This window comes from Alitabrizicola rongguiensis, from assembly GCF_021491355.1.
In the GTDB taxonomy this organism is placed as follows: Bacteria; Pseudomonadota; Alphaproteobacteria; order Rhodobacterales; family Rhodobacteraceae; genus Aliitabrizicola; species Aliitabrizicola rongguiensis.
Map to the genome: position 1 here is coordinate 1 of NZ_JAKENF010000001.1, position 57380 is coordinate 57380.

Consider the following 57380-nt stretch of genomic DNA (forward strand, 5'->3'; position numbering starts at 1 on the left):
ACCCGACGGCGGAAGTTCTCGTGCACAATCTCCGCGCGGTCCATCAGTTCAGTCCTTCAGACGGCGCTCAGCCAATGTCGAAGCTCACACCCTGCGCCAGCGGCAGGTCGGCGGAATAGTTGATCGTGTTGGTGGCGCGGCGCATGTAGGCCTTCCACGCATCCGAGCCGCTTTCGCGCCCGCCGCCGGTTTCCTTCTCGCCACCGAAGGCGCCGCCGATCTCGGCGCCCGAGGTGCCGATGTTGACGTTGGCGATGCCGCAATCCGATCCGGCGGCCGACAGGAACTGCTCTGCCTCGCGCATGTCCCGGGTAAAGACCGACGAGGAGAGGCCCGCCGCCACCGCATTGTGCTTTTCCAGCACATCGGTGAAGTCGGTGTAGCGCATGACGTAGAGGATCGGCGCGAAGGTTTCCTCCATCACCGGGCCCTTCTGTTCGGGCATCTCGACCAGCGCCGGCTTGGCATAGTAGGCGTCGGGGTGGTTCGTCTCATACCGCCCGCCGCCATGCACGGTGCCGCCCGCGGCCTTGGCCGCCTTCAGCGCCGCTTCCATCCGCTCGAAGGCGGCGCCGTCGATCAGCGGGCCGACCAGCGCGCCGGTTTCCAGCGGGTTGCCGACCGAGACCGAGGCGAAAGCTGCCTTCAGACGCGGCACGAAGGCGTCGTAGATCGAGTCATGCACGAACGTCCGGCGCATCGTGGTGCACCGCTGGCCAGCGGTGCCCATGGCGGCGAAGGCCACGCCGCGGATCGCCAGTTCCTGATCGGCCGAGGGGCAGATGATGCCGGCATTGTTGCCGCCGAGTTCCAAGATCACCCGGCCAAAGCGCGCGGCCACTACAGGCGCCACCGCCCGGCCCATGCGGGTCGATCCGGTCGCCGAGATCAGCGCGACGTCCTTGTGGGCAACCAGTTTCTCGCCAAGTGCCGGGCCGCCGATCACGACTTGGCTCAGGCCCTCGGGCGCGGTGCCGAAACGAGCCAGGGCGCGCTCGAAAATGGCCTGCGATGCCAGCGCGGTCAGCGGGGTCTTTTCCGACGGCTTCCAAACGACCGGGTTGCCGCAGACGAGCGCCAGCGCGGCGTTCCAGGACCAAACGGCGACGGGGAAGTTGAAGGCCGAGATCACGCCGACGACGCCGAGCGGATGCCAGGTTTCCATCATGCGGTGGCCCGGACGTTCCGAGGCGATGGTCAGGCCGTAAAGCTGGCGCGACAGGCCCACGGCGAAGTCGCAGATGTCGATCATCTCCTGTACTTCGCCCGCGCCTTCCGAGGCGCTCTTGCCGACCTCGAGCGAGACGAGTTTCGCAAGCTCGGTCTTGGACGCGCGCAGTTCCTCGCCCAGCAGTCGCACGAGTTCGCCCCGGCGCGGCGCGGGAACCACGCGCCAGTCGAAGAAGGCCTTGCGGGCGCGGGCGATCACCGGATCGAGCTGGGCCGGGGTCATCTCGCCAAGTCCGGCCAGAACTTCACCGGTCAGGGGGCTTTTCACCGCGATCGCGGGCTTGTCCTGCTTGGGCAGCTTGACCCTCAGCTTTGCCAGAATGTCCTGCGCTTCGTCCGCGTATGTCTTGCCCATGATCGACTCCCCTCGGGTTTTCGCGGCGCACCCTAGCACCGGGATCCGATGGATGCCATTGACGCCTTCTGCAGAGTTCATGCACTCTGCGCATCAAGACGCGGCCGATCCTGATGCTTTGGCAGGAGCACGGGGCCAAGTTCATCGAGTTGCACAATGACCCTCAGCCGTTCCCTTGTTCCCGACCTTGTCGCGCTCCAGGCCTTCGTCACAGTCGCCCGTTATGGCAGCGTCACGCAGGCGGCGGCGGAGCTGAACCTGTCTCAGGGCGCGGTCAGCCGCCAGATCAAGGAGCTGGAAGGGCGGCTCGGGCTTCTCCTGTTCGAGCGGGTCCGCCAGCGGGTTATCCTGTCGGAAAACGGCCGCCGCCTTCTGCCTGAGGCGCAGGCCCTGCTCGCCCAGGCCGAGGCGCTGACCATGACCGCACTTGGCATCCGCAACCTCGAAGGCGTGCTGCGGGTTGCGACGCTGCCGACCTTCGGCACGCATTGGCTGCTGCCGCGCCTGCCGCGATTCCTCGAACGCAACCCTCGCATCCAGGTCGTGCTTGGCTCGCGGATTGACCCGTTCGACCTGACCCGCGACCGGTTCGACCTTGCCATTCATTACGGCCGTCCGGTCTGGGCGGGCGGGGTCTGCACCTTCCTTTGCCGGGAACGAGTTCTGCCCGTCATCTCGCCCGAGGGCCGGGCGCGCATGGGAATCGGAGCGGCCCCGTCGGCGGCCGAGATCGCGCGGCTGCCGCTTCTTCACCTCGAATCCCGCCCCCGCCTCTGGGACGGCTGGCTGCGCGACGCGGGGGTCGAGGATTCGGCGGCCTTCGAAGGCCATCGCTTCGACCTTTTCGCCATGGTGATCGAGGCGGCGCGGGCCGGGGTCGGGATCGGGCTTGTGCCGACCTACCTCGTCGAGCGCGACCTTGCCGGCGGCGAACTTGTCCCGCTCGCACCCGTCCGCGACCAGACGGACGGCGCCTATTACACGGTCCTGCCCGAGGACGCGGCAACCTCGGCCCTGTCCGGCGCTTTCCGAAGCTGGATGATGGAGGAGGTCGAGAAACGCCCTTCCTCGTGACAGGTCACTGTCGGATCGAGCGATCCACTACGGCCGAGAGCCGGCGGAAACCGCGCATCTGGTCCTTTTCCTCGACAGCAGCAAAGCCGAAGACCAACCCCTGCAACGGGTTGCCGTGCCGGTACTGCATCGACAGGGGCGACACGTTCACACCATCCCGCCCGGCGCGCGCCGCAACCTCTCGGTCATCGACCGGGTAGAGGAACCGCGCCACCTGCTGGATACCGGTATCGGCGCGGGACAGCACCATCGACGCCCCGAGGAACCGGTCAAAAAGGGCAAAGAATGTCTCGCGCCGGTGCGCGTACAGGCGCCGGGTCCGGCGCAGGTGGCGGGCGAAATGCCCCTCTGCCACGAAATCCGCCAGCGCCGCCTGGGTCAGGAGCGGCGCGAAATGCCCCGTGGCGCTGAGCGCGGCCTTCACCGGGGCCAGCAGTGCAGGCGGCAGGACGACATAACCGAGGCGCATGGCGGGAAAGAGGATCTTGGCGAAGGTGCCGACGAAGATCGTGCGCTCGCCCGAGGATACCCCCTGCAGCGCCGGGATAGGCTGGCCCTGAAAGCGATATTCGCTGTCGTAGTCATCCTCGATCAGCCAGGCGCCCCACCGGTCCGACAGACGCAACAGGTCAAGCCGCTGGCCCATCGACATGGTCAGCCCAAGCGGATGGTGGCAGGACGGCGTGACGAAGATCGCCCGCGGCGGACCACCCTCGGGCGGATCCAGATCCCAGCCGGCATCGCCCACCCGCAGGGGCAAAAGCCGAGCCCCGGCGGACAGGAAGGCGGCGGCAGCGCCGTAATAGCCCGGCTCCTCCATCCAGACCGAGTCGCCGGGGTCAAGGAGCAGCCGCGCGATCAGGTCGAAGGCCGATTGCGCCCCGTTGGTGACAACCACCTGATCCGGCGTGCAGATCACCCCGCGTGAGGCAGACAGATAGCGGGCGATCGCCTCGCGCAGCTCCGGATAGCCGGTCACGTAATAGGTGCCGAACAGATCGCTCCGCGCCGCCTTGGCGCGCCGGGTCAGCAGGCGTGACCAGGTGTTGAAGGGGAACTGGCCGACATCGGGCAGGCCGGGGTGAAAGGCCGTCGCCCCCGGTTCGCCGTGGTGATAGGGCTGGTCGGCCATGACCCTGCCGCGCGCTGAAAGCCGGACGTCCTGCGGCGGCGCGAGGCCCTTTCCCTGCCCCAACGCCAGGTCGCGGACGACCGGCGGAACACCCGGCCCGGTCTGCAGGAAACCCTCGAGGGCAAGCTGTTCATAGGCAGCGATCACCGTATTCCGCCCCAGCAGCAGATCCTGCGCCAAGGCACGCGTCGAAGGCAGCGCCATGCCCGGCGTAAGGTGGCGCGCTTCGATCAACCCGCGCAGGCGCTGGTAGAGTTGCTGGTGCAGCGGCACCCGGCTGTCGCGATCAAGTGCGATGCTCTCTAGGGCGAACCCTGTGGTCAAAGTGGTTCCTCAAAATCGTGGTGATCTGGTTCTAATTCAGGAACCAGATCGGCGCTAGCATTCCTTCATCGGATCAGGGGGGACCCAACGGAATGTCACGGCTGAAGGTGGGCGTCATCGGTGCAGGTGGTGTGGCTCAGGTCGAGCACATCCCGAACCTGCTGCGCCTGCCGGCATTGTTTGATCTAAAGGTCGCTGCCGATCCTTCCTCCACATCGCGCGATTTCGTCTCTGGCCGCTACGGCGTCCCGACCGTTGCAGATCCGGCGGAGTTGCTGGCGATGCCGCTCGATGCCGTCGTCATCGCCTCGCCCGATGCCCTGCATTATGCCCATGTCTCGGCGGCGCTCGATGCGGGCCTGCACGTCTTCTGCGAGAAGCCGCTCTGCTATGCGTCCGAAGATATCCTGAAGCTCGCCGCGCAGCGCGACAGGGCCGGTCGCGTCCTCCAAGCCGGCTATATGAAGCGCTTCGACCCGAGCTATGAGGCTTTGCTGGCCCGCCTGCCTGACCAGTCTGGCACGCTCTTGCAGGTGGCAGTTGAAGTCTATGATCCGGACGCGGCCCCCTTCATCCGCCATCACGAATGGCAGCTTGGGTCGGACCTGCCGCCCGAGGCAGGGCAGGCTCTGCGCGCGATGCAGGCCGAGCAGGTTGCGCGTGCGGTCAAGGTGCCGTTGGACGAGACCGGTTTCCGCGGATTCTGCGCCGCCTATGCCTCGTCCATCGTCCATGACGTGAATGCGGTGCATGGAATTCTCGACGCGCTTGGCACGACGGTGGACGGCGTAACCGGCGCGGCGCTGTTTGCCGGGGGGATCGGCGGACAGGGCGCGGTCAGCCTGAACGGCGGCGCGGCACTCTGGACTATGTCGCATCTCACCACGCCTTCCCTGCCACATTACTCCGAGCGGATCACGCTGACCTTCGAAGGCTCGGCGCTGGAGCTCGAATTCCCCTCGCCCTGGCTGAACCACGCACCGACCCGGCTGACGGAACGCCGCGGGCATGGGCTGACGTTGCAGTCGACGGATATCCGGACAGGATATGAAGAGGCCTTCGTCGAGGAACTGATGGGCTTCCACCGCGCGATCTGCGGGCAGGAGGCCGTGCGCAACACCGCCGAGGCGGCGGCGCGGGACATGGACCTGCTCGCCGGTCTCGCCGCCTGGCACATGACCCATAATGCAAGGAAAGGCTGACACATGAGCGTGCGCATCGGGATCAACCCGATCACCTGGACCAACGACGACGTGCCGGAACTGGGCGGCGACACCCCGCTGGAAACCTGCCTGTCGGAGACGAAACAGGCGGGCTACGCCGGAACCGAGCTTGGGGGCAAGTTTCCCCGCGACTCCAAGGTTCTGGGGCCGATCCTTGACAGCTACGGCCTCTCCCTCGTCTCCGGCTGGTATGACGGTCGCTGTGACGAGAAATCGGTCGAGGAGGAATTCGAGGCCATCACCCCGCACCTGACCCTGCTGCGTGATCTGGGCGCGACCCATGTCGTCTATGCCGACACCTCGCGCGGACGGCACGGGGCGATCTGGGGGCCAATCTCGCAGCGCCCGGCCTTGAGCGCGGCGGAATGGCCGACCTATGGGAAAAAGCTCACGGCGCTGGCCGAACGCTTCGCCGATTTCGGCGTGCGCATGGCCTTCCATCACCACATGGGCACCATCGTCGAGACCGACGAGGAAGTGGGCCTGATGATGCAGCACACCGGCGAGGCGGTCGGGCTGCTCTACGACACCGGCCATTCGATCTTCTCAGGCGGCGATCCGGTGGCGCTGCTGCGCAAGCACGTGAAGCGCGTCGTGCATGTCCATTGCAAGGACGCCCGTCCCGACATCCTGAAAAAGGCGCGGGCCGAGGACATGAGTTTCATGGGCGCGGTGATGGAGGGTATCTTCACCGTGCCGGGCGACGGCATCATCGACTATCCGACCATTCTGAAGATCCTGCATGATGCGGGCTATTCCGGCTGGCTGGTGGTCGAGGCGGAACAGGACCCCAAGAAGGCCCATCCGCTGACCTATGCGACCCTGGGGTTCCAGAACCTCTCTCGCATGGCCAAGGAGGCAGGGTTCACCGTTACGGGTTGAGGGGCCGGCAAGAGCACCAACACCAAGCGAAAGCCTGCCGGACCAATCCGGCCGGCTCCAACCACAGGGAGACGAAGACAATGTTCGAACGGATCAAGTTCGTGCCCGCGGCCGTTGCCGCCCTTGGCCTCCTGGCCGGGGCCGCCTCTGCCGAGGGTCTGAAGGCGGCGGCCGACGTGAAAATCGCGGTCGTCGTGCACGGCAACTCCTCCGACGCCTACTGGTCGGTCGTGAAGCGCGGGGTCGATGACGCCGCCGCCGCGACCGGCGCGCAGGTGCAGTACATCGCGCCGCAGGTCTTCGACTCGGTCGAACAGGCGCGCCTGATCGAGGCGGCCGTGGCAACCAAGCCAGACGGCCTCGTGATCTCGATCCCCGACAAGGATGCGCTTGCCACAGCCGTCAAGTCGGCAGTCGATGCCGGCATTCCGGTCGTCAACATCGACTCGGGTGAACCTGAAGGCGCCGAGCTTGGCGTGCCGCTCTATGTTGGCACGACCTCGGAATACAAGGCCGGCATCAAGGCGGGCGAGAAGCTGGCAGCAGCCGGTATCCTCAAGGTTGCCTGCATCAACCACGAGGTCGGCAACATCAGCCTCGACCAGCGCTGCCAGGGCATCGCCGACGGGCTGAAGGCATCGAACGGCACCTCAGAAGTGGTGGCCGTGTCGCAGGACCCCGGCGACGTGACCCGCCGGGTCGAGGCCTATCTCGCCTCGCATCCTGACACCCAGGCGGTCTTCGCCACCGGCACCGCCGGGGCCAACCCGCTCATCAAATATTTCGACGAGCAGGACCTGTGGTCGAAGTACAAGCTCTTCACCTATGACCTTGGCCCGGAAATCCTGCAGTCGGTCGCCGACGGCAAGATGGGCTTCGGCATCGACGGGCAGCAATATCTGATGGGCTACCTGCCGGTCGTGCTTCTGGTGCAGAATGCCACACACGGGCTGATGGTGCAGAACAACATCTACACTGGCCCGCTGTTCGTCGACTCGCCGGAAAAGGCCAAGGCGATCCAAGTGCTCTCCAAGGAAGGGACGCGCTAAGGCGCCCCTTCCTTATCCTCCGGGGGCGGGATCTCCACCCCGCCCCCGGCCCACCTACCGGGACCAGAGACCAGTCAGATGACCGATGCACCGACCCCTCCGCCTGCGGCGGCGGCCCAAGGCCGCGCACCCGAGATCACGCGGAAATCCCTTGACCGGCCCGATGAGCGCGTCGCTAAGGCCTCGGCCTTTACCCGCCTGATGCGCCGCCCCGAAGCCGGGGTCGTGCTGGGACTGATTGCCACTTTCCTCGTCTTTGCCGTCCTGCCGGGGGCTGCCTCGCTCTACTCGCTCCAAGGGGCGATGACCTTCCTGACCCTGTCGGCAGAGCTGGGCATCCTGGCCGCCGCCGTGGCGCTTCTCATCATCGCGGGAGAGTTCGACCTGTCCATCGGTTCGATGGTGGGTTTCGCCGGGATCGTGATCGGGCTTCTGGTCACGCAGCTTGCCTGGCCCCTTTGGGCCTCGATCGGGGCGGCCTTTGCGGTGGCGGTGCTGGTCGGCTACCTGAACGGCTACATAACCGTGAAGACGCGGCTGCCGTCCTTCATCGTGACGCTCGCTTCACTGTTCATCCTGCGCGGCCTTTCGATCGGCATCACCCGCGCGGTGACGGGGCGAACGCAGATCCCCTACATCCTCGACAACCCGCCCGATCCGTGGACGGCGGCGATTTTCAACGGCCATGTCCTGACCGGCCTGTTCCAGTGGATGGGCACCCAGGGCTGGATTGCGACGAAGGGCGACGGCATGCCCTTCGTGCCGGGCATCCCGATGTCGATCGTCTGGTGGATCGCTGTCACCTGCCTCGCGGGCTGGGTGCTGACCCAGACGAAGTTCGGCAACTGGATCTACGCCTCGGGCGGCGATGCCACGGTGGCGCGCAATGTCGGCGTGCCGGTGGCGCGGGTGAAGATCACCCTCTTCATCGTGACCGCCGTGGCCGCCACACTGCTTGCCACCATTCAGGTGATGGAGGCCGGGTCCGCCGATACCGTGCGCGGCACCCAGAAGGAATTCGAGGCGATCATCGCCGCCGTCATCGGTGGGGTTCTCCTGACCGGGGGCTACGGCACGGTTCTGGGCGCGGCCTTCGGCGCGCTGATCTTCGGCCTCGTCCAGATGGGCATCTTCTATACCGGGATCGACACAGACTGGTTCAAGGTCTTCCTTGGCCTCGTGATCCTTGCCGCCGTGCTGGTCAACAACTACGGGCGCGCCCGCGCCCTTGGCGAAAGGGTCGAGTCATGACCACGCCTGCAATCGAACTTCGCAACGTCTCCAAGCGCTTCGGCTCGGTCATCGCACTGAATGACGTGTCGATTGCCGTCAATCCCGGCGAGGTGCACTGCCTGCTGGGCGACAACGGCGCGGGGAAATCGACGCTCATCAAGATCCTATCGGGCGTCCACCGCCCAAGTGACGGTCAGATCCTGCTCAGCGGCGAGCCGGTCGTGTTCCGCTCGCCGCGCGATGCGACCGACGCAGGCGTGGCGACGGTTTTCCAGGATCTTGGCCTGATCCCGCTGATGTCGATCGCGCGGAACTTCTTCCTCGGGCGAGAGCCAGAAAAGGGCATCTTCCCGTTCCGTCGCTTCGACCTCGACCATGCCAACAAGATCGCCAGACAGGCGCTGATCGATGTGGGCATCCAGGTGCGTGACCCATCACAGGCGGTGGGCACCCTGTCGGGGGGTGAGCGGCAGTCGGTCGCCATCGCTCGGGCCATCCATTTCGGCGCGAAGGTGCTGATCCTCGACGAACCGACCTCGGCGCTTGGCGTCCATCAGGCGGCGATGGTGCTGAAATTCGTCATAGAGGCCCGGTTGCGGGGCCTGGCGGTGATCTTCATCACGCACAATATCAGTCATGCCTTTCCGGTCGCCGACAAGTTCACCCTGCTCAACCGGGGCACCTCGAAAGGAACCTACGCCAAGTCCGACATCACCCGCGAGGAGGTCGTGCGCATCATGTCGGGCGGCGAGGACATGGCTGCCGTGGAGCGCGAGATCGAGGATCTGCTGGAGAAGGCACGATGACTGACGCACGCCGCGTCGTGATCCATGCCGACGACCTTGGCATGAGCCACGGCGCGAATGCTGCTTTCGCCGAGCTTTGGGATCTGGGCACCCTGACCTCGGGCTCCGTCATGGTGCCTTGCCCGTGGTTTCCCGAACTGTCCGCAATGGCCCGTGCCCGCCCGGAGCTGGATGTGGGGGTGCATCTGACCCTGACCAGCGAGATGAAGGGCTATCGATGGCGGCCCCTGACCCGGCCCCCGGCCTCGGCCGGGCTGACGGATGCCGAAGGGTTCTTCCATCCCGATGTGCCGACACTGCGCGCCCGGGCCCATCCCGAGGCGGTCGAGGCGGAGCTGCGCGCCCAGATCGACGCCGCACTCGGGGCCGGGATCGACGTGACCCATCTCGACGACCACATGGGCGCGGTGCTGGCCCCGGAATTCGCCGAGATCTACGCGGGGATCGCCGCCGACTACCGCCTGCCGCCCCTCTTCTGCGCAAACCTCGCGGCCTATGGCGGCCAGCACAACATGACCGGCATTGGCGCCGACGCCTTTGCACCGGGGGTCGAGATCGCCCGCGCCCTTGGCTTCGAGATCTTCGACCGGATTGCCGAAAGCGACTGGCGCCCCTCGGCCCCGCCTGACCTTGCCTATCGCCAGCTTCTGTCGGCGATCGAGCCGGGCCTGACCTTCCTGGCGCTACATTTCACCAAGCCGGGCGAGATCGAGGCCATCGACCCCGGTTTCCACCATATCCGCCGCGCGGAATACGACCTGTTTCGCACGCCGGGCTTTGCCGACTGGCTGCATCGGCAGGACGTCACATTCATCGGCATGCGGGACCTGCGCGACAGCTGGCGCGCCCGCCAGACTACCGGAGGACGGACATGGAACGCATCGGCGTCGGCCTGATCGGCACGGGCTTCATGGGGAAATGCCACGCGATGGCCTATGGCGCGGTCCGTGCCGTCTACGGCGACGTGCCGGTGATAGACCGCGTGGCGCTGTGCGACGTCGAGGCGGGCCATGCCGCGAAAAGCGCCTCGGCCTGGGGGTTCGCCCGATCGACGACCGACTGGCGCGACCTGCTGGCGGACCCATCGATCGACCTGATCTCGATCACTTCGCCCAACGGGCTGCACCGCGAGATGGCGGTGGCGGCGCTGGAGGCTGGCAAGCATGTGTGGTGTGAAAAACCCATGGCGCTGACCATGGCCGATGCGCAAGCGATGACCGATGCCGCGGCAAGGTCCGGCAAGGGGACTGCACTCGGGTATGCCTATCTGCAGAACCCGGCCTTGCAGGAAGCGCGCCGCCTGATCGCCGAGGGTGCCATCGGCACCCCCTTCGATTTCCGCGGCTCGGTCGACGAGGATTACATGGCCGATCCCGCCCTGCCCTGGTCCTGGCGGCTGAAGGCGAAGGAGGCCGGCCTTGGCACCTTGGGCGATCTGACCGTGCATCTGATCTCGCTTGCCCGGACGTTGATGGGCGAGATCGCGAGCCTTACCGCGATGGTGGACACGGTGCATGTCGAACGCCCCCTGCCCCAGGGCGGAACGGCCCAGGTCGAAAATGACGACATCGCCCACGCCCTTGTCCGTTTCGCTTCTGGCGCGCGGGGAACGATGACCTCCAGCCGGATCGCCCACGGCCGCAAGAACGGCCTGCGGGTCGAGGTGCATGGATCGAAGGGAATGCTCTGGCTCGACAATGAGCGGATGAACGAACTGAATCTCTACATCGCCGAAGGCCCACCGGAATCCCGAGGCTTTCGGCGTATCCTTTCCGGTCCGCTGCATGGCGACTATGCCCGGCTCTGCCCCGCCCCAGGGCATGGCCTTGGCTTCAACGAACTGAAGGTGATCGAGCTGGCCGAACTCGTGAAGGCAATACGGGGCGAACCGTCTCGATCCATCGGATTCGCCGAAGGACTGAAGATCGAGGCGACCATTCACGCCTTTGCCCGCTCGGCGGAGACCGGGCTTTGGGTCAAGACGGGCTGACCCGCCGTCTGGCCGCCCGAAACGCACAGCCGGAAGGCATTCGCACAGCGAATGGGCGCCTTTGCCCTGTCTTCGGGATTTTCGAGTGATGCCAATAGGTTACGCCGCATTGCAGCATTAACCAGATACTGCAGACTTTTCTTTACCGCCACCTGCCACGCCGCAATCATCGCCTTACCGGGCCACAGTCCTGCCATCCGCGGGCTTGAGACTGGGAACGGGAGGAGACCGGAAAGGCAATGCGGAGACCGAGGCGCAAGACATGGTGGTAAGGCCAGACGGAGAGGAATTCCGCTCTGGCCCACCGGGGCGGCCGACACGGACCGAGGTTGCGGGCATGCAGGATGCGCGCGGCCTCCTGACGGCCTATTGGCGGTCGGACGTTCGTGGCGTGGCCTGGGCCCACACCATCGTCATCGCCCTTCTGACTTGGCTGATCGCCAAGGTCGGCATCTGGATCGCCGAAAGCGCAGGCGCCTTCGAAAGCGCCAAGGCCACCTACCGCACGCCGGGAAACCTCTATCCTTTCAATGCCTTCGTGCAGGCCGGAACCATGCTGATGACGATGATCACGCTCAGCATCGTCGCAATCGCCTTCCGCCACTACCTCGCGCAGAACCTCCACCGCCGCTGGCGCGCCTGGCTGAACGAGCAGTTCACTCGTGCGACGCTTTCGGACCGCAACGTCATACTGAACATCCAGTCGGACCCCAAGCTCGACAGCCTCGACCAGCGCCAGCAGGAATGCATCAAGGGACTGACCGGCAGCTTCATCGGGCTCGCCATCGGGATCGCCACCGTGGCCGCCAGCGCCTTCGAGGTCTCGCGCAAGCTGTGGCAGATCTCGACCCCGATCGAACAGGCCCCCGCCTTGGGCCATGCCGGGTCCTTTGCGCTGACGCTTGGCGTGATCGTTCCCTTCGCGCTGCTCTGCACCTGGGGCTTCTCGCGCATCGGCCAGGTCATGCGCGGCGTCAACCGCCAGTTTCAGGAGGCCGAGGGCGCCTTCCGGGGCGAGCTCAACACCATGTTCCGCCGCGCCTCGCAGATCACCGCGTCGGATGGCGAGCGGGTGCAGGGCAAGATCAATCGGCGCCTCTACTCTGCCATCGACCAGGTCTGGTTCCGCAACAACGTGCTGAACGCGGGCTTCATCGGGCTGAACGACTTCTACAACACCTTCTCGCTGCAGATCCTCGCCTCGGTCCTGGCCCTGCCCGCCTATGCCCAAGGCCAGATCGACTTTCAGACCTACATCACCACCGCCGCGCTCGTCGGCCAGTTGACCGGCGGCTTTTCCTGGCTCATCAACGTCACCCCCGCCCTGTCCAGCCTGAACGCCGACATCGACCGGGTCACCGAATATGCCGCCGCTATCGAGCGGGTTCAGGACGTACGCGATTACTTCCAGTCCACCGGCATCCACGACTTCCGCTACCGAACCCATGAAAGCGGCAAGGGCATCGTGGTGCGCAAGCTGGAACTCATGCATGCCGGCAAGGACGCCCAGCCTTTCCTGCGGATGGAGGGCGAAAGCCTAAGGTTCCCCGCCGGCAGCTGGACGGCCCTGGTCGGCGCCTCGGGCAGCGGCAAGACCTCGTTCCTGAACGCGCTGATGGGGCAGAAGGACTATGGCCGCGCCGTGGTTTTCCTGCCCGATGGTCGCAAGCCCTTCTACGCCTTCCAGGACCAGCGCATCCCCGACACGACGCTGAAGCAGCTGATCTGCGGGTCCGAAGACGAGGACAGCTTCGACGATATCGAGGTGGCCGCGGTTCTGGCGCAGGCCGGGCTCGGATCGCCCGATTTCCTGCGGGCGATGAACGAGCGCACCTGCAACGGTCGCCCCTGGGAGCGAGCGCTGTCAGGAGGGCAGAAGAAGCGCATCATCCTTGCGCGGCTGCTTCTCCTGAAACCCGAGGTCGCCTTCCTTGACGAGACGACGGCAGGGCTCGACCCCGGTGCACAGCGCGAATTCTATACTTTGCTCAAGGCCTATTGTCCGGGCCTGACCGTGATCGGCAGTATCCACAACCGGATGATGCCGGTACTTGGTGACGGAAGCCCGGTCTTCGATCAGATTGCAGAGATTGAAGGGGGCATCATCTCGCTCCGCCGCTATGTGGACGCACATGATGTCCGGGCCGAGGTCGTGGCCCTGCATCCGACCCAACCCAAGAACGAGGCACGGGCATAAATGACTGACAGGGCCGCCGCCGAAACCTTCATTGACGCGCTGCTGAAGCGGATGACCCTCGACGAGAAGATCGGGCAGCTCAACTATCCGGGCGGGTCGGGGATCGACACGACCGGGGTTTCCGACTCGGTAGACAGTGAAACGCTGATCCGCCGCGGCCAGGTCGGCGGCGTCTCGGCCGGGGCGAATGCAGAAGAGCGCCGCGCCCTGCAGGAACTTGCGATCAGCGAAGGTCCTAGCGGCGTACCCCTGTTCTTCGGTCGCGACTGCGTCCAGCGCTACCGCACCGGGGGGCCTATCCCGTTCGGGCTGTCCTGCAGCTGGGACCTCGACCTGATCCGGCGGATCAACGAGATGTGCGCGCGCGAGGCGCGGGCGGATGGCGTCAACATCAACTGGTCGCCAATGATCGACATCACCTACGATGCCCGGTGGGGCCGCGTGGCGGAAGGCAATGGCGAGTTTCCTTACCTCGGCATGAAGATCGCCGAAACCATCGTGCGCGCCTATGAGGGACCGGATGGCGACATCGCCCAGCCCGACCGCTTCATCGCCACCCTGAAGCATTTCGCCGGCTACGGTCTGGCGCAGGCGGGGCGGGACTATGCCGGGGTCGAAGTCAGCCCCGCCACACTTTGCCGGATCATGGAGCCGTTCCGCGCCGGGATCGAGGCGGGCGCAGGCGCGATCATGGTCTCTTTCAACACCGTCAACGACGTGCCCGCGACGGCGAATATGGCCCTGCTGCGTGACGTGCTGAAGGGCCGGTTCGGCTTTGACGGCCTGATCGTCACCGACTTCACCGCCATCGACCCCGAACTGGTCAACCACGGCATCGCCGCCAACGGCCGCGAGGCGGCCTATCTGGCGTTCAAGGCCGGGGTGCATGTCGACCTGGTCAGCCAGGCCTTCGTGAAATACCTGCGCGGCCTTGTCGAGGAAGGCCAGCGCACGCCGGAGGCGTTCCATGTCGAGGGCAGCGCCTTCCGCTTTGGCCCGGTCACCGAGGCGGAAGTGACCGACCGCTGCCGCGACATCCTTCGGGCGAAGTGGCGGCTTGGCCTGTTCCATGACCCCTATCTCGGCATGGAGCCCGCCCGGCGCAGTGTCATCTATTCGCGCGAACACGTGGCCCTGGTGCGCGAGGCCGCCGCGAAATCCTGTGTGCTGCTCAAGAACGAGGGCGTCCTGCCCCTGTCGCCTGCCATCGCGAAGCTCGCGGTGATCGGGCCGCTCGCCGACGACAGGATCGACATGCAGGGAACCTGGGCCATCGACGTACAGCCCGACCATTCGGTCACCGTGCTGGAAGGCATTCGCGCCGCCGTCGGCCCGGCGACACAGGTGTTGCACGCCAAGGGCTGCAACATGGTCGACGATGCAAACATCGCGCGACGGCTCAACGTCCACAATGCGCAGATGCCTTCGGCCGTGATCGGCCCGCTCAGCCCCGAAACGATGCGCACCGAGGCGCTGGAGATGGCCAGCGAGGCCGATGCGATCCTCCTCTGCCTTGGCGAGGCGAAGGAACATGCGGGCGAAAGCTCGACCCGCGCCGACATCACCCTTCCCGGTGCGCAATCGGAGCTGGTCGCGGCGATCTCGGCCTTGGCAAGAAAGCAAGGCAAGCCCCTGATCCTCTTGACCATCGCCGGGCGGCCGCTGGCCCTGTCCGCCGAGGTGCCTCAGGTCGATGCCCTGATCTGGAGCGGTCATCCAGGCAACGAGGGCGGCAATGGTCTGGCCGATGTGATCTTCGGCAAGGTCGCGCCCATCGGCCGGCTGAGCCAGGCCTTTCCGCGCAATGTCGGCCAACTGCCGCTGCGGACCGAGGATCTGCCGACCGGCCGGCCGCAGATGGGCGCGGGCGTGGACATTCCCGGAGACACCGAAGTCGACGCGCAGGGCAATCACGTCTTCCGCAAGTTCACGACAGCCACGATCATCGAGGGACCGATCACCCCGCTTTTCCCCGCCGGCTTTGGTCTGACCTATACCGATTTCACCTACGGCGCGCTGAAGGTCAGCAAGACCATGCTTCAGGGCGAGGCGGACGTGCTTAAGGTCACCGTTCCCGTGAGCAACACGGGCAGTCGGGCTGGATCCGAGCTGGTGCAGCTTTACTTGCGCGATCCGGTCGCCACGATCTCGCGCCCCGTGCGCGAGCTCAAGGGTTTCGAGCGGATCGAGCTTGCGCCCGGCGAAACCCGCGAGGTGACCTTCTCGGTCACGACCGAGGCGCTGAAGTTCTGGGCCGGACCGTCGATTTCCGACGTCGTTCATATCTGGGAACCGGGCGCCTTCGACATCATGGTCGGGCCGGATGCCGAGCACGTGCAAACCGTTCGCGTGACCTGGCAGAAATGACCCGCAAGCGTCTGTCGAACAAAGAGCTTCTGGATTTCGCTCAGCGCGAGACCCTGCGGTACTTCACCGACTATGCCCACCCGACCAGCGGCATGGCCCGCGAACGCTTTGGCGGCGACGCGACCTATGACACGCTCGCCACCGTCACGACCGGCGGCACCGGCTTTGGCGTCATGGCGATGATCGCCGGGGCCGAGCGCGGCTTCCTGCCCCGGACCGAGGCCGAGGCGCGGATCGATCGCATTGTGGACTTCCTTGCCAGCTCTCCTCGCTATCGCGGCGCCTTCCCGCATTGGCTGAACGGCGAGACCGGCGCGACCATCGCCTTTTCGAAGAACGACGACGGCGGCGACATCGTCGAGACGGCCTTCCTGATGATGGGACTTCTGACCGCGCGGCAATGGCTCGGCGCGGAACACAAGACCGCAAGGCTGATTGACCGGCTCTGGCGCGAGGTGGACTGGACGGGGTTCTGCGACGGCCCCGACCGGCTGATGTGGCACTGGAGCCCGCATGTCGAATGGGGGCCGGACCTGCCGATCCGGGGCTGGCACGAAGGACTGATGGCCTATGTTCTAGCCGCCGCCTCGCCCACTCATGCGATCGGGGTCGGCGCCTATGAGCGCGGCTGGAAGAACAGCACGACCTACCTCAACGGGCGCAGCTACCACCATATCCGACTGCCGCTCGGGCCCGAACTGGGCGGGCCGCTGTTCTTTTCGCATTACAGTTTCCTCGGGCTCGATCCACGCGGGCTGACCGATGGCGTCACCGATTTCTGGCAACAGAACCGCGCCCATGCCCGGATCAATCTGGCCCATTGCCGGGCCAATCCGGGGCGGTTCGCAGGCTACGGCCCGGCCTGGGGGCTGACCGCCTGCGACGGACCGGACGGCTACAACGCCTTCTCGCCCACGAATGACCACGGCGTGATCGCGCCGACCGCCGCGCTCGCCTCGCTGCCCTATGCACCGACCGCCTCGATGAAGGCGCTGCGCCATTACCACGAGGATTTCGAAGGTGCGCTGATGGGACCCTACGGCTTCGTCGACAGCTTCTGCCCGGAGCGCAACTGGATTGCCGGCAGCCATATCGCCATCGACCAAGGGCCGATCATCGCCATGATCGAGAATGCCCGGTCTGGGCTGCTTTGGCGGCTCTTCATGTCGGTGCCCGAGGTTCGGGCGGGGCTGACGCGGCTGGGCTTCCGGCTCGCCGCAGTCGCGTAAGTTACGAATTTTCTGCGAAAATTCAGGCGCGACGGTTGAGGATCTCTCCTAGAGAAATCGTCAGAGCGGCCGGAAATCCGCAAGCTGAGTCGACAAGAGCACCGGATCGGGCGGCGGAAGATCAGCGATGAGAAGCGCCGGCGCGTCGCCCGCCCGCGCCAGGATCGCGCCATCGGCATTCACCAGGACCGAGCAGCCGACATAGGCCAGGTCGCCCTCGACCCCGCAGTAATTGGCATAGGCGATGGCAACCGCATGGTTCACAGCCTGCGATGGCACGGTCAGGCGCGGCACATGGATGAAGGGCGTCATGTTCGCCGTCGGGCACAGGATCAGCTCGACTCCCCGGCCCGCCAGATCGCGGATCAGCGGCGCAAATTCGATGTCATAGCAGATCAGGAGTGCACAAATCTTGCCGCCAAGGCGGAACAACGGGATTTCTCGGCCCGGGCGATAGAATCTCGACTCGCGCGGCCCGAACAGTTGCGTCTTGCGGTAAAGCGCCAGCACCGCGCCCGTTGCATCGAGACAGAGGGCGGAGTTGTAGAGTTCGCCGCAAGCGCGCTCAGCCAAGCCAATGGTCAGCCCGCAGCCAGCCGCCTTGGCCAAGGGCGACAGCTCCGCCTGCCATTCCTCTGCCGTGCGGGCGCCGATGCCGGGATCGGCAACGTTGTATCCCGGCAGGAACACCTCGGGGAAGACGGCCATCTCGGCGCCCGCGGCACCGGCGGCGACGAGCATCTGCTTGACTGTTGCGATGCCTTGGGCCAGGTCGCCCTGCGGCGATTGCCCCTGCCAGAGTGCCAGTCTCATGCCGAACCTCCCTCAAGGATGATGCCCTCCGGGCCGGCCACCGTGGTGAAGCCCGGCACCCCCTCGACGATCAGCCGGCGCCAATGCGGGACGGCGACCGGACCCGGCGGGTTGGCGCGCAGCTCTGGGGGGCTGTAGATCTCGACCATGCTTTGCCCGAACTCGAGGAATCCTACCGGGGTTTCGCCCGTGGCGTCGCTCAGCCGATGGGCCGCGACTTCGCGGCAGCCCTGCGCCAGGAAGAACGCCCGCACCGCCCCGAAATCGGCGCAGGCAATGCCGATATGGTCATGGCCCGGCAGACTGGGGCGCGGATCGCCGGGGCGCGCGCAGAACTCGATCCGCGCGCCTTCCGGCCCCTCGAGGAAGACGAAGGCCGCGCCCTTGGTCCAGAATTCGGGGATGAAACGCGGGCCGTCGGGCGTCACCGCCCGATCAAGGTGACCGCCACGGGCAATGGCCGCCTGAAGCGCCGCCGGCACCGCGTCCACGGCGAGCGCAAGATGGTCGATCGGACCGTGGCCGGTGGGGCCAGACACGACCTGTTCCAGCGCGATCACCTGGCTGCCGAGCGCGAGGCGACCGGATGACAAGGCGTCGAAGCCAAAGACTGTGGTCAGCAGCGTCGCAGCCACAGCTGGCTCGCGCAAGGCAAGGACGGGGATCAGCGACGCAGTCACGAGAAACGATCGGGGTTGGGGCCGCAGCGCTCGCCCATGTCGAGCGTGGCCATTGATGCCATCTCAGCTTCGGTCAGTTCGAAACCGAAGAGATCGAGGTTCTCGGCCAGTCCCGCCGCGCGGGTCGAGCGCGGGATGACCGAGCAGCCAAGCTGCAGATGCCAGCGGAGGATGACCTGCGCCGGGCTTTTGCCGGTGCGCTGCGCGAGGCCTTGCACAACCGGATGGTCGAAACTTCGCCGTTCGCCGAGGGGCGTCCAGCTTTGGGTGACGATGCCCATGCGGGCGTGGGCTGCGCGCAGCGCGGCCTGCTGCAGGCGGGGATTGAGCTCGATCTGGTTCAGCGCCGGCGTGACGCCGGTTTCGGCGATGAGCCGCTCCAGATGCGGACTGTGGAAGTTCGAGACACCGATGGACGTCGCCCGCCCTTCCTCACGCAACCGGATGAGGGCGCGCCATGTGTCTACGAACAAGTTCTTGTCCGGACAGGGCCAGTGGATCAGGTAGAGGTCGACACGCTCAAGCCCCAGTCGCTTGAGGCTCGCGTCAAAGGCACGTAGCGCCTTGTCGTAGCCCTGGTCGCTGTTCCAGCACTTCGTCGTCACGAAGATCTCGTCGCGCGGCACGCCCGAGTTGCGGATGCCCTCGCCCTGCCCTTCCTCGTTGCCATAGATCGCGGCACCGTCGACCAGACGGTAGCCGGCCTGAAGCCCTTCGCGAGTGACGCGGGCGGTCTGGTCAGCCGGAACCTGCCACAACCCGAAACCAAGCGCAGGGATGGCATGGCCGTCGTTGAAGGGGATCTTCGGGGTCATCTCTGCGCTCCGGGCAGCCTTGCCACTTGCAGAGGTATCACCGCGTCGGGGCCGCGAAAACCCCGCCGTGCAGGAAGATCAAAGAGCCGGGCCGGGGACGATCTTCGATCCGTCCGAGAAGCGGCTGAGGCGGAAGCGCGAGAGGTCATGGCCAACCGTATTCCCCGCCACCAGATCGGCGACGACCCGGCCGATGCCCGGACCGATGCCGAAGCCGTGCCCGCTCATCCCCGTGGCGATGGTAAGGCCGGGGATCGCCGCGACCCGGTCGATCACCGGGACGACATCGGGCATCGTGTCGATCATGCCCGCCCAAACCGCCTTGAGCTTTGGGCGGCCAAGCGCCGGATAGGCCTTGGCGAAGGCATCCTGGACCCGGCCGATCGTTGCCATATTGGGCTTGGGGTTCAGTACGCGCATCGCCTCGAAGGGCGAGGGCGCGTCCGCCGACCAGCGGCGCGCGGTGGACCAGGCATCGGGGAAGCCCTTGGGTGCCGAGGGGCGAAAGGTGGTCGACCGCCAGTCATTCTTCAGAACCGGCAGGTAGAAGCGGAAAGCGCGGAAGGCGTCCGGCCCGATGAAGAAGTCATGTTCGGCCCCCGGAGCAAGCGTGTAACCGCCATCCATCCGCCGACGGAAAGCGAAGTCGCCGTCGACGGCGGCGCCGGGATAGACTTCGGGCATCGGCTCGGTCGCGGCGACCGAGGCGAGAACGGCGAGCTGGGGGAAGGTCACCCCTTCGGCACGCGCGAAAAGCGATGACCATGCACCCCCGGCCAGCACGACCTGATCGCAGGCGATGCGGCCCTGTTCGGTGATGACGCCGACGACCTTTCCCCCCGCCCGGTCGAGCGCGCGCACCGCGCAGTTCTCGACCACCGTCACCCCCCGCGCCACGGCACCGTTCACCAGCGTCGGTACAGCGACCCAGGGTTCCGCCCGCGCATCCGAGGCGGTGAAGAGCCCGCCGGGCCAGTCGATCGCCGTTCCAGGCAGCAGCGCGCGGACTTCGGCGGCCGAAAGCTGGCGGGTGTCAAGCCCATGGGCGCGGGCATGGACCATCCACTCTTCGAAACCCGCGATATCCTTTTCCTTGTTCGCCAGATACAGGACGCCGGTGCGTTGGAAGCCAAGCGCATCGCCGAATTCTTGCGCGAGGTTCTCCCATATGCGCCGCGCCTCCATCATGATCGGCAGTTCGCCGGGATCGCGGCCTTGCTGGCGGATCCAGCCCCAGTTGCGGCTCGATTGCTCGCCCGCGATCCGACCCTTTTCGCAGAGCGCGACCTTCAGCCCACGCTCGGCCAGGAACCAGGCCGACATGACGCCAACCACGCCGCCGCCGATAATGACAACATCGCAGACCCTGGGCGGCGGCCCCGGAAACCGGATCGGCGTGGCTTCGGAGATCGGAAAGGGCATCATGCGGCAAGATCCTTCACCAGCCGCTGCATGAAGGCCCAGCCGGCTTCGAACTCGGAGAGTTCGAGATATTCATCGGCCTGATGGGCCTGCGCGATGTCGCCAGGCCCGCAGACGACGGCGGAATAGCCCTCGGCCTGGAACTGCCCGGCTTCGGTCCCATAGCTGACGACGCGGGTCGCGTTGTCGCCGGTCAGTCGGCGGGCCAGCGCCTCGGCCGCGCCGTTTGCCTCCGGACGAAGCGGCGGGATCGAGAAGTACCGGTCGAGCGCGATACCGGTTTCGGACCTGATCGCCCTGATCCCGGCTTCGACCTCGGCCACCTCGGCCTGGAAGCGGTGTACCCAGTCTTCGATGTCCTCGCCCGGAACGACGCGGAATTCGAAGGAGAAGCGGCAATCGCCGGCAGTGATGTTGTGGGCGGTGCCGCCCTCGATCATGCCGACATGGAGCGTCGTGTAGGGTGGGTTGAAGAGCGCGGCGACCGGCGCCGCCTGCGCGGCCGCGTTGGCTGCGTTCATCCGATTCGCCCAGTCGATGATCGGGGCCGAGGCCATGATCGCGCTGACACCGGTATGGATCAGCGAGGAATGAACCTCGTATCCCTTCACATGCACCTTGAAGCCGGTGCCGCCCTTATGACCGGTGACCACTCCCATGCGCGACGGCTCGCCCACGATCACCGCCGCGGCCCGCGGCAGCCCGCGCGCCATTTCGGCAATCATCGCTGGTGCCCCGGTGCAGCCCACTTCCTCGTCATAGCTCAGCGCCAATTGCAGTGGGCGCCGCACACCCTTTTCCAGCGCAAGCGGCAGTGCGGCGACGGCCAGCGCGACGAAACCCTTCATGTCGCAGGTGCCCCGGCCATAGAGCCGGCCATCCCGTTCCGTCACCGTCCAGGGGTCACTGGACCAGGCCTGGCCATCCACCGGAACCACGTCGCTATGGCCCGACAGCACCACCCCGCCCTCGATATCGGGACCGGCATGGGCATAGAGCGCGGCCTTCGTCCGGTCGGCATTCCAGACCCGATGCGCAGGAATGCCGAAGCTGTCGAGATAGGACTCGACCCAGTCGATCAGGGGCAGGTTGCTATCGCGGCTGACGCTTGGAAAGGCCACCAGGCGATCCAGAATTTCCCGTGGTGACAGGGGCTTGGGCATTTTGCGCTCCTTTCCGGGCAGGCTGCGTCGGACAGCCGCAAAGGTCAAGTCCCCGCCCGGTCGCCGGGTGACGCAGGGGCAGGGACAGCCGAATGCGTATTGCGGGCCGCTGGAATCTGGCTAACAATCTTGCGCATAACGGACGGGCAACGACCCTTCGCCGACAACAAACGACAAAAAAGACTGTTCTGGGGAGTGATAAATGCCCGATGGGGCTGCGCCCGTCCTTGATGTCCGGGACCTGAAGACCGTTTTCCGCACGCGGGGTGGCGAAGTTCATGCCGTCAATTCGGTAAGCTTCGACCTGCGTCCGGGCGAGCTTCTGGGCGTCGTCGGTGAAAGCGGATCCGGGAAATCCGTGACGATGATGTCGCTGATCGGCCTGCTGCCATCGCCACCGGCCGAGGTTCGCGACGGCGAGGTGATTCTGCAGGGCCGCGACATCCTGCGCGCGAGCCCGGAGGAACTTCGTACGATCCGCGGCGCCAAGATCGGGTTCATCTTCCAGGACCCGATGACCAGTCTCAACCCGGTCTTCACTGTCGGCAACCAGATCATGGAGCCGCTTCGCGTCCATCTCGGCATGACCAAGGCCCAGGCTGAGGTTCGGGCGGCCGAGCTTCTGGATCTGGTCGGCATCCCCGATGCGAAGCGGCGGCTGAAGGACTATCCCCACCAGTTTTCCGGCGGGATGCGCCAGCGCGTGATGATTGCCATCGCGCTCGCCTGTGACCCTGCTGTGCTGATCGCGGACGAGCCCACGACCGCGCTAGACGTGACGATCCAGGCGCAGATCCTCGAACTGGTGAAGGAGTTGCGCAAGAAGCTGGGCATGGCGATCGTCTGGATCACCCATGACCTGGGCGTAATTGCCGGTATCGCTGATCGCGTGATGGTGATGTACGGTGGGCAGGTCGTCGAGCAGGCGACGGTGAAAGAGCTTTTCGGCAATCCCCGCCACCCCTATACCCGCGCCCTTCTCAAGACCGTGCCATCGCTTTCAGGTGGCCGCGCGAGCAGGCTTCAGGTGATCGAGGGGCAGCCCCCCATCCTGACCTCTGATCCTACCGCCTGCCCGTTCCGGATGCGCTGCGCCTACGCCTTTGACCGCTGCGCCCGTGAAAATCCGCGCCGCCGCCCGGTCGGCCCGGGCCACGACGTTGCCTGCCACTGGGACCCGGAGCCTGCCCATGCTTGACGCTGCGACGCCCGGCACTGACAAGCCCCGCAAGCTGGTCGAGATCACCGACCTGAAGATGCATTTCCCAATCCGCTCCGGTCTGCTGCGCCGCCATACCGGTGACATCAAGGCTGTGGATGGAGTGACCTTCGACATCTACGAGGGCGAGACCCTTGGCCTTGTGGGCGAATCCGGCTGCGGAAAATCGACCTGCGGCCGGGCGATCCTGCGGCTTTACGAGGTCACGGGCGGGTCGGTCGTTATCGAAGGCCGCGACATCGCGGCGCTCGGTCCGGAAGAGTTGCGCAAGACACGGCCGACAATGCAGATGGTCTTCCAGGACCCGCAGGCGAGCCTCAATCCACGCATGACGGTGGCCGACATCATCGGCGAGCCGCTGAACGAGCATACGACCCTGTCGAGCAAGGAAAAGCTGGCCAGGATCTACGAGCTGATGGATCAGGTCGGCCTCAACCGGGCCTTTGCCAATCGCTACCCACACGAATTCTCGGGCGGCCAGCGGCAGCGGATCGGCATTGCCCGGGCCCTGGCGCTGAACCCCAAGTTCATCGTCTGCGACGAACCGATCGCGGCGCTCGACGTGTCGATCCAGGCGCAGGTCGTGAACCTGCTCGAGGATCTGCAGGACAAGCTGGGCCTGACCTACCTGTTTATCAGCCACGACCTGTCGATGGTCCGGCATATCGCCGACCGGGTGGCGGTCATGTATCTGGGCCGGATCGTCGAACTCAGCCCGCGCGACGACCTTTATGAGGATCCGCTGCACCCCTATGCCAAGGCGCTGCTCTCGGCTGTGCCCGAGCCGGACCCGGCGCATGAGGCCGTCCGGCAGCGCATCATCCTGCAGGGCGATGTGCCCTCGCCTGCCAATCCGCCGAAGGGCTGCAACTTCTGCACCCGCTGCCCCGAGGTCCAGCCCCTCTGCCATCAGCAGGATCCAGATCTGATCGAAGTGCGCCCGGGCCGCTACGTGGCCTGCCATTTCGTCAAACCCGAAAAACCGACCGCCGGATCCACCGGCGGCATCGAGGCAAAAGAGCGAAACCAACAAGGAGAGAGACGATGATTTTGAGATCCGCCCTTCTGGGCGCTGCTGCGGTATCGGCGCTGGCCTCGGCGGCCTTCGCCGAGCGTGGCGCAGATGGCAACGTGAATGTCCTGTATTGGCAGGCGCCGTCGATCCTGAACCCCTACCTGTCCTCGGGCACCAAGGACGTCGAAGCGTCCTCGCTGATCCTCGAAGGCATGGCCGGCTTCAACGAGAAGGGTGAAGTCATTCCCCGCCTCGCCGAGTCGATCCCGACCGTCGAGAATGGCGGCGTTTCGGCCGACCTGACCCAGATCACCTGGAAGCTGAAGCCGGGCCTGCTGTGGTCCGACGGCACTCCGGTCACCTCGGCCGACGCCAAGTTCACCTACGAATACTGCACCGCCCCCGATGGCGGCTGCGCTCAGGCTGCACGTTATGAAGGCATCAAGTCGATCGAGACGCCGGATGCGCAGACCGTCGTCATCACCTTCGAAGCGCCGAAGCCGAACCCCTATCAGGCCTTTGTCGGCGGCACCTCGCCGATCCTGCAGGCGGCCCAGTTCAAGGACTGCATGGGCGCCAAGGCTCCGGAATGCACCAAGCAGAACTTCGGCCCGATCGGCACCGGCCCCTTCATGGTCACCGATTTCAAGGTGAACGACGTCGTCACCCTCGCCGCCAACCCCAACTATCGCGACCCGGCCAAGCCGGCCTTCGCCACGATGACGCTGAAAGGCGGCGGCGACGCGCAGGCTGCGGCCCGAGCCGTGATGGAAACCGGCGAGTTCGACTACGCCTGGAACACCCAGATCAACCCGGAAATGCAGACGCAGATGGCGGCTGGCGGCAAGGGCGTGTTCGTGAACGGCTTCGGCACGCTGGTCGAGCGGATCGAAATGAACATGACCGATCCGGACCCGGCGTTGCCCGAGGGCGAGCGTTCGACCACCAAGCATCCGCACCCGATCCTGTCGGATGCCAAGGTGCGCCAGGCCCTGTCGATGGCCATCGACCGTCAGACCCTTGTCGATGTCGGCTACGGCACCGCTGGTCGCCCGACCTGCAACCTCGTCCCGGCGCCTGAGCTTTATGCTTCGGACAATACCGGCTGCCTGACGCAGGACATGGAAGGCGCCAAGAAGCTGCTCGACGAAGCCGGCTGGAAAGTGGGCGCCGACGGTATCCGCGAGAAGGACGGCAAGAAGCTGAAGCTGCTGTACCAGACCTCGGTCAACCCGGTTCGCCAGGACTTCCAGGCGCTGGTCAAGGGCTGGTGGAACGAGCTTGGCGTCGAGGTCGAGCTGAAGCAGGTCGACGCTTCGGTGTTCTTCGGCGGTGACCCGGGTTCGCCCGACACCTTCCAGAAGTTCTATGCCGACGTCGAGATGTACGCCAACAACTTCGACGGCACAGACCCCGAGCCCTATCTGGCGCAGTATCTCTGCGACAAGATCCCGGGCCCGGAAAACCAGTGGCAAGGTGAGAACATCAACCGTTTCTGCGATCCGGCCTATGACGCGCTGGTCAAGGAAATGGCGGCGACCGCCGATCTCGCCAAGCGCGGCGAACTGGCCAAGAAGATGAACGACATGCTGACCAAGGACAGCTTCACCGTCGTCGCCCTGGTCGACCGTGGTCGTCTGTCGGCCGCCTCCAACACTCTTGGCGGCGTCGTGCTGAACACCTGGGATACCGAGCTCTGGAACGCCCAGGACTGGTATCGCGTGAAGTGATCTGACAACGGGGCGGGGCCGGAATTTTCGCGAGAAAATTCGTCAGGCCCCGCTCTTTCCCTTTCCCAGCTGACCGATCCGCCGAGGCGCCAGGCCCATGCTTACCTACACGATCCGTCGATTGCTTCTCGCAATCCCGACGCTTCTGCTGATCAGTCTCGTGATCTTCCTTCTGGTCGATCTCGCCCCGGGCAGTCCCATGTCCGAGATTCCGCTGACGGTCCCGCCCGAAGTACGCCTGAAGATGATCCAGGCCATGGGCGCGGATCAGCCGGTCTTTGTCCGCTACCTGCTCTGGCTGAAGCAGTTCTTCATAGTCGAGCCGTCCTACATCATCGACGGCTGGTTCGGGACCAATCTGGGCGGGGATCAGCAGCGCATCCTGTCCTGGCAGTCGCGCGCGCCGGTCTTCGATGTGATCGGCCAGCGCCTGCCACAGACTCTCACCGTGGTCGGGACCGCCTACCTGGTCGGCATCCTGATCGCCCTGCCGATCGGCATCTATTCCGCCTACCGCCAGTACAGCTGGTTCGACCAGCTTGGCACCTTCTTCGCCATGGTCGGATATTCGGTTCCGACCTTCTTCACCGGCGTTCTGTTCATCGTCATCTTCTCAGTGAACCTGCACTGGTTTCCCTCGATCTATGACACCACACTGAAAGTCACCGACTGGGCAAGCTTCTGGAAGCAGGTCCACCAGATGGCCCTGCCGGTCATGGTGCTGGCGCTGTTCAACGCAGCCGAGATCAGCCGCTACACCCGCTCGTCGATGCTCGAGAACCTCGGGCAGGACTATGCCCGCACGGCGCGCGCGAAGGGGATGAGCGAGCGGACGGTCGTGCTGAAGCACGTCCTGCGCAACTCGATGATCCCAGTCGTCACCATCATCGCGCTTGGCATGCCGGCCGTGTTCGGCGGCGCCATCATCACCGAGCAGGTCTTCAAGGTGAACGGCATCGGCGCCGCGCTGATCGGAGCGATCCATGCCAACGACCTGCCGATGGTGCAGACCCTGACCTTCATCTTCGCCGTGCTGATCGTGCTGTTCAACCTGATCGCCGACATCCTTTACGGCATTCTCGATCCGAGGATCCGCTATGACTGACGCCGCCACGATCCAGCCGCCTCGCAGCCAGTGGGCCGATGTGTGGAGCCAGTTCCGCAGCCACAAGGGCGCGATGCTGGGCCTGTTCGTACTGTCCCTTCTCGTGGCCTTCGTCTTCATCGGGCCGCTGATCTGGCGGGTCGATCCTACCTATGTGAACCCTGACGCCGCCAAGATGATCATGTCGCGCAACAAGCCGCCGACGCTGGACCATCCCCTTGGCACCGATCAACTGGGGCGCGACATGCTGGCCCGGATGATGTCGGGCGGGCGGGTCTCGCTCGCGGTCGGCACGGTGGCCATGGTGCTGTCCATGGTGATCGGCAGCTTCGTCGGTCTGATGGCGGGCTTCTATCGCCGTCTGGACGGGCCGCTCATGCGCCTGACCGACATGTTCCTGGCACTGCCGCTCCTGCCGCTTCTCCTCGTGCTGATGATGCTGTTCCGCGATGCGCTGGCCAGCAGCCTTGGCCCCGAGGCGGGGACCTTCCTGCTGATCGTCATGGCGATCGGCGTCACCTCATGGATGCATGCCGCACGGATCGTCCGGGGCCAGGTTCTGGCGATCAAGGAACGGGAGTTCGTGCTGGCCGCCCGATCGATCGGCGTGCCGTCACGGCGGATCATCCTGCGCCACATCATGCCGAACGTCATCTCCTCGGTCATGGTGGCCGCCACGCTTGGCATCGCCGGCGCGATCATCACCGAATCCGTGCTGTCCTTTCTCGGGCTCGGCTTCCCGCCGGATTTCCCGACCTGGGGACGGCTGCTCTATGATGGCGTGGAATACATGCAGCTCTACCCCTCGCGCGTCGTTTTCCCGGGCCTCGCCATCTCGCTGACCGTGCTGTCGGTGAACTACATCGGCGACGGCCTGCGCGACGCGCTCGATCCCCGCATCCGGGGCCGCTGACGCCTCTGACCGCGCATCGGAACGGATGCGCGGTCAGTCGATCTTCTTGTGGATGCGGCGGATGCCGAGCCAGACCAGAAGAACGATGATCGGCGTGAACATCGCCATCGCCGTTCCGTGGTCGATATGCAGGGGTTCGGTCAGCGGATAGGCCGCATAGGCTGCGAGGTTCACCGCATAATAGCTGATGGCCACAACCGACAGGCCCTCGACCGTGCGCTGCAGTTTCAGCTGCAGGTCGGCGCGACGGTCCATGCTTTCCAGCAATTTCTGGTTCTGGGCCGAGCGCTCGACATCCACCCGCGTCCGCAGAAGGTCGGCGGCCCGCTGCGCCCGCTCGATCAGGCTCGTCAGTCGCGTCTGGGCCGACTTCACCGTGCGCATGGCAGGATCGTAGCGGCGCATCATGAACTCGCCGAAGGTCTGTCGCCCGCCAAGGCGTTCCTCGCGCAACACCTCGATACGCTGGTTGACGATTGCCTCGTAAGCGCTGGTCGCCGCGAAGCGGAACGAGGTGCGGGAAGCCAGCGACTCGAGCTCTGCCGAGATGGCAAGCAGGCGGTGCAACGTCGTCTCGGCACTCTGCGCCGCATCGTCGAGGCGACCGGCCAGTTCCGACAACTGCATGTCGATCCCGTTCAGCCGCCCGTTCAGCTTGCGCGCGCGGATCAGGCCCAACATCGAGGTGGTGCGGTAGGTTTCGATCTCGCAGAGGCGCTGCACGATCCGTCCGATGCGGCGCGCGCCGGTGTCGGGCCTCACGAAGACGGCGAAGCGGGTGATGCCGGCGGGGTCTATGCGGAAATCTCCGGCAATGATCGCGACATCATCAACGACCCGCGAACAAGCCAGGCTTTCCGGCACGAACCACTCTTCCAGCTTGGCGGAGATCTCGGCCTCGTCCTTGGGCATAGGCTCGACCCGAACCATCAGCGCGACCAACCGCGTGCCAGGTGCACTCTCAAGCCAGTCGTCAGGGAAAACCTGCATCTCCGCCGGGTCAAACGGGCGGGCGCTGACACCGCTGGAGAAGGCCGAATAGGTCACGAACTCGGTATGGCTTTCCCATTTCAGTTCGTGGCGGCCAATGCTCCCCGAGAAGTGCGTAGCATCGGGCTGCGGATGGGGACTGCCATGCCTGTCGAGAAGGGCCAGCAGATGCTCCCTTTCACGGTCGCGATCGCGGTTCGCTGCATCGCCCGGCTGCTTGATCGCCAGAAAAACCGCTGTGCAGGGGGCCTGCAGCGTTGGAAACGGTCGCGCATGCAACTCGTTGGTCAGGGCATAACGCAGAGGATGGTCGTCGATCGGTGCCATGAATGTCGTCCGTAAAGCAGATGCAAAGTTAGCGACTGTCCCGTCACCGGCAATCGGCAGACCCGGCATGCCGACGTATTCCGACATAGCTGCAACACCTTTGACCTGAAAAGCAAAACCCCGGCCTTTCGGCCGGGGTCCGTTTGCCCTGCAATGGATTGCCCCCGCGCTAATCGAGCATGGGCAGAAGCTGGTCGATGCTCTTCTTCGCATCGCCATAGAACATCCGGGTGTTCTCCTTGTAGAAGAGCGGGTTCTCGATGCCGGAATAGCCCGTCCCCTGCCCGCGCTTGGACACGAACACCTGCTTGGCCTTCCACACCTCGAGCACCGGCATGCCGGCGATCGGGCTGTTGGGATCCTCCTGCGCGGCGGGGTTCACGATGTCGTTCGAGCCGATGACGATCACGACGTCCGTGTTCGGGAAGTCCTCGTTGATCTCGTCCATCTCGAGCACGATGTCGTAGGGCACCTTCGCTTCGGCGAGGAGCACGTTCATGTGCCCCGGCAGACGGCCCGCCACCGGGTGGATGGCGAAGCGCACTTCCTTGCCCTTGGCGCGCAGCTTGCGCGTCAATTCGCTGACCGACTGCTGCGCCTGCGCCACCGCCATGCCGTATCCCGGCACGATGATGATGCTGTCCGCCTCGTTCAGCGCATCCGCCACGCTTTCGGCGTCGATGGCGATCTGCTCGCCCGCAATCTCCATCGCCGGACCCGCAGTGCCGCCGAAGCCGCCGAGGATCACGCTGATGAAGGACCGGTTCATCGCCTTGCACATGATGTAGGACAGGATCGCGCCCGAGGAGCCGACCAGCGCGCCGACGACGATCAGAAGGTCGTTCGACAGCGAGAAGCCGATCGCCGCCGCCGCCCAGCCCGAGTAGCTGTTCAGCATCGACACCACGACCGGCATGTCCGCGCCGCCAATGCCCATGATCAGGTGATAGCCGATGAACAGCGCGGCCAGCGTCATGCCGATAAGCGCCAGCGTCGAGCCGGACTGCAGGTAGACCAGCAGCAGCACGATCGAGACGATCGCGGCCGTGGCGTTCAGCAGATGCCCGCCCGGCAGCTTCTTGGCCTTGCCGTCGACCTTGCCCGCGAGTTTGCCGAAGGCGATGACCGAGCCGGTGAAGGTCACGGCCCCGATGAAGATGCCGAGGAAGGTCTCGACCCGCAGGATCGACACTTCGGCCGCAGTCTTGTGGGCGATGACAGCGGCAAAGCCGGCCAGGCCCGCGCGCGCAGCCTCGTCCATGCCGCCGATGCGGGCGAGTTCGATATGGGTGTTGTAGCCGATGAACACCGCCGCCAGACCGACGAGCGAGTGCATCGCCGCGACAAGTTGCGGCATCTCGGTCATCTGAACACGCTTGGCGACGATCCAGCCGGCCGCACCGCCGGCAAGGATCAGCACCAGCGACAGGATCCACAGGCTTGCGCCGGGTCCGACTAGCGTCGCCACCACGGCAAGCGCCATGCCGACGATGCCATACCAGACGGCGCGCTTGGCGCTTTCCTGCCCCGAAAGGCCGCCGAGCGAGAGGATGAACAGGATGGCCGCAACGACATAGGCCCCGATGGACAAACCGTATTGCATGATCTCTCGCCCCTTACGACTTCTGGAACATGGCGAGCATGCGCCGGGTGACGAGGAAGCCGCCGAAGATGTTTACCCCCGCCATCAGCACCGACAGCGACGCCAGCACCACGACCAGCCAGCTGCCCGACCCGATCTGGAGCAACGCGCCAACGATGATGATCGAGGAGATCGCGTTGGTGACCGCCATGAGCGGCGTGTGCAGCGAGTGACTGACGTTCCAGATCACCTGGAAGCCGACGAAGCAGGCCAGCACGAAGACGATGAAGTGCGACATGAAGCTGACTGGCGCGAAATAGCCCGCCAGCAGCATCAGCGCACCGCCTACGGCCAGAAGCCCGACCTGACTGGTGGTCTGCTTTCGGAACTCGGCCACTTCCTGCGCGCGGCGTTCCTCTGGCGTCAGTTCCTTGGCCTTTTCCTTGGGCTTGGCTGCCGCGATGGCCGCGATCTTGGGCGGCGGCGGCGGATAGGTGATCGCGCCGTCATTGGTGACGGTCGCGCCGCGGATCACGTCATCCTCCATGTTCTGGAAGATCACGCCATCCTTCTTGGGCGTCAGGTCCGTCAGCATGTGGCGGATGTTGTTGGAATAAAGCGTCGAGGCCTGCGTCGCCATGCGACTTGGGAAGTCGGTATAGCCGACGATGGTCACGCCGTTGTCGGTGACGATCTTCTGATCCGGCACCGTCAGGTCACAGTTCCCGCCGCGCTCGGCAGCGAGGTCGACGATGACCGAGCCCGGCTTCATCATCCGGACCATGTCCTCGGTCCAGAGCTTCGGCGCCGGGCGGCCGGGGATCAGGGCGGTGGTGATGACGATGTCCATCTCGGGCGCAAGCTCGCGGAACTTCTTGAGCTGGGCCTCGCGGAATTCGGGCGACGAGGGCGCGGCATAGCCGCCGGTCGCGGCGCCGTCGGTCTGCTGTTCGGAGAAGTCGAGATAGACGAACTCGGCGCCCATCGACTCGATCTGCTCGGCCACTTCCGGGCGCACGTCGAAGGCATAGGTGATCGCGCCGAGGCTCGTGGAGGTGCCGATGGCGGCCAGACCCGCCACGCCGGCGCCGACGATCAGCACCTTGGCGGGCGGCACCTTGCCGGCGGCGGTCACCTGCCCGGTGAAGAACCGGCCGAAGTTGTTGCCGGCCTCGATCACCGCACGGTAGCCCGCGATGTTCGCCATCGACGACAGCGCGTCCATCTTCTGCGCGCGGCTGATGCGGGGCACCATGTCCATCGCGATGACGGTCGCGCCCTTGTCCTTGCAAAGCTCCAGAAGCTCGGCGTTCTGCGCCGGCCAGAAGAACGAGATCAGCGTCTGGCCCTTGCGCAGCATCTCGGCCTCGGATTTCTCCGGACCGCGCACCTTGACCACCACATCGGCCAGCGTGAACACCGAGGCCGCATCAGGCACCACCGTCACGCCCGCCGCAGCATAGGCGTCGTCCGAAAAGCCGGCCTTCTTGCCTGCTCCGGCCTCGATCAGGCAGCTATGGCCCAGCTTCTGCAGTTGAAGCGCCGAGTCCGGCGTCATGGCGACACGGTTCTCGCCTTCGAATATCTCTCTCGGTGCCCCGATCTTCACTCCGCCCTCCGTTCCTCGTTCGTCTGAGTCGGTCACCCTTGCGGGCCGAACCGTCCTATGGCCGTTGCAGGTGCAGCGCAACAATATTTCGCACATACCCCCATGATCGTCGCATTTAAATCGCGAAACACGTTGACCAAGGGTCAAATCCAGCGGCGGACACGTGAGGCATAAGTATCGAATTCCGCGCCAAAAGCCGCCTTCAATCCAGCCTCCTCGCCGTCGATGAAGCGGTGTCTGATGATTCCCATGAACGCCGGCACCAGAAGGAGCGCCCCGACGTCCCATCGCAACACCGCGCCGGAAAGGATCAGGGCATCGGCCAGATAGATCGGATTGCGCGACCACCGGTAGATGCCTTCGGTGATGAAGCGCTGCGGCGCCTCGCGCGGCAGGACGGTCGTTCGGTGACGGCGAAACTCTATCAGCGCCGAGGCAAAGATCGCGATGCCAATCAGGATCAGCGCCGCCCCGGCCAGGCGAAGGGGTGGATCCGACGGCATTATCGCGAGGAACCTCGACTGCGCCCAGGCCAGGCAAAGGAAAAGCACCAGCCAGGTCGGCGGGCTTTCCCATTGCCGCAGCAGGCGGCGCATCAACGAGGTCTGTGAGGACAAACGGCCAGCTCCTGCATCGGCGGGCCGATCATTCCAGCAGGACTGCCCCGGCGCAAGCCGCCGGGGCACGGGGTGTTCAGCGGCCGTAGGTGACGGTCAGCGTCGCCTTCTCCAGCGCCCCGCCATTTGCCATGTATCCAACCATCGCGCCCGAAGCTCCGGCATCAAGGGGCACGGCCTCAACTGGCATCGCGTAAAGCGTGAAGATGTAGCGATGCGGCTTGTCGCCCTCGGGCGGGCAGGCTCCACCGTAGCCCGCATCGCCGAAATCCGTGCGCGCCTCGATTGCCCCAGCCGGTAGCGCCTTGGGACTTGCGCCCTCGGGCAGGGCATGCGCGTCGGCCGGAATGTTGACCACTGTCCAATGCCACCAGCCGGATCCGGTTGGCGCATCGGGGTCATAGGCGGTGAGGATGAAGCTTTTCGTCCCGTCCGGGGCGCCGGACCATTCGAGCGAGGGCGAGAGGTTCAACCCGGAGCAGCCGAAGCCGTTGAAAACCTGCGCCGCGGGCATCGTTCCGCCTTCCGTCAGATCGGTCGAGGTCAGTGTCATGCCGGCAGATGCGGCAAGGGGAAACAGGGCAAGGGCAAGGGTTGGAAAGATCAGTCTGGGCATCGCGGCCTCCTTTGGTGTCGATGCCCTCGGTTCTAGATGGCCGGCGCGACTTCCGTTGTGCCGACCCGGTCAACTTCGGTGCCCAACCGATCAGGCCTTTCGCGGATCGCGCTCGGGCTCAGGCCGAAGCGATCGCGGAAGCGCAGGGCAAAGCGCGAGGCCGAGGCATACCCCACCTCGGCCGCGATGGTCCCCACGGGACGGTCTGTTGTTTGCAGCAGGCCGAGCGCCCGCGTCATGCGTAGGTCGGTCAACAGCACCGAGAAGGTGGTTCCGTCTGCGGCAAGGCGGCGGCGCAACGTCGCCTCGCTCATCGCCATCCGCCGCGCAACTTCCGACGCTGTCCAGTCCCGGTCGATCGCTTCGGCGCACAGCATCCGGATGCGTTCGGTCAGCAGCGGCGGGCGCGGAGGAGGTAGCACCAGCCCCGTCTCGGCCAGCCAGAGAAGCACCTCCTCCGCGGCATGGAGGCGTACAGAAGGGGGAGCGGCAACGCTGCGCTGCAGGTCCAACGCCCGTTCGAACGCGGCAAGCGCCCGCGGATCGGTGCAGGCCACCGCCGTCGCGGTCCCGCGCGGGCCGCCCACATCGCGGGGCAGCACCAGCCCCGTCGCGCGATAGATCCCGCCCGGCGCCGGGCGGTTCTCGACATCAAGCGGCAGGTCGGCCGGCATCAGCGTCAGCGCCCCTTCCGGCACAATGCCCTCAATTGCGCCACGCAGGAACTTGACTCCGCTCTCGACCCGCAGGATCGCCGGGGCTTCGCCCACCACGGCACGGAACTGCGCCTGCCGCGACTGGCGCAGGCGGATCACATCCGGTGCGCGCGGATCGGGCCGCGCCCCCTGCAGATCATCGAAGGAACTGTGTCGCGACATAGCCCGCATCCTGCGCGCAAGGCCGCGAAGGGGCAACCTTGAACTACCCCCGCCCCGCCCTGTATCGAGGAATCGGGGCCGGGCGATACGTCCGGCAGAGGAGCCCGACATGACCGATTTCACCGCGACCCGCGACCTGTTCCACCTCCCGGATGGGGTAATCTATCTGGACGGTAACTCTCTCGGGCCGCTGCCGAAGGCTGCTGCCGCACGGGTACAGCGCACCATCGAACAGGAATGGGGCGAGATGCTCATCACCGGCTGGAACAAGGCCGGCTGGATGGAGATGCCAAGCCGCATCGGCAACCGCATCGGGCGTCTCATCGGGGCGGAACCCGACACGGTGGTGATCGGCGACACTCTGTCGATCAAGGTTTACCAGGCGCTGGCATCGGCGCTTGAGATGAACCCCAACCGCCGGGTGATCCTGTCCGACACCGGCAACTTCCCCTCCGACCTCTACATGGCCGAGGGCCTGTGCCGCACGCTCGGCAACGGATACCGCTTGAAAACCGTCGCGCCAGACGAGGTCGAGGCGGCCATCGACGAGACGGTTGCGGTCACGATGATCACCGAGGTCGACTATCGCACCGGCCGCAAGCACGACATGGCCAGGCTGACCGCGAGGGCCCATGCCAAGGGGGCGATCGCGGTCTGGGACCTCGCCCATTCCGCAGGCGCGGTCCCGGTGGACCTGAAGGGGGCCGGGGCGGATTTCGCTGTCGGCTGCACCTACAAATACCTCAATTCCGGTCCCGGCGGCCCGGCCTTCATCTATGTCGCGCCGCGACACGCCGAAGCGGCACGCCCGGCGCTGTCCGGCTGGCTCGGCCACGAGGCGCCCTTTGCCTTCGACCTCAGCTACCGCCCCGGTCGGGGGATCGAGCGGATGCGGGTCGGAACGCCGCCGGTCCTGCAGATGGCCGCGCTCGAGGCATCTCTCGACGTCTGGGACAAGGTTGAGATGAGCGAGATCCGCGCCCGGTCGATCGAGTTGACCGAACGCTTCATCCAGGGCGTCGAGGCCGCCAGCCCGACGCTTTGGCTGGCAAGCCCCCGGAACCCGGCCGAACGCGGCAGCCAGGTCAGCTTCCGCCACCCCGAGGGCTATGCGATCATGCAGGCCCTGATCGCGCGCGGTGTGATCGGCGATTTCCGTGCACCGGATATCCTGCGCTTCGGCTTCACGCCACTCTACGTCGGCGAGGCCGAGGTAGACGGCGCGGTCGCGATCCTGGCCGAGGTGATGGACAAGGCGCTGTGGGACAGGCCCGAATACAAGGTCCGGGCGCGGGTTACCTGATCGTCATGGCCACCCGCCACTTGCCGCTTTGCCGACCTGCCGGTTGGGTTACGCTGTGGAAACGGATCGCCAAGGTGTCGATGGCCGACGGGGCGTGACGGGCAAGAGCTTTGTCAAAACTCTTGCCGAAATCCTTCGAGGGATTTTGGCCCAGCCCAACCCGGAGAGCCAAGATGACTGACCCCTATGACCCCGCCCGCGAAGGCGCGCAGATGACGTTCGACGGGCGCATGTCCTACGGAGACTACCTGCGGATCGACCAGATCCTGACCGCCCAGCACACGCTGACCCCCGCACATGACGAGCTTCTCTTCATCATCCAGCACCAGACCTCGGAACTGTGGATGAAGCTGGCGCTCCACGAGATCGGAGCGGCGCGCGACGAGATCCGCGCAGGCCGCCTGCGCCCGTCCTTCAAACTCCTGAGCCGGGTCGCCCGCATCTTCGAGCAGCTCAACAGCGCCTGGGACGTACTGCGCACCATGACGCCGTCCGACTATACAACCTTCCGCGATGGCCTCGGCCAATCCTCGGGCTTCCAGTCCTGGCAGTACCGGCTGATCGAATATGCCGTGGGCAACCGCAACCTCGCCATGCTACGGCCCCATGCGCACCGGCCCGACCTGACCGCGATCCTTGAGGCCGAACTGGCGCGCCCGACTCTGTATGACGAGGCGCTGCGTTGGCTGGCAGGCACGGGACTGCCTGTGCCCGGCCATGTCCTGACGCGCGATCTGCGGCAGCCTTGGAGCTTCGATCCGGCCGTTGAGCAGCTCTGGATAACCGTCTACCGCGACCCCGAGACTCACTGGGAAGCCTATGAACTGGCCGAGAAGCTCGTGGACTTCGAAGACTACTTCCGGCGGTGGCGCTTCAACCATCTCACAACCGTCGAGCGCGTGATCGGCATGAAGCGCGGCACTGGCGGGACAGGCGGGGCCAGCTATCTGCGCCGAATGCTTGAAGTTGAACTCTTTCCCGAGCTTTGGCGCCTTCGTACGGCCCTGTGACCTTTGACCCTGCCGCAGGCCTGCGATAACGTGACAAGATAAGGGTTGGGCCTCGGACGGCTTGGCTCACAAGTGATTGAGGGCAGCGCGATGCGGAAGGCGATGGGAAACGTGCTTGGCGCGCTTATGGGCGTGGCTCTGCTGGGGGCCTGCGTGCCAACCACACAGACCGCCCAGACGGCGGCAGCGCCAGTGCCGATGTCACAGCTTGATAGCGGGGTCTATGTCTCGCGTCAGGACGGCACCTTCACCCTCCCCGCCATACCGCTTGACCGTCTGCCCGAGCAGTACCGGCGCCAGACTGTGGATTACCAGACAGACGAGGCGCCCGGCACGATCATCATCAACACGGCCGAGAAGCACCTCTACTTCGTTACCGGCCCGAACAAGGCGATCCGCTATGGCATTGCGGTCGGCCGGTCGGGTTTTGACTGGTCCGGGACAGCGAACATCACCGGCCGCAAGGAATGGCCGACCTGGACCCCGCCACCGGAGATGATCGACCGCAAGCCAGAGCTTGCAAAATGGGCGGCCGGCCAGCCCGGTGGCCCCGAGAACCCGCTTGGCGCGCGCGCGCTCTATCTCAAGACCAACGGCGTCGATTATGGCTATCGGATCCACGGCACGCCGGAATGGGAATCGATCGGGCACAACGCCTCGTCGGGCTGCATCCGGATGATCAACCAGGACATCATCGATCTCTACGGCAGGGCACCGGACGGGGCGAAGGTCATCGTGATGACGCGCGACGGCAAGATGCCGACCAAACTGACCGTGCCGCCGAAGCCGGTGAAGGCCAAGAAGGTGACGACGCCAGAGCCGCGACCGGATGCAGCACCCGATGTGGCCCCGGCGCCAGTGGATCCTTATGCAAACCCGGTCGTCGGTCCGATCTGATATCGGTCCTCCTCGCCAGTGACGGCGAGGAGCCTGAAGACCAGAGCGATCCCTGCGAAGGCCAGACCGGCGACGAAACCGGCCCAGATCGCGGCGGGTCCGAAACCCATCGGACCCGCAAGCCACCAGCCAACCGGCAGCGAGATCGCCCAATAGCCGATGAGCGACACCACCGCAGGCCAGGCCGTGTCGGACAGGCCGCGGAGCGAACCGAGCATGGTGGACTGGAGCCCCTCGAAGATCTGGAGCGCCGCCACGGCAAGGAACATCTGCGCCGCCAGCGCCACCACAACCTCGTCGCTGGTGATCCACTGGGCGATCGTGCGCCCGCCAAAGGCCATGACCAGCGCCATCATCCCCTGCCAGCCGAGCGCCAGCACCAGCGCCGTCCAGGCGATCGGGCGCAGGGCCTGCATGTTGCCCGCACCGTTTTCCTGCGCGATGCGGATGGCGACGGCCCCGGCGATCCCGAGCGGAATCATGTAGGTCACGCCGCTCACCGCCCAGATGACCTGGTTGGCGGCCAGGGCCACGGTGCCGAAGGTGCCGATCATCACGGTCGCCACGGTCATGGCGCCTGCTTCGGCGGTGTAGAGCAGGCCAAGCGGCATCCCTTCGCGCCCCGCCGAGGCAATCTCGCGCCAGTCGATCCGGCGTGGAAGACGCAGGCGGCGCATCGAGGGCGCCCAGGCCCAGTAGCCGAGCGCAACCAGGAATGCGACGATCTCAGCAATGAGGCTCGCCAGTCCGGCCCCGGTCAGGCCGAGCGGGGGCACGCCAAGGCCGCCCCAGATCAGCCACCAGTTCAGAGGAACGTTCACAGCCACCGCCGAGAAGGCGAAGATGGTGCCGAGCCAGGGCCGATCCACCGCCTCGAAGGCTGACTTGAACACGGTCAGAAAGCCGAAGGGCAGCATGTAGGCCGCGACCAGCGCCCAGTAGAGCGGCATCGCCTCGATCACTTCGGCGGGCTGGCCCATGAAGGGCAGCAGGAACCAGATCACGCCCATGGCGGCGGCGCCGGCGGCGCCGGCCATCCCGCCAAGGATGAGGCCATTGCGCAGGATATGCGGAATCCGCCGCCCCTCGCCTGCGCCCCAGGCCATGCCGATGCGCACGCCGAGGGCGGTCAGAACGCCCCAGACCGCCGAAAAGATCACATTCGAAACGGCATTGGTCAGGCCGACCGCAGCCAGCGGAACCGAACCGAGCGGCGCCAGCATGATACTGTCGGTGATGCCCATGAGCATCGTCGCCGCATAGCCGAGGATGATCGGCACGGCGAGACCCGCCAGAGGCTTAACCTCGGCGCGCATTGCTTCAGAAATGACAAAATCATGACGCGGCATCTTGCGACCCCGTTTGCGCTCACATACGATTGGTATGTGAGTTAGATAGACACATACGGGGCGTATGTCAATGGCCGAGCGACGAAGTCGGGCCGAAATGAAGGCAGACACGACGTCACGCCTTCTGGCAGTGGCCCGCAAGGCCTTCGCAGAAAAGGGTTTTTCCGCCGTCTCGCTCGACGCACTGGCCGCAGAGGCCGGCATGACCCGCGGCGCCGTCCACCACCATTATGGCAATAAGACCGGCCTGTTCGAGGCCGTCCTGCGCGAGGTGGATGCCGAGATCGACGCCATCCTTGACGCCGAATGGCGGCAGGAGCCCGATCACTGGAAGGCCTTCCGCCAGTACTATTCCCGCTATCTGGACGAGGCGATCCGGCCTGACCGGCGGAGGATCATGTTCCAGGACGCTTCGGCGGTGCTCGGCTCCAAGGCCTACGAGATTATGGTCGAGGAAGGGCTGGAGATGCTGATCGCCGACCTGAAGGACCTGATGGATGCCGGGAAGATCGTCCGGCTCGACCCGGATGCGCTGGCCCAGATGCTGAACGGCGCGATCAGCAACCTTGCCTTCTGGGCCGCCGATGCGCCACCCGGCGAGGACCGCCTGCCCCGCGCCCACCAGACGCTGGCCGCGCTGCTCGACGGTCTGGAGAAGGGCTGAACCGGACTTGGGGAGACCGTCTGGCCTCCGAATAGCGTCCGTCTCTACACTGGCGGCATCGATGACCTTCGGCGGGAGGCGCAGATGGGCAGGGAAGCGGTCGTATTGGCCACAGCTGGCGAGGATGCGGGCGAGGTCAAGGCGATCCTCGAAAGCGGCGAGCTGATCCTGCGCGGCGCGTTCCGCCGCCGCTGGCCGAGGGCCGCGCTGGCGGGGGTGCGGGTCGAGGATGGGGTGCTCGCACTGACGGCCGCCGGGGAGCCAGTGCGTCTGGACCTCGGACCGATGGCCGATAGGTGGGCCAAGGCGCTCGCCACCCCGCCAACGAGCCTGCAGGCGAAGCTGGGCCTCAACAGGGGCAAGGCGCTTGTGGTGGGGCCGGTCGCGGATTCCGAGCTTGCGGCGGCGTTGGAGGGAGCGACGGCGGGGTCACTGGAGGAGGCGGCGATGGTGGTGGCGGTGGTCACGACGGACATCGACCTCGCCACGGCCCAGGCTGCGCTGGAGGGCCGCCGCGACCGGCCGCTCTGGGTGGTCTATCCCAAGGGGCGCGGGGTGGTGTTCGGGGATGGCGAGATCCGGACGGCCTTGCGGGCGGCAGGGATGATGGACACCAAGGCTTGCGCGGTGTCGGAGCGGCTGACGGCAACGAGATTTGGGTTTGGGGCCTCCAAAAAGAACGAAACGGTCAATGGCCGATCGACGACCGATGAACGTTTGATGAAATGGATTGACCAAATCAATCGTGGAAATGGGTATGCTGGCCAGTTCAATTACCCTGCCTCGAACTCTGATAAGCAGATTGTAGAACTTAGTACGATCTCGGAATGGCTGAGATCAATGAAGTCGGAATTCGGCAAGGATTTTGGACGGGCGGAGATCAACCCCAACGACCCACCCGACTTCTTCGTATCAACTGCGGATATTCGGCTTTCCGTTGAACTCGTTCAACTAATTGACCAAAAGGCCAAAAAGCGTGCGGAAAAAGGTGAAAGTCAGTACTCTGGACAGCTATTCTCTGACACTCAGTGGTCAAAAGAGCGGTTTCGCACGAAGCTTGATGAGCTGATACGACTCAAAGGAGAGAAATACCAAGACCGCTCAGTGAAAGTCGATGTGCTATTGATCTACACAGCTGAGCCGTGGTTGACGTCACAAATGGCGCAAGATTGGCTCTCTGGGTTGGATATCGGAACGCACCCATGCATCAGAAGTGCATACTTGCTATTTGAATATGATCCAGCGAGTGGCAAGAGGCATTGGCCATTTTTCAGAATCTACGGGAGTACTCCTACGCCCTCTCGCCCGGAACAAGGCACATAAGCGCCGCCGGGAAGCGCTCTCCCGCAATCGGGCCCTGCCCTCGGTCGCGCCTAGCCATAAACGCCACACGGGCGACGAACGATCAGTCGAGGCCGGAGAGGAAGGCGTCCAATTCCGACTCCGGCATGCGGACGATGTGGCCTTCCTCGGGATAGCGGCCGGTGTTCACGTCGCCGATGAATTCGCGGAAGGCAGCGACACGCTCGCCTTGTAGACGGTCATATTCGGCGGCGAAGTTGCGATAGACCTTGGCGTGGCGTGGCATGTGGCCTCGGTTCGTGCCGAGAATGTCTTCGGCGAAAAGGTACTGCACGTCGCAGCCCGGACCAGATCCCATCGACCACAGGAGGATGTTGACGCGCTTGCTGATCTCGGTTGCCACCTCGACCGGCACGACCTCGATCTCGACGGCGAAGGCGCCGGCATTCTCATAGGCCTTGACCTCGCGGTAGAGCGCGAGCGCGGTTTCGGCGGTCTTGCCGACGGCACGGTAGCCGCCGGTCCAGGTCGCCCGCGATGGCACGAGGCCGACATGACCGACGATCGGGATATGCTCCCTGGCGAGGTATTCGACCGTCCCCAGCCCGGCGGAGCAGTAGAGCGCGTCGGCCCCCGCCATCAGCATCCGCCCCGAATAGCGGAGGTAGTCGTCGCGGGTTCCGGCGCTGCGGTGATCCATGCCGGTCATCGAGGAGATCGAGGGCGCGACCTTGCGGTAGTCGGGATGGGTCAGGATGTCGTCGGGCACCGAAGCGATGTCGATCCCCGCTACCTCGGCCGCCGCGGCCTCATCGAGCGAGAAATAGCGCAGCATGGTCAGTTGGCCCTGACCCTTTCGGGCACGCAGGTCGGCGACGGTGGGAAGCTTGCGGGTCATGTCGGGCCTCAAATCTGGATTTCAATCCGACCGTCCGCGATCCGGGCCGGATAGGTGGAAAGATTGACGCAGACCGGCGCGCGCAGGGCCGCCCCGGTACGGTAGTTGAAGCGGCCGTTGTGCTTTGGACATTCGATCGTGTCGTCCATGACCAGGCCGTCGGCCAGATGCACCTTCTCGTGGGTGCAAAGCCCGTCCGTCGCGAAGGGCGTGCCATCGGGCGAGCGATAGACGGCATAGGTCTTGCCGCCATGATCGAACCGGATGACATCCTCCAGATCGATCACGTCGACGTCGCAGACGGCAATCCAGTCAGGCATGTACGAGGTCCTCTTTGTATGGCCGCGCGGTCGGGGGCAGCGGCTTGCGGAAATAGTAGTTCGGATCGCGCGCTTGCCGCAGCACCGCCGGGATCGCCTCGCGATAGGCATCGAGAATCGACGCGTTCGGCTCGGGCAGGTCGTGCTTGATGAGCGCGTGCAGCTTCGGCAGCGCGTGATAGGGCACCATCGGGAACATGTGGTGCTCGACGTGGTAGTTCATGTTCCAGTAGATCCACTGGCTGATCGGGTTCATGTAGACCGTCCGGCTGTTCAGGCGATGGTCGGTCACATTCTCGGCCAGGCCGCAATGCTGGATGAGTCCCGTCATCAGCATGTGCCAGCAGCCATAGATGCGCGGCGCGCCGATCAGCATGATCGGAATCCACGACCGGAAACCGATCGCGGCGATCAGGGTCAGCAGGTAGATCGCCATGTGGACGCGAGCGGCAAAGATCGCCTTCGGCCATTCGCTTTCGGGGATGTAGTCCTTCTCGTCGGCGCTGAGTATCCCGACCGAGTTCCTGGCGAGGATCTTGACCGAGTCGACCATGTCGATGACGCCGGCATAGGCCATGAGCAGCCGGAACAGGTTCGGCGGGCGCTTGCACGCGACCTCGGGGTCACGGCCGACGATGATCGTGTCGGTGTGGTGGCGGGCATGGCTCCAGCGCCAGCTCACTGGGTTACGGACGACCATGAATGACGCGATCTGGTACACCACATCGTTCATCCAGCCGGTGCGGAAGGCGGTGCCATGCCCGCATTCATGCCAGCGGGAGTCGCAGACCGAACCGTACATGACGCCGTAGACGATCCAGAACGGCACGCACCACCAGGTGCCCCAGAAAGCGATGCCGCCCCACGCGCTGCCGGCAAGCAGGGCGAACCACAGGAGCGTGTCGCGGATCGCCGGGCCGTCGCTGCGCTGCATAAGCTCCTTCATCACCTTGCGCGGCACCTCGCTGTGGTACCATTCGGCATTTGCAAGCCCGATCTCCTTGGCGTGGCGGGTATCCTCGCCCGTCAGGCTGTAATCGCGTTTGTGGCTCTCGCCGGTAAATGCGACGGTCATCGCAGCACCTGCCTTTCTGTCACGTCCGGTTTGGTTGCGGCCGGCCGCTCAGCGGCGGAAAGCGTCCGGTCGGCTCGGGATATGGGTCGTCGGGCTGGCGGGCGATGGCCGCGATGCGCGCCTCGGCTGCGGCAATGGCAACCGCCCCGTCTAGCACCCGAAATGTGGCGTCGTAGCGTCGCTCGTCCTGCGGGCCGAGCCAGATCATCTCGCCCCGCTCGCGCGCCGCGAGATTTCCGAGGACATGATGGGTTGAAGGCTCGATCCCGAGCGCATAGGCGCCCTGCTGGAAATGCTGCCACTCATAAAGGCAGGGCAACTGATCCTTGCGCGTCACCACCTCGATGCCGAAGCCGATCCGGTCATTGACCACAGCGACGGGGACTTCGCCCTTCTGATCGGGAGCAAGTTCGTGCTGCCAGACCTGCTCGGCAAAATCCGGGCGTGGTGCCGGGATGCGGGCGTATCCCACGCCCTGCGCCCTATAGCGGGCGCCGGCATGGGCGGCCCAGAGCACCTCGTTTATCGGCGCGAGATAGCGCGCACCCTCGTCCAGGACCGGGTGGCCGACATTCACGTGGTAGAAGAACATGTGCGGCGTCGCGACGAAGCCCGCATTCACCACGCTGTCGGTCAGGCGGATCTCGTCGCCGTCCAGATCGGCCTCGATCCGGCGGATCAGGTGCAGGTTCTCGCCAAAGACCGCCGCCTGCTGGACCACCCCTTCGGCCCAGAGGATGCAGCGGTCACCCTCCCACCGTTCGCCGTAGCCCGTCAGCCGGGCCGGGACCGTCCCGATGCGACCGTGCAGCGAATGGCGGATCGTGCTGCGACCCGGGTAGTTGTAATTCTCGGCCGACACCGTCTGCGGGCCAAGGATATGGTCCAGCCCGCAGGTCACGAGGAAACCGGAGAAGGAGCGCGCGAAGGCAAAGCCATCCTCGCCCTCGTATTCATGCAGGGCCGGATTGCGGAAGCCCGCCTGCGAATGCCATCCGACCGCCCTGCCCTTGTGTTCGACCTCGGCAATGTCCATCGCCCGGTCGACCAGCACAGTGAAGCGCAGGCCGGTCGCCGTGCGAAATTCGAGCAGGCGGATGCCACGCTCGACCCCGTCGCCAAGCGTCATCAGCCGCACGCCGCCGAATTGCGACAGCGCGCCGGACAGTGCGGCAGCATCGCGCCGCGGCACGTTTCGACCGAACAACTGGGGCACAGCCTGCTTCCTCGGGCTTAGGCGGCCCCCGCGACTGGCGGGGGCCTGCACTGGATCAGAGACCGTTCGCCTTGAACTTCCCGTCGAGGAAGGCCTTGGCGCGCGGAATGTCATCCTCGGACAGGTGTTCGATGATGACCGGGATGTTCGGATGCTTTTCCGACAGCCGCTTGAGATAGAGGTCATAGTTCAGCGAGCCGAGGCCCGGCGCCGGCAACTCGATCTCGCCCACGCCTCGGAAGGTGTGGGATTCGAGCGCGTCGTCGTCACCGATATCCGCGTGCTTCTCGGACTTGTCGTCGCCCGAGCGCTTCACGTCCTTGGCATGGGCGATCTTGATGTGCTGGGTCAGGGTGTCGAAGACCTGATTCAGGATCTGATCCATGCGGTCGATGTTGTGGGTTTCGAAGTAGTTCGTCGGGTCCATCAGCAGGCCGAGGCCGGGATGATCGACCTGCGCGAACATCTTCACCGTTTCTTCGACCGAGCCGACCACGTTGTTGACATAGGTTTCCAGCAGGAAGACGCCGCCATGGTCATAGGCCGTCTGGGCAAGGTCCGCGATGACCTTGCGGCATTCCTCGAAACCTTCCTCGGTCTTGTTCTTCGGGTGATGCACCCAGTCGGATTCGGTGTTGTAGGTTCCGGTTTCCGAAATCACGTAAGGCGTGCCGAAGGACCTCGCGTTGCGGATGATTTCCTTCAGGTAGCCAACGCGCCGCTTCCGCTCATCGGGATCGGGGTGGATGATGTTGGTATAGCCCGAGATGCAGCAGATCGGCAGGTTGTGGTCGCGGAACGTGTCGCGCACCTTCTTGGCCTTCGCCGCCGTGATCTGGCCGGGGCCGAGATCCACATCCTTGAAGTGCAGGTCAAGCTGCACCGTCGTCATGCCATGCGCCTTGATGCGCTTGGCCGTCTCTTCCAGACCGTACGGGTAATAGCCCGTGAAAATCCCGGCATGCATCATGGTCGAGTTCCTCCCTCAGTTGATGCTGATTTCCGAAAGCTGGACCGTCCGCCCCTCGGCCATCGAGCGGTAGCCCGCCTCGATCAGTTGGACGGTCCGCACGTTGTCCTCCACGGTCAGCGCGGGCGGCTCGCCCGTCTTCACCGCGTGTTGCAGTTGTTCCATCACGCCGATGAAGGCATGCGGGAACCACATCGTGTCCCAGGAGGGCGTGACCCATTTGCCGCCGGTCGTCTTGCGGCTGGCATAGGTCAGCGTCGAAGCGGCACCCGTTGGCCAGCCAATGGTGCCTTTGGCCACGCCCTCGGTCCCGTCGACTCGGAAATTGATGTGCTGGTCGTTGTCGTAGCCCTCGGACCGCGGTCCGTGCCAGACATCCTCAAGCGACAGCGCCAGCACGCCCGACGGAAAACGCAGGGTCGAGACAGTGATGCCGTCCTTGTGCTTGAACGTCGTGCGCGGGTCGGTGCGGGTCTGCGTGGAGATCTCGGTCGGGTCGCCGAATAGGAAGCGCAGGACGTCCAGGTGATGGACGCTCATGTTGGCAAGCGTCAGGCGGTCATAGCCTTCGAGGAAGGTCTGCCAGTGCGGGATGGCGTGCATGTCGATCTGGGCAAAGACGATCTCGCCCAACTCACCGCGGTCGATGATCTGCTTCAGGACCTGCATCGACTGGTCATAGCGCATGTTCTGGTTGACGCTCAGGATCTTGCCGGCCGCCTTTGCCTCCTCGCGAAGCGCGATCGCTTCCTGCAGCGTCAGCGACAGCGGCTTCTGCGCGAGGATACCCTTGATATGCGGCTGCTTCAGCGCCAGCCGGATCAGGTCCGGCTGCTGGTCGGGCGGATAGGCGATGTCGAGGATCTCGATCTCGGGATCGGCAATCAGCGCTTCCGGCGTGTCATGGACCTTCGGGATGCCCCAACGCTTGGCCACACCCTCGGCGCGCGATTTCGTGCGGCTGGCAATGGCCGCCACGGGAAACCCCGCCTGCTTGTAGGCGGCCAGGTGGCATTCGGCCATGATCATGCCCGCACCGATGCAGCCGATCTTCAGGCTGTTGGTGCGAACGGTCGGGTCCGGCTGGAACCCCAGAGCGTCGGTCATCGCGATCCTCCTCCTCAGGACCGGGCGAGCGTCTGACCGCCCGCCCCGAAAAACTGAACCCTCGCCGGATCGCAGGCCAAGGCCACCTGCGCATCGACCCGGATATCGGGCTGTCCGCGCAGGAGCGCGCGCAGGCGCGTGCCCCCGGCATCGAGAGTCACAACGGTGAAACCGCCAAGCGGCTCGACTTCGAACACGGTTGCGGGCCGTCCCTCGGCGCTGCCATCCCAGGCCCGAACGCGCAGGTCCTCGGGCCGGACGCCGAGTTCGGTCGCCTGCCCGGGAGCACCCGGCAGCGCGAGACGAAGCGCGCCGCCCGCCGCTTCGATCCGGCCATCGGTCCGGGTGGCGGGCAGGATGTTCATCATCGGTGAGCCAAGAAGCCGCGCGACATAGGTCGAGGCCGGACGGTCATAGATCTCGGCCGGGCTGCCGATCTGCCGGATCGCGCCATGCTCGAGGATCGCCATGCGGTCGGCCACCGACATCGCCTCTTCCTGGTCGTGGGTCACGTAGATCAGCGTGCGCCCCGCCTCGCGCTGGATGCGCTTCAGTTCAACGCGCGTTTCCTCCCGCAACCGCGCATCGAGCGCCGAGATCGGGTCGTCCATCAGAAAGGCTGCCGGATCACGGACGAAGGCTCGGGCGATGGCGACGCGCTGCCGCTCGCCGCCAGAGAGCTGCGCGGGCATCTTGTGCAGGATGTGCCCGATATGGAGTTTCGCCGCCGCATCGGCCAGCCGCGCAGCGATCTGAGCAGGCGGAACCTGCCGCTCGACCAGAGGGAAGCGGACATTGTCTTCGGCCGTCATGTGAGGGAAGAGCGCGAGGTTCTGGAACACCATCGCGATGTTGCGCGCGGACGGGGGGACATGGTTGACCGGCTTGCCGTCGATCAGCACCTCACCCTCGTCGGGCGTCTCGAGTCCAAGGATCAGCCGCAGCATCGTCGTCTTGCCCGAAAGCGGCGGACCGAACAGGCAGAAGAACTCGTTGTCGGCGACGGTGAAGCTTGCATCGTCCACGGCCAGCGTCTTGCCGTAGCGCTTGGTCACGTTGCGGAAGGCGATCTCGGCCATCTCAATGCCCCCTCAGTGCCGCGCCGGAACCGGCATCGAACAGTCGCACCGCCTCACCGATGGGTGCGATATGCGCGGTCTCGCCAAGCGTCGCTCGCAGATCGTTCTCGAACACGCCCTTCACCGCTGTGTCGCCATTGCCCAGATGCAGGATGCTGCGCGCCCCGATCCGCTCGACGAAGGTCACAGGCAGCGCGAGTCCCTGCCCCGCACTGACCAGATGCGCCTGCTCGGGCCGGAAGCCGTAATATACCCCTGCCTTGGCAGAGCGCGCTGCCGCGGCCTGGGGCGGCGGCAACACGGGCGATATGCCGGCCGCCCCAAGGTCGATCGCGACTCCCTGCGGCGTCTCGACGGGGCGACCTTTCAGAAGGTTCATGCCCGGCGCCCCGATGAAGCGCGCGACGAAGGTGTTGGCCGGGTCGTTATAGACCTGCAGGGGCGTTCCGACCTGCTGCAGCACCCCGTGATCCATCACCGCGATCCGGTCGGCCATCGTCATCGCCTCGAGCTGGTCGTGGGTCACATAGACCATCGTCTGCCGGAATTGCCGCTGCAGGTGCTTCAACTCGGTCCGCATCACTGCGCGGAAGGCGGCGTCGACGTTGGACAGGGGTTCGTCGAGCAGGAAGATGGCCGGTTCCATGACCGCCGAGCGACCGATGGCGACGCGTTGCAGGATGTTCACCGACAGGCCCTGTGCCGGCCGGTCGAGAAGGTCGGACAATTGCAGCAGATCAGCGATGGCTTTGGTCCGGCTGGCTATCTCTGCCTTGGGCCGCCCGCCCATACGCAAGCCGTAGTCGAGGTTCTGGCGCACCGTCATGTGGGTAAAGATCGCGTAGTTCTGGAACACGAAACCCACGCCGCGCCTGCCCATAGGCACGCCCGCCATGTCGCGGTCGCCGAAGAGGATCCGGCCCTCACTCGGCCGCTCCATCCCGGCGATCATGTTCATGGTGGTGGACTTGCCGCAGCCAGAAGGGCCGAGCAGCGCCATGAACTCGCCGTCCTCGATCGTCAGGTCCATGGTCTTGAGCGCGGTGAAGGCCCCGAACTGCTTGACGAGATGTTCGAGCCGGATCGCGCTCATGCCCGGTCTCCTTGCGCGCGCGCCATCCGCTTCATCGCCCAGACGCAGGCAACCGACAGCACGACCAGGATCGCCAGCGCGATGGCCGCGACGTAGCCCCAGATCAGGTCCTGCGTGGTGATCTTGTAGATGTAGACGCTGATCGTCTCGGTCGCGACGCCCGGGCCGCCCCCGGTCATGATGTAGAGCGTGTCGAAGATCTTGAAGCACTCGATCACCCGGATCGCGAGAGCGATGATGATGATCGTCTTCATCCGCGGCAGCACGATGGTGCGGAACCGCTGCCAGGGGCCGGCCCCCAAAAGGGTTGCCGCGCGCATCTGGTCCTCGGGCACGCCGACGAGACCGGCGAGCAGGATCAGGAACATCAGCGGCGTCCATTGCCAGATGTCGGCCACCATAACCGCGATCATCGCCAGCACCGGATCCGACAGCCAGGCCACGGTCACCGGCGTGCCGAGCAGCGACGACAGGATGTCGTTCACCGGGCCGCCCGACTGGAACAGCATGTAGAACATGTAGCCGGCGACGGCGGGCACGACCATCATCGGCATGATGAGGATCGAGTAGAAGATCCGCTTGCCGGGGAAATCGTCCGCGAAGAGCGTTGCGAGGCCAAGGCCCAGCAGGAACTCGACCGGCACGCAGACCACCATCACGAGAAGCGTCCGGCCAAGCGCCGACCACAGGCGGTTGTCGCTGATGAGGTCAGTGTAGTTGGCGAAGTTGTTCCACATCTCCCATGCGCGCGGCCAAGCCATGCCAGACAACGGCGACCAGTCGGTCAGCGAGATGTAAAGCTGCATGAGCAGTGGAAAGAGCGAAATGAACAGAACCAGGACCTGCGCGGGCAGCGTCAGCCGGAAGCCGAGCTTGCGGCCTTCGTCCTGGGGTTTGGGGGCGGTCACGGACATGGGCTGAGAAAGGTCCTTCAAGGGGGCGGCCGTCGCGGTCATTGCTTGAGCGCCCCGAAGGTCAGCCCGCGCACGAGGTGTTTCTGGATCAGGATGCCCATGACGACCGGCGGCACAGCGGCGATCAGTCCGAGCGCGGCCTTGGCACCGTACAGCTGCCCGGTCATCGAGGAGGAGAGCGATGCCATGTAGACCGGGATCGTCACCCATTCCCGCGTCGTCAGCAGAAGCGCGATCAGGTAGTCCGACCAGTTGAGGATGAAGACGAACAGCGCAGCAGAGGCCAGCGGCGCGCGCATCATCGGCAGCGTGATCCGCCAGAAGACCCGGGCGCGCGAACAGCCCTCGACCAGTGCCGCCTCCTCGATCTCGCGCGGCATGTCGTCGAAGAAGGTCTTCATCAGCCAGAAGGCGAAGGGCAGCGTCACTATCCCGTAGATCAGCGCAAGCCCCCACCAGGTGTCCATCATGTTCAGGAAGGACCACATGATCATCACCGGGATCATGACTGCCATCGGGGGGAACAGCCGCAGCTGGATCAGCGCCAGTGGCAAATTGGCCCCTGAGCCGAAACGCGACAGACCATAGGCGGCCGCGGTTCCGGCAGACATAGCGATGAGCGTGCCGATGCTGGCCGAGAGGAGCGACGACAGGATCGGCTTTGCCGCCGTGCGGTCGAGCGCGACGATCAGGTTCGAGCTGCTTTCCCCGAAGATGAAACGGAAGTTGTCAAGCGTCGGCGCCTTTGGGATCCAGGTGAGCGCGTCGCCCGTCGCCTGCCATTCCGGGATGGGTTTGAACGCCATCGACACCATCCACAGGATCGGGATCAGCGTGATCGCAAGCGCACCGAGGATGGCGGCGTAGCGGAAGACTTCAAAGGACAGGGAACGGTTCATCTTGGGTAAGCCGGGTCGTGCCTGGGGAAATTGCGGCCGGAGCGGCAGGGTCCGCTCCGGCCTCGTGCCTGGGATTGCGTGTCAGACGGGGTCCAGCACGGTCGGCCAGGCAGCCATGTTCGCGCGGACGGCCTCGACGATCTTGTCCTGGCCAGTTCTGCGCGTGATCTTGACCCATTCGGCGGCGGTATCTTCCATCGCCTGTTCCGGGGTCTTGGCCTTGGTCAGCGCCGCCATCAGGTTCTCGTCCAGCGCGTTGTTGAAGGCCGTGGCGCCGGCATAGTTGATGGTCGGGACCGACCGTGCCACCGTCTCGCGCACGATATCCATGTGGTAGTCATGGTAGGTCTCGCGCACGAGCGGGTCGGCGAAGTCATTCAGGCTGAACGGGTCGAAGTAGCCGCCAGGGTTGGCCGTCATCCAGGAATAGATCCGGCTGGAGCCGAGCCATTGCAGGAACAGATAGGCCAGCTCCGGGTTCTGCGATTGCGAACTGACCATCCCGGTCAGCGAGAACCACAGGACCGAGCGGCTGACGATCTTGCCGTCGATCTCGTTTCCGGGCGGCAGCATCGAGCCGATCTTGCCCTGCACGGTCGAGCCGGTATTACCCGGATTGTCTAGGAATTTCGGCAGGTTCGAGAAGGCGCAGGTCATCGCTGCGCCGCCGGCGGCGAAGTTGCCGTACTGCTCGGGCCAACCCCAGCTGATCGCGTCGGGCGAATGATGCGAGAGCGAGTCGAGATAGGCCTGCGTCGCGATTGCCCCCTGCTCGGAGTTGATGAGCGGGTTCGCATCGTTGTCGAACAGGAACTGGTTCGGGGAAGCGAGCGAGGTGTAAAGCTGGTACCAGTTGGTATAGCCCCAACCCTGGTTGCGCAGGTCGGTCGAGCCAAAGAGCCCCTTGTCCGGGCGCTGGAAGAAGGCCGCGATGTCGTTGAACTGCTTCCAGGTGCGCGGCACGGCCAGGTCATAGCCATACTTGCTCTTGAACGCCGACTGCTCGGCGGGGTCGTTGAAGAGATCGGTCCGGTAGACCCATGTCTGGAAGTCGCCGTCGAGCGAGACGCCATAGGTCGAGCCGCGATACTTGTTCATCAGCGAGACGCCCTGTTCGCCGTTCACATAGCCGCGAACAGGATCGTCCCATTCGGGCTTGTACTGGGCGACATAGTCGTCGAGCTTGGCGATGCCGCCGGATTCCGCGAGGTCGCCCAGACGGTTCCAGTCGGTCGAATAGATGTCGAAGCCGCCGGCCTTGGTCGAGATGTCCTGCATCGTCTTGGTGAATTCCTGCCCGTTGGGCAGACCGACGATTTCCAGCGTGATGCCGGTTTCCTTTTCCCACAGGTCCTTGATCGACGGCGCACCGGCCGGGAACGGCTGGGTCAGCTGGCCGATCGAGCCATCCGACAGGCCGATGACGATCTTGGCCGGGGCCTTGCCCGAGGCCTTCATCGCCTTGGCTGCCTCGATCGCGCGGCCCTCGGGCGTATCGGGTCCATATTGGTAACGCTCGGCGCCGGGGAACCCGGTCGGTCCGCCGATCATGCCCGGCGCAAGCGCGTCGCTCGCCTGAGCGCGGCCGGGCCGGATGAATTTCGGTGCGAAACTGATCGCTGCGCCGTAAACCGCGAGCTTGCCTCCGGTCGTTAGCAATTGGCGCCGCGAGAAGCGGTCCTGTCTGTCCATGACGTCCTCCCTCGGCCCGCATCCTCCGCACGGTGCCGTGGGTGATGGCTTAGGACCGCAAAACACATCATGTCAACTTCAAAATTCATCATTTTGACGCATCTCTGCGATGCGGAGATCCTGATAATTTCTGTGGGATCAGCTTGCTCGCGAGCGCGAAAAGAGCCAAATTATTGTAATTAATAAATATTATACAGGCTCAGGGCCATACAGACCTTTCGAGGCAGTTCCGATGCAAATCACTGAATGATGCATGCGCAGCATATGTAAATCATTTTCAATCATTTTGCATCATTTACAATGCACCGAAAGGATGGCAACTAGGCCTCACGGGGTTGCCGGAGCTTGGATGAACAGTCGGGTTACATTGCAGGATGTCGCGCGCGAGGCAGGGGTGTCGTCAGCGACGGTTGATCGTGTCCTCAACAACCGCGAGGGGGTTAGGCGGCGCACGCGCGAGATCGTCATGACTGCTGCGCAACGGCTCGGCTACGTCTCGACGGTGGACCTGCCGGTTTCATCTGCCGCTGCCGGAACGATCGATCTGGTGTTTCTGCTTCCCGCCGGAACGAATGCCTTCATGCACGTGCTGCGCCAGCAACTGGAAATTCAGGCGGTTGGCCGCGAGGGCATACGCGTGCGGGTCGAGATGATCGAGGGTTTCAGCCCGCCGACCCTTGCCGCGCGACTGAATGAGTTGCGCGGTCAGGTTCACGGTGTGGGAATCGTCGCCCAGGATCACCCGCTTGTGCGCGAGGCGATCCGTGGCCTGGTCGCCGAAGGTGCGCATCTGGTCACGCTGGCCTCGGATATCCAGAGCGTGCCGCGGCTTGCCTATGTCGGGATCGACAACCGACAGGCCGGTCGACTGGCCGGATTGCTCATGGGGCGGTTCCTTGCGCATGATCCGACGGCACAGGTCGCGCTGTTTGCCGGCTCTCTCTCCTATCGTGGGCATGAGGAGCGCGAGATGGGATTCCGTCACATCCTGGCGGAGGAGTTTCCCCGCATCCAAATCGTCGAGCTGCGCGAAATCCTGGATGACCGCGCCAAGGCCTTTGCCGAAGCCGAGCAGCTGCTCAACCGCCATCCGAAGCTGTCGGGTATCTACAATGTCGGCGCCGGAACACACGGAATTGCCCAGGCGCTGAAGTCCCGATCCCTTGAGCGCAAGGTGCTCCTGATCGGGCATGAGGCGACGGAAGACAACAAGCGGCTTCTCCTCGAGGGTGCGCTTGACGCCGTCATCGACCAGAACCCGCGTGTCGAGGCGCGCGAGGCGTTGAACCTGCTGACGGCAGCGGCGCGCGGGCAGCCTTACGACTTCGTGCCCCTGCGCCTGCAAGTGATATTCAGGGAAAACCTGCCGGTCGAATAGGCCGCTCTCCTCACGAAAAGCGACTGGATTCTCTGCTGCTGAGGCATCTTTGTCGACAGCACCGCGAGACGTCCCGATCCGGAAAGCGCCGGCAAGTGCGCAGGTTGAAGAGGACGGCTTCCTCGGCGACCGTCTGGTCGAGCAACGACTCAAACGTCGGGCCAAGACCAAGGAGAGCGGGGTGGAGCCGAGTTGAGACCTTCAACGACGCCGGACATCAACACCTGCGGACCTACCATGCAACGTCAATCATGGTCCGATGCACGAGCCAGAATGCAAACTCGACCTGCCACCAATACCGAAAGGCAATGGTCATCACGCAACAGAAATCTAAAACTGGGCGTCAGGCGCGCTTTCGCACCGGCGCGCGCTTCGCCGCCGCCCAGTCTGCTGCTGCCTGGCCGAAGGCCGTGAAGAGCGGCCGCGAGACGGGATCGTCGGCAGCGTTCCATTCCGGATGCCACTGCACCGAAAGGGTGAAGCCTGGCGCGCCATCGACATAGATCGCCTCAGGCGTGCCATCGGGCGCATGACCATCGACAACGATGCGGGCGCCAGGCTGCTTGATGCCCTGGCCATGCAGCGTGTTGGTCATCACTTCTTCCGCGCCCATCAGCCGGTGAAAGACCCCGCCTTGGGTGAAACGGACGGCATGGCGAAGTGCGAACTTTTCGTCGAGCGTGCCGTCGGGCGGCATGCGGTGGTTCATCCGGCCCGGCAGTTCGCGGATCTCGGCGTAAAGCGTGCCGCCCATGGCCACGTTCACCTCCTGGAAGCCACGGCAAATGCCGAGGAAGGGTTGCCCCCGCTCGACACAAGCACGGATCAGGGGCAGCGTGATACGGTCGCGGGCGCGGTCGAAGGTGCCGTGCGCCTCGGTTTCTTCCTCGCCGTATTCCTCGGGGTGGACGTTGGGGCGCCCCCCGGTCAGCAGGAACCCGTCGCAGGTGTCAAGCAGGTCCTCGACCGAGACAAGATCGGGGTCGGCGGGAATGATGAGCGGCAGGCCGCCCGCCACATGGGAGACCGCGCACATGTTCATCGTGCCACCACCATGGATGGGGTAGGTTTCGTTCAGCAGAGCGCGGTTGCCGATGATGCCTATAACGGGGCGCGACATGACCAAATCCTTTGTCCGTGACAGAGGATAAGCCTCGAATTGGGCGGAAAGAAGGGCCAATGCGCGCACACTGGCCCTGCAATCAAGCAGATGTGCAGGAAAGCAGCAGCTTCGTGGGCCTCAGCCCGCGAGTTCCGCCTTCCGGCGCTGGCGATAGGCGTGCAAGAGCGGCTCGGTATAGCCCGAGGGCTGGTTCAGCCCCTCGAAGACCAGCGCATGCGCGGCCTTGAAGGCGAGACCGTCGAAGGAGGGCGCCATAGGCACATAAGCCGGATCGCCGGCATTTTGGCGGTCGACCATCTCGGCCATCTTCTTCAGCGCCGTCTCGACCTGCTCCTCGGAGACGACGCCGTGATGGATCCAGTTCGCCAGATGCTGGGACGAGATGCGGAGCGTAGCGCGATCCTCCATCAGCCCGACATCGTTCATGTCGGGGACCTTGGAACAACCGATGCCCTGATCAATCCAGCGGACAACATAACCGAGGATGCCCTGGCAGTTGTTCTCGACCTCGCGAATGATCTGCGCAGGCGTCCAGCGGCGGTAGCTGGCAAGCGGAATCTCCAGAACCGTATCGACATAGGCGCGGCGGCCACCCTTCTTGAGCCTCTCCTGCACCGCCTTCACGTCGACCTTGTGGTAATGGAGCGCGTGCAGCGTCGCCGCGGTCGGCGACGGCACCCAGGCGCAGTTGGCGCCGGCCATGGGGTGCTCGATCTTCTGCTGCAGCATGGCCGCCATCAGGTCGGGCATGGCCCACATGCCCTTGCCGATCTGCGACCGCCCCGCAAGACCGCATTCTAGGCCGATATCGACGTTCTGGTTCTCGTAGGCGAGGATCCAGGACTTGCGCTTGATGAAGTCCTTGCGGCTGAAGGGGCCGGCCTCCATCGAGGTGTGAATCTCGTCGCCGGTCCGGTCGAGGAAACCGGTATTGATGAAGGCAACGCGGTGGCGCGCGGCACGGATGCATTCCTTTAGGTTGACCGAGGTGCGGCGCTCCTCGTCCATCACCCCGATCTTGACGGTGTAACGAGGCAGGCCCAGCACCTCTTCGACGCGGGTGAATGTCTCGTCGGCGAAGGCGACTTCCTCGGGCCCGTGCATCTTGGGCTTCACCACATAGACCGAGCCGAGCGTGGCGTTGCGCGGGCCTTCGGTCTTTTGCAGGTCGTGAAGCGCGATCATCACGGTGATCATTGCGTCCATCAGCCCCTCGGGGATTTCCGAGCCGTCGGGCAAGAGGATCGCCGGGTTGGTCATGAGGTGGCCGACATTGCGCACCCAGAGCAGCGCGCGGCCCTTGAGCGTTAGCGCCGAGCCGTCCGGCGCGACATAGGTGCGGTCACCGTTCAGCCGGCGCGTCATCGCCTGCCCGCCCTTCTGGAAGGTCTCGGTCAGGTCGCCCTTCATCAGGCCCAGCCAGTTGGCATAGGCCAGCACCTTGTCCTCGGCATCGACGCAGGCGACGGAATCCTCGCAATCCATGATCGCCGAGACCGCGCTTTCGATCACCACATCGGCAAGGCAGGCCTGATCGCGCGCGCCGATGAAATGCGCCCGGTCGAAGACCAGTTCGACATGCAGGCCGTTGTTGCGCAGCAGCACCGCATCCGGCGCGCGCGGATTGCCGCGGTAGCCCACGAATTTCGACGGCTCGACCAGCGGCAGGTCATCGACCAGCAACTGGCCGTCCTTCACATAGTAGCGCCGCACGTCGCCGTGGCTCGCGCCCTGGATCGGGAAGGCCTCGTCGAGAAAGACGCGGACACGGGTCACGACCCGCGCGCCCCGGCCCCGCTCATAGCCGCCGGGCGGCGGCGGGGAGCCCATGGCATCGGTCCCGTAGAGACAATCGTAAAGCGATCCCCACCGGGCGTTCGCCGCGTTCAGCGCATAGCGGGCGTTGTTGATCGGCACGACCAGTTGCGGCCCCGGAACGCTGGCGATCTCGGGGTCGATGCCGGTGGTGTCGATGGTGAAATCGGGGCCTTCGGGCAGCAGGTAGCCGATTTCGGTCAGGAAGGCGCGATAAGCAGCGGGGTCGTGTGCCTGATTGGCACGTGCCCGGTGCCAGGCGTCGATCTGTGCCTGAAGGTCATCCCGCCTGGCGAGCAGGGCGCGGTTCTTGGGGGCAAGATCTCGCGTCAGCGCGGCCAGGCCAGACCAGAAACGGGCAGGCTCGATACCGGTGCCGGGCAGTGCCTGCTCTTCCACGAAGGCGGCCAAATGCCCGTCGACCTGCAGACCGTCCCTATTCACGCGCTCTGCCATGCTGCCCTCCGGAAGTTCGGTATGCCATAGCATTCAATAGCGGTTTCTGACCGACCGGTGCAACCGCCGCAGTGCGGGGATTGCCTTGGCTGGCCGAAATCATCTTTCGGGGTTGCAAGCGAATTCGGGGCGTTGGTCAGTCCCGCGCGAGAAAAGCTTAGCTTATCAGCTAAGTTTTAGCTTGCGCGACTCGCGATAACGGAAATAGTTAGCTTTATGGCCAAGCATGACCCTG

At 65.0% G+C, this 57380-nt stretch carries 50 protein-coding genes (1 of these 50 running past the window's edge); 23 read left to right on the forward strand and 27 right to left on the reverse strand.

The genetic code is table 11. The features are described 5' to 3' along the window. Positions 1-67 precede the first annotated feature (67 nt). On the reverse strand, positions 68-1585 hold the full coding sequence (gene amaB, locus L0V05_RS00005) for an L-piperidine-6-carboxylate dehydrogenase (protein WP_234867105.1): 1518 nt from the start codon (positions 1583-1585) through the stop codon (positions 68-70). Between the two features lie 156 nt (positions 1586-1741). Here amaB and L0V05_RS00010 point away from each other — a divergent pair, with 156 nt between their 5' ends. Further along, complete coding sequence (locus L0V05_RS00010; RefSeq protein ID WP_234867108.1) at positions 1742-2659, forward strand: LysR family transcriptional regulator; 918 nt, start codon at positions 1742-1744, stop codon at positions 2657-2659. A 4-nt stretch (positions 2660-2663) separates the two neighbouring features. Here the strand turns inward: L0V05_RS00010 and mocR are convergent, their stop codons facing one another. Further along, positions 2664-4115 carry a rhizopine catabolism transcriptional regulator MocR gene (gene mocR, locus L0V05_RS00015; RefSeq protein ID WP_234867110.1) on the reverse strand — a complete coding sequence of 484 codons (1452 nt, stop codon included), beginning with the start codon at positions 4113-4115 and terminating at the stop codon, positions 2664-2666. A 92-nt stretch (positions 4116-4207) separates the two neighbouring features. Between mocR and L0V05_RS00020 the strand changes: the two genes are divergently transcribed. The 10 genes from L0V05_RS00020 to L0V05_RS00065 all read left to right on the forward strand — a co-directional run bounded on the left by L0V05_RS00020 (position 4208) and on the right by L0V05_RS00065 (position 17091). Further along, a complete protein-coding gene (locus L0V05_RS00020; RefSeq protein WP_234867112.1) occupies positions 4208-5317 on the forward strand; it encodes a Gfo/Idh/MocA family protein in 1110 nt (369 codons plus the stop codon). Between the two features lie 3 nt (positions 5318-5320). Next, positions 5321-6220 carry a myo-inosose-2 dehydratase gene (gene iolE / locus L0V05_RS00025; RefSeq protein ID WP_234867114.1) on the forward strand — a complete coding sequence of 300 codons (900 nt, stop codon included), beginning with the start codon at positions 5321-5323 and terminating at the stop codon, positions 6218-6220. An 80-nt stretch (positions 6221-6300) separates the two neighbouring features. Beyond that, positions 6301-7269: a rhizopine catabolism ABC transporter substrate-binding protein gene (locus tag L0V05_RS00030; protein ID WP_234867116.1), complete on the forward strand. Its 969-nt coding sequence runs from the start codon at positions 6301-6303 to the stop codon at positions 7267-7269. Positions 7270-7347: 78 nt separating this feature from the next. Then, positions 7348-8520 (forward strand): ABC transporter permease, encoded by a 1173-nt coding sequence (locus L0V05_RS00035; RefSeq protein WP_234867119.1) that lies wholly within the window; start codon positions 7348-7350, stop codon positions 8518-8520. Continuing rightward, positions 8517-9308 (forward strand): ATP-binding cassette domain-containing protein, encoded by a 792-nt coding sequence (locus L0V05_RS00040; RefSeq protein ID WP_234867121.1) that lies wholly within the window; start codon positions 8517-8519, stop codon positions 9306-9308. The genes L0V05_RS00035 and L0V05_RS00040 overlap by 4 nt, the downstream gene beginning before the upstream one ends. Continuing rightward, the gene (locus L0V05_RS00045) at positions 9305-10204 is read left to right on the forward strand and encodes a polysaccharide deacetylase family protein (RefSeq protein WP_234867124.1); all 900 of its coding nucleotides are present in this window, start codon (positions 9305-9307) and stop codon (positions 10202-10204) included. The genes L0V05_RS00040 and L0V05_RS00045 overlap by 4 nt, the downstream gene beginning before the upstream one ends. Continuing rightward, positions 10180-11298, forward strand: a complete 1119-nt coding sequence (locus L0V05_RS00050; protein WP_234867126.1) for a Gfo/Idh/MocA family protein — start codon at positions 10180-10182, stop codon at positions 11296-11298. Before L0V05_RS00045 ends, L0V05_RS00050 begins: the two co-directional genes overlap by 25 nt. 262 nt (positions 11299-11560) lie before the next feature. Beyond that, positions 11561-13495 (forward strand): ATP-binding cassette domain-containing protein, encoded by a 1935-nt coding sequence (locus L0V05_RS00055; protein WP_234867128.1) that lies wholly within the window; start codon positions 11561-11563, stop codon positions 13493-13495. After that, entirely contained in the window at positions 13496-15862 is a 2367-nt protein-coding gene (locus tag L0V05_RS00060) for a glycoside hydrolase family 3 N-terminal domain-containing protein (RefSeq protein WP_234867130.1), read from the forward strand. It abuts the gene before it with no gap. Then, positions 15859-17091 carry a glucoamylase family protein gene (locus L0V05_RS00065; protein WP_234867132.1) on the forward strand — a complete coding sequence of 411 codons (1233 nt, stop codon included), beginning with the start codon at positions 15859-15861 and terminating at the stop codon, positions 17089-17091. Before L0V05_RS00060 ends, L0V05_RS00065 begins: the two co-directional genes overlap by 4 nt. Before the next feature lie 60 nt (positions 17092-17151). On the opposite strand, the gene L0V05_RS00070 is transcribed toward L0V05_RS00065, so the two are convergent. The 5 genes from L0V05_RS00070 to argE form a co-directional block, all read right to left on the reverse strand. Continuing rightward, complete coding sequence (locus L0V05_RS00070) at positions 17152-17904, reverse strand: nitrilase-related carbon-nitrogen hydrolase (protein WP_234867134.1); 753 nt, start codon at positions 17902-17904, stop codon at positions 17152-17154. After that, positions 17901-18584 carry a VOC family protein gene (locus tag L0V05_RS00075; RefSeq protein ID WP_234867137.1) on the reverse strand — a complete coding sequence of 228 codons (684 nt, stop codon included), beginning with the start codon at positions 18582-18584 and terminating at the stop codon, positions 17901-17903. Before L0V05_RS00075 ends, L0V05_RS00070 begins: the two co-directional genes overlap by 4 nt. After that, positions 18581-19399 carry an aldo/keto reductase gene (locus tag L0V05_RS00080; protein ID WP_234867139.1) on the reverse strand — a complete coding sequence of 273 codons (819 nt, stop codon included), beginning with the start codon at positions 19397-19399 and terminating at the stop codon, positions 18581-18583. Before L0V05_RS00080 ends, L0V05_RS00075 begins: the two co-directional genes overlap by 4 nt. A gap of 78 nt (positions 19400-19477) precedes the next feature. Next, positions 19478-20821: an NAD(P)/FAD-dependent oxidoreductase gene (locus L0V05_RS00085; protein WP_234869161.1), complete on the reverse strand. Its 1344-nt coding sequence runs from the start codon at positions 20819-20821 to the stop codon at positions 19478-19480. Then, on the reverse strand, positions 20821-21984 hold the full coding sequence (gene argE, locus L0V05_RS00090; protein WP_234867141.1) for an acetylornithine deacetylase: 1164 nt from the start codon (positions 21982-21984) through the stop codon (positions 20821-20823). The genes L0V05_RS00085 and argE overlap by 1 nt, the downstream gene beginning before the upstream one ends. A 202-nt stretch (positions 21985-22186) precedes the next feature. Here argE and L0V05_RS00095 point away from each other — a divergent pair, with 202 nt between their 5' ends. The 5 genes from L0V05_RS00095 (at position 22187) to L0V05_RS00115 (ending at position 27966) form a co-directional block, all read left to right on the forward strand. Further along, entirely contained in the window at positions 22187-23182 is a 996-nt protein-coding gene (locus L0V05_RS00095) for an ABC transporter ATP-binding protein (RefSeq protein WP_234867143.1), read from the forward strand. Next, a complete protein-coding gene (locus tag L0V05_RS00100; protein ID WP_319937648.1) occupies positions 23175-24251 on the forward strand; it encodes an ABC transporter ATP-binding protein in 1077 nt (358 codons plus the stop codon). The genes L0V05_RS00095 and L0V05_RS00100 overlap by 8 nt, the downstream gene beginning before the upstream one ends. Further along, entirely contained in the window at positions 24248-25948 is a 1701-nt protein-coding gene (locus tag L0V05_RS00105) for a peptide ABC transporter substrate-binding protein (protein ID WP_234867145.1), read from the forward strand. Before L0V05_RS00100 ends, L0V05_RS00105 begins: the two co-directional genes overlap by 4 nt. A 97-nt stretch (positions 25949-26045) precedes the next feature. Further along, complete coding sequence (locus L0V05_RS00110; protein WP_234867147.1) at positions 26046-27053, forward strand: ABC transporter permease; 1008 nt, start codon at positions 26046-26048, stop codon at positions 27051-27053. Continuing rightward, positions 27046-27966 (forward strand): ABC transporter permease, encoded by a 921-nt coding sequence (locus L0V05_RS00115; protein WP_234867149.1) that lies wholly within the window; start codon positions 27046-27048, stop codon positions 27964-27966. Before L0V05_RS00110 ends, L0V05_RS00115 begins: the two co-directional genes overlap by 8 nt. A 33-nt stretch (positions 27967-27999) precedes the next feature. On the opposite strand, the gene L0V05_RS00120 is transcribed toward L0V05_RS00115, so the two are convergent. From L0V05_RS00120 to L0V05_RS00145, 6 genes are all read right to left on the reverse strand, one after another. After that, positions 28000-29283, reverse strand: coding sequence for a DUF3422 family protein (locus tag L0V05_RS00120; RefSeq protein ID WP_234867151.1), 1284 nt, complete (start codon positions 29281-29283; stop codon positions 28000-28002). A 169-nt stretch (positions 29284-29452) separates the two neighbouring features. Continuing rightward, positions 29453-30886, reverse strand: a complete 1434-nt coding sequence (locus L0V05_RS00125; protein ID WP_234867153.1) for an NAD(P)(+) transhydrogenase (Re/Si-specific) subunit beta — start codon at positions 30884-30886, stop codon at positions 29453-29455. Between the two features lie 13 nt (positions 30887-30899). Continuing rightward, complete coding sequence (locus tag L0V05_RS00130) at positions 30900-32474, reverse strand: Re/Si-specific NAD(P)(+) transhydrogenase subunit alpha (RefSeq protein ID WP_234867156.1); 1575 nt, start codon at positions 32472-32474, stop codon at positions 30900-30902. Between the two features lie 143 nt (positions 32475-32617). Then, on the reverse strand, positions 32618-33070 hold the full coding sequence (locus tag L0V05_RS00135) for a methyltransferase family protein (protein WP_234867158.1): 453 nt from the start codon (positions 33068-33070) through the stop codon (positions 32618-32620). 97 nt (positions 33071-33167) lie between these two features. Beyond that, positions 33168-33707 carry a YbhB/YbcL family Raf kinase inhibitor-like protein gene (locus tag L0V05_RS00140; RefSeq protein WP_234867160.1) on the reverse strand — a complete coding sequence of 180 codons (540 nt, stop codon included), beginning with the start codon at positions 33705-33707 and terminating at the stop codon, positions 33168-33170. Positions 33708-33739: 32 nt separating this feature from the next. After that, complete coding sequence (locus L0V05_RS00145; protein WP_234867163.1) at positions 33740-34585, reverse strand: helix-turn-helix transcriptional regulator; 846 nt, start codon at positions 34583-34585, stop codon at positions 33740-33742. Positions 34586-34694: 109 nt separating this feature from the next. On the opposite strand from L0V05_RS00145, the gene kynU reads away from it, so the two are divergent. The 3 genes from kynU (at position 34695) to L0V05_RS00160 (ending at position 37795) form a co-directional block, all read left to right on the forward strand. Then, on the forward strand, positions 34695-35888 hold the full coding sequence (gene kynU / locus L0V05_RS00150) for a kynureninase (RefSeq protein WP_234867165.1): 1194 nt from the start codon (positions 34695-34697) through the stop codon (positions 35886-35888). 173 nt (positions 35889-36061) lie between these two features. Continuing rightward, positions 36062-36898 carry a tryptophan 2,3-dioxygenase gene (gene kynA / locus L0V05_RS00155; protein ID WP_234867168.1) on the forward strand — a complete coding sequence of 279 codons (837 nt, stop codon included), beginning with the start codon at positions 36062-36064 and terminating at the stop codon, positions 36896-36898. A 90-nt stretch (positions 36899-36988) separates the two neighbouring features. After that, entirely contained in the window at positions 36989-37795 is an 807-nt protein-coding gene (locus L0V05_RS00160) for a L,D-transpeptidase (protein WP_234867171.1), read from the forward strand. Here the strand turns inward: L0V05_RS00160 and L0V05_RS00165 are convergent. Further along, a complete protein-coding gene (locus tag L0V05_RS00165; protein WP_234867173.1) occupies positions 37765-39111 on the reverse strand; it encodes an MATE family efflux transporter in 1347 nt (448 codons plus the stop codon). The genes L0V05_RS00160 and L0V05_RS00165 overlap by 31 nt on opposite strands. A gap of 130 nt (positions 39112-39241) precedes the next feature. Here L0V05_RS00165 and L0V05_RS00170 point away from each other — a divergent pair, with 130 nt between their 5' ends. After that, the gene (locus L0V05_RS00170) at positions 39242-39808 is read left to right on the forward strand and encodes a TetR/AcrR family transcriptional regulator (RefSeq protein ID WP_234867175.1); all 567 of its coding nucleotides are present in this window, start codon (positions 39242-39244) and stop codon (positions 39806-39808) included. A gap of 84 nt (positions 39809-39892) precedes the next feature. Next, positions 39893-41131, forward strand: coding sequence for a DUF3052 domain-containing protein (locus L0V05_RS00175; protein WP_234867177.1), 1239 nt, complete (start codon positions 39893-39895; stop codon positions 41129-41131). Positions 41132-41213: 82 nt separating this feature from the next. Here the strand turns inward: L0V05_RS00175 and L0V05_RS00180 are convergent, their stop codons facing one another. The 11 genes from L0V05_RS00180 to L0V05_RS00230 form a co-directional block, all read right to left on the reverse strand. Continuing rightward, positions 41214-42008, reverse strand: coding sequence for a 3-methyl-2-oxobutanoate hydroxymethyltransferase (locus tag L0V05_RS00180; protein ID WP_234867179.1), 795 nt, complete (start codon positions 42006-42008; stop codon positions 41214-41216). Between the two features lie 8 nt (positions 42009-42016). Next, positions 42017-42328 (reverse strand): MocE family 2Fe-2S type ferredoxin, encoded by a 312-nt coding sequence (locus L0V05_RS00185; protein WP_234867182.1) that lies wholly within the window; start codon positions 42326-42328, stop codon positions 42017-42019. Next, positions 42321-43403: a fatty acid desaturase family protein gene (locus tag L0V05_RS00190; RefSeq protein ID WP_234867184.1), complete on the reverse strand. Its 1083-nt coding sequence runs from the start codon at positions 43401-43403 to the stop codon at positions 42321-42323. Before L0V05_RS00190 ends, L0V05_RS00185 begins: the two co-directional genes overlap by 8 nt. Positions 43404-43422: 19 nt before the next feature. After that, a complete protein-coding gene (locus L0V05_RS00195; RefSeq protein ID WP_234867186.1) occupies positions 43423-44619 on the reverse strand; it encodes an aldose 1-epimerase family protein in 1197 nt (398 codons plus the stop codon). Positions 44620-44674: 55 nt separating this feature from the next. Continuing rightward, complete coding sequence (locus L0V05_RS00200) at positions 44675-45589, reverse strand: sugar phosphate isomerase/epimerase family protein (RefSeq protein ID WP_234867188.1); 915 nt, start codon at positions 45587-45589, stop codon at positions 44675-44677. Between the two features lie 15 nt (positions 45590-45604). Further along, positions 45605-46696 carry a Gfo/Idh/MocA family protein gene (locus L0V05_RS00205; protein WP_234867190.1) on the reverse strand — a complete coding sequence of 364 codons (1092 nt, stop codon included), beginning with the start codon at positions 46694-46696 and terminating at the stop codon, positions 45605-45607. Between the two features lie 14 nt (positions 46697-46710). After that, entirely contained in the window at positions 46711-47775 is a 1065-nt protein-coding gene (locus L0V05_RS00210) for an ABC transporter ATP-binding protein (protein WP_234867192.1), read from the reverse strand. 1 nt (position 47776) lies between these two features. Further along, a complete protein-coding gene (locus tag L0V05_RS00215; protein ID WP_234867194.1) occupies positions 47777-48868 on the reverse strand; it encodes an ABC transporter ATP-binding protein in 1092 nt (363 codons plus the stop codon). Further along, a complete protein-coding gene (locus L0V05_RS00220) occupies positions 48865-49782 on the reverse strand; it encodes a carbohydrate ABC transporter permease (RefSeq protein ID WP_234867197.1) in 918 nt (305 codons plus the stop codon). The genes L0V05_RS00215 and L0V05_RS00220 overlap by 4 nt, the downstream gene beginning before the upstream one ends. Before the next feature lie 38 nt (positions 49783-49820). Further along, on the reverse strand, positions 49821-50681 hold the full coding sequence (locus L0V05_RS00225; protein WP_234867199.1) for a carbohydrate ABC transporter permease: 861 nt from the start codon (positions 50679-50681) through the stop codon (positions 49821-49823). Between the two features lie 81 nt (positions 50682-50762). After that, a complete protein-coding gene (locus tag L0V05_RS00230) occupies positions 50763-52373 on the reverse strand; it encodes an extracellular solute-binding protein (RefSeq protein ID WP_234867201.1) in 1611 nt (536 codons plus the stop codon). A 349-nt stretch (positions 52374-52722) separates the two neighbouring features. On the opposite strand from L0V05_RS00230, the gene L0V05_RS00235 reads away from it, so the two are divergent. After that, positions 52723-53751: a LacI family DNA-binding transcriptional regulator gene (locus tag L0V05_RS00235; RefSeq protein WP_234867203.1), complete on the forward strand. Its 1029-nt coding sequence runs from the start codon at positions 52723-52725 to the stop codon at positions 53749-53751. Positions 53752-54094: 343 nt separating this feature from the next. Here the strand turns inward: L0V05_RS00235 and L0V05_RS00240 are convergent, their stop codons facing one another. Both L0V05_RS00240 and L0V05_RS00245 read right to left on the reverse strand, forming a co-directional pair. Further along, positions 54095-54871: a gamma-glutamyl-gamma-aminobutyrate hydrolase family protein gene (locus L0V05_RS00240; RefSeq protein ID WP_234867205.1), complete on the reverse strand. Its 777-nt coding sequence runs from the start codon at positions 54869-54871 to the stop codon at positions 54095-54097. A 120-nt stretch (positions 54872-54991) separates the two neighbouring features. Then, positions 54992-57145, reverse strand: coding sequence for a malate synthase G (locus tag L0V05_RS00245; RefSeq protein WP_234867207.1), 2154 nt, complete (start codon positions 57143-57145; stop codon positions 54992-54994). 216 nt (positions 57146-57361) lie between these two features. Here L0V05_RS00245 and L0V05_RS00250 point away from each other — a divergent pair, with 216 nt between their 5' ends. Beyond that, positions 57362-57380 carry the start of an ArsR/SmtB family transcription factor gene (locus L0V05_RS00250; protein ID WP_234867210.1) on the forward strand. It continues 344 nt past the right edge of the window, so 19 of the gene's 363 nt are visible here — the first part of the coding sequence; it begins with the start codon at positions 57362-57364; its stop codon lies beyond the right edge, outside the window.

What these genes read in the sequence shown, in the direction of transcription:
- amaB (WP_234867105.1), bottom strand. Translation starts at nt 1,585, where the DNA reads ATGGGCAAGACATACGCGGACGAAGCGCAGGACATTCTGGCAAAGCTG.
- L0V05_RS00010 (WP_234867108.1), top strand. Translation starts at nt 1,742, where the DNA reads ATGACCCTCAGCCGTTCCCTTGTTCCCGACCTTGTCGCGCTCCAGGCC.
- L0V05_RS00020 (WP_234867112.1), top strand. Translation starts at nt 4,208, where the DNA reads ATGTCACGGCTGAAGGTGGGCGTCATCGGTGCAGGTGGTGTGGCTCAG.
- iolE (WP_234867114.1), top strand. Translation starts at nt 5,321, where the DNA reads ATGAGCGTGCGCATCGGGATCAACCCGATCACCTGGACCAACGACGAC.
- L0V05_RS00030 (WP_234867116.1), top strand. Translation starts at nt 6,301, where the DNA reads ATGTTCGAACGGATCAAGTTCGTGCCCGCGGCCGTTGCCGCCCTTGGC.
- L0V05_RS00035 (WP_234867119.1), top strand. Translation starts at nt 7,348, where the DNA reads ATGACCGATGCACCGACCCCTCCGCCTGCGGCGGCGGCCCAAGGCCGC.
- L0V05_RS00040 (WP_234867121.1), top strand. Translation starts at nt 8,517, where the DNA reads ATGACCACGCCTGCAATCGAACTTCGCAACGTCTCCAAGCGCTTCGGC.
- L0V05_RS00045 (WP_234867124.1), top strand. Translation starts at nt 9,305, where the DNA reads ATGACTGACGCACGCCGCGTCGTGATCCATGCCGACGACCTTGGCATG.
- L0V05_RS00050 (WP_234867126.1), top strand. Translation starts at nt 10,180, where the DNA reads ATGGAACGCATCGGCGTCGGCCTGATCGGCACGGGCTTCATGGGGAAA.
- L0V05_RS00055 (WP_234867128.1), top strand. Translation starts at nt 11,561, where the DNA reads ATGGTGGTAAGGCCAGACGGAGAGGAATTCCGCTCTGGCCCACCGGGG.
- L0V05_RS00060 (WP_234867130.1), top strand. Translation starts at nt 13,496, where the DNA reads ATGACTGACAGGGCCGCCGCCGAAACCTTCATTGACGCGCTGCTGAAG.
- L0V05_RS00065 (WP_234867132.1), top strand. Translation starts at nt 15,859, where the DNA reads ATGACCCGCAAGCGTCTGTCGAACAAAGAGCTTCTGGATTTCGCTCAG.
- L0V05_RS00070 (WP_234867134.1), bottom strand. Translation starts at nt 17,904, where the DNA reads ATGAGACTGGCACTCTGGCAGGGGCAATCGCCGCAGGGCGACCTGGCC.
- L0V05_RS00080 (WP_234867139.1), bottom strand. Translation starts at nt 19,399, where the DNA reads ATGACCCCGAAGATCCCCTTCAACGACGGCCATGCCATCCCTGCGCTT.
- L0V05_RS00085 (WP_234869161.1), bottom strand. Translation starts at nt 20,821, where the DNA reads ATGCCCTTTCCGATCTCCGAAGCCACGCCGATCCGGTTTCCGGGGCCG.
- argE (WP_234867141.1), bottom strand. Translation starts at nt 21,984, where the DNA reads ATGCCCAAGCCCCTGTCACCACGGGAAATTCTGGATCGCCTGGTGGCC.
- L0V05_RS00095 (WP_234867143.1), top strand. Translation starts at nt 22,187, where the DNA reads ATGCCCGATGGGGCTGCGCCCGTCCTTGATGTCCGGGACCTGAAGACC.
- L0V05_RS00100 (WP_319937648.1), top strand. Translation starts at nt 23,175, where the DNA reads ATGCTTGACGCTGCGACGCCCGGCACTGACAAGCCCCGCAAGCTGGTC.
- L0V05_RS00105 (WP_234867145.1), top strand. Translation starts at nt 24,248, where the DNA reads ATGATTTTGAGATCCGCCCTTCTGGGCGCTGCTGCGGTATCGGCGCTG.
- L0V05_RS00110 (WP_234867147.1), top strand. Translation starts at nt 26,046, where the DNA reads ATGCTTACCTACACGATCCGTCGATTGCTTCTCGCAATCCCGACGCTT.
- L0V05_RS00115 (WP_234867149.1), top strand. Translation starts at nt 27,046, where the DNA reads ATGACTGACGCCGCCACGATCCAGCCGCCTCGCAGCCAGTGGGCCGAT.
- L0V05_RS00120 (WP_234867151.1), bottom strand. Translation starts at nt 29,283, where the DNA reads ATGGCACCGATCGACGACCATCCTCTGCGTTATGCCCTGACCAACGAG.
- L0V05_RS00125 (WP_234867153.1), bottom strand. Translation starts at nt 30,886, where the DNA reads ATGCAATACGGTTTGTCCATCGGGGCCTATGTCGTTGCGGCCATCCTG.
- L0V05_RS00135 (WP_234867158.1), bottom strand. Translation starts at nt 33,070, where the DNA reads ATGCGCCGCCTGCTGCGGCAATGGGAAAGCCCGCCGACCTGGCTGGTG.
- L0V05_RS00140 (WP_234867160.1), bottom strand. Translation starts at nt 33,707, where the DNA reads ATGCCCAGACTGATCTTTCCAACCCTTGCCCTTGCCCTGTTTCCCCTT.
- L0V05_RS00145 (WP_234867163.1), bottom strand. Translation starts at nt 34,585, where the DNA reads ATGTCGCGACACAGTTCCTTCGATGATCTGCAGGGGGCGCGGCCCGAT.
- kynU (WP_234867165.1), top strand. Translation starts at nt 34,695, where the DNA reads ATGACCGATTTCACCGCGACCCGCGACCTGTTCCACCTCCCGGATGGG.
- kynA (WP_234867168.1), top strand. Translation starts at nt 36,062, where the DNA reads ATGACTGACCCCTATGACCCCGCCCGCGAAGGCGCGCAGATGACGTTC.
- L0V05_RS00160 (WP_234867171.1), top strand. Translation starts at nt 36,989, where the DNA reads ATGCGGAAGGCGATGGGAAACGTGCTTGGCGCGCTTATGGGCGTGGCT.
- L0V05_RS00165 (WP_234867173.1), bottom strand. Translation starts at nt 39,111, where the DNA reads ATGCGCGCCGAGGTTAAGCCTCTGGCGGGTCTCGCCGTGCCGATCATC.
- L0V05_RS00170 (WP_234867175.1), top strand. Translation starts at nt 39,242, where the DNA reads ATGAAGGCAGACACGACGTCACGCCTTCTGGCAGTGGCCCGCAAGGCC.
- L0V05_RS00175 (WP_234867177.1), top strand. Translation starts at nt 39,893, where the DNA reads ATGGGCAGGGAAGCGGTCGTATTGGCCACAGCTGGCGAGGATGCGGGC.
- L0V05_RS00180 (WP_234867179.1), bottom strand. Translation starts at nt 42,008, where the DNA reads ATGACCCGCAAGCTTCCCACCGTCGCCGACCTGCGTGCCCGAAAGGGT.
- L0V05_RS00185 (WP_234867182.1), bottom strand. Translation starts at nt 42,328, where the DNA reads ATGCCTGACTGGATTGCCGTCTGCGACGTCGACGTGATCGATCTGGAG.
- L0V05_RS00190 (WP_234867184.1), bottom strand. Translation starts at nt 43,403, where the DNA reads ATGACCGTCGCATTTACCGGCGAGAGCCACAAACGCGATTACAGCCTG.
- L0V05_RS00200 (WP_234867188.1), bottom strand. Translation starts at nt 45,589, where the DNA reads ATGATGCATGCCGGGATTTTCACGGGCTATTACCCGTACGGTCTGGAA.
- L0V05_RS00205 (WP_234867190.1), bottom strand. Translation starts at nt 46,696, where the DNA reads ATGACCGACGCTCTGGGGTTCCAGCCGGACCCGACCGTTCGCACCAAC.
- L0V05_RS00210 (WP_234867192.1), bottom strand. Translation starts at nt 47,775, where the DNA reads ATGGCCGAGATCGCCTTCCGCAACGTGACCAAGCGCTACGGCAAGACG.
- L0V05_RS00215 (WP_234867194.1), bottom strand. Translation starts at nt 48,868, where the DNA reads ATGAGCGCGATCCGGCTCGAACATCTCGTCAAGCAGTTCGGGGCCTTC.
- L0V05_RS00220 (WP_234867197.1), bottom strand. Translation starts at nt 49,782, where the DNA reads ATGTCCGTGACCGCCCCCAAACCCCAGGACGAAGGCCGCAAGCTCGGC.
- L0V05_RS00225 (WP_234867199.1), bottom strand. Translation starts at nt 50,681, where the DNA reads ATGAACCGTTCCCTGTCCTTTGAAGTCTTCCGCTACGCCGCCATCCTC.
- L0V05_RS00230 (WP_234867201.1), bottom strand. Translation starts at nt 52,373, where the DNA reads ATGGACAGACAGGACCGCTTCTCGCGGCGCCAATTGCTAACGACCGGA.
- L0V05_RS00235 (WP_234867203.1), top strand. Translation starts at nt 52,723, where the DNA reads ATGAACAGTCGGGTTACATTGCAGGATGTCGCGCGCGAGGCAGGGGTG.
- L0V05_RS00240 (WP_234867205.1), bottom strand. Translation starts at nt 54,871, where the DNA reads ATGTCGCGCCCCGTTATAGGCATCATCGGCAACCGCGCTCTGCTGAAC.
- L0V05_RS00245 (WP_234867207.1), bottom strand. Translation starts at nt 57,145, where the DNA reads ATGGCAGAGCGCGTGAATAGGGACGGTCTGCAGGTCGACGGGCATTTG.